This window comes from Flavobacterium sp. (assembly GCF_013822155.1).
In the GTDB taxonomy this organism is placed as follows: Bacteria; Bacteroidota; Bacteroidia; order Flavobacteriales; family Flavobacteriaceae; genus Flavobacterium.
Window position 1 is genome coordinate 1 of record NZ_PNJW01000008.1, and the last position, 57,671, is coordinate 57,671.

General features: G+C 32.2%; 47 protein-coding genes (1 of these 47 running past the window's edge). 23 read left to right on the forward strand and 24 right to left on the reverse strand.

What is annotated here, in order from left to right:
• A partial coding sequence (locus C0512_RS03480; protein ID WP_290858918.1) for a carbohydrate binding domain-containing protein occupies nt 1-2,510 on the reverse strand: 2,510 nt, incomplete at its 3' end.
• A 532-nt stretch (nt 2,511-3,042) separates the two neighbouring features.
• Between C0512_RS03480 and C0512_RS03485 the strand changes: the two genes are divergently transcribed.
• Nucleotides 3,043-3,975, forward strand: a complete 933-nt coding sequence (locus tag C0512_RS03485; RefSeq protein ID WP_290858920.1) for an ABC transporter ATP-binding protein — start codon at nt 3,043-3,045, stop codon at nt 3,973-3,975.
• Nucleotides 3,976-4,033: 58 nt separating this feature from the next.
• Here the strand turns inward: C0512_RS03485 and C0512_RS03490 are convergent, their stop codons facing one another.
• Nucleotides 4,034-6,439, reverse strand: a complete 2,406-nt coding sequence (locus tag C0512_RS03490) for a prolyl oligopeptidase family serine peptidase (RefSeq protein WP_290858922.1) — start codon at nt 6,437-6,439, stop codon at nt 4,034-4,036.
• Nucleotides 6,440-6,537: 98 nt separating this feature from the next.
• Complete coding sequence (locus C0512_RS03495) at nt 6,538-7,164, reverse strand: hypothetical protein (RefSeq protein ID WP_290858924.1); 627 nt, start codon at nt 7,162-7,164, stop codon at nt 6,538-6,540.
• A 207-nt stretch (nt 7,165-7,371) separates the two neighbouring features.
• Between C0512_RS03495 and C0512_RS03500 the strand changes: the two genes are divergently transcribed.
• Nucleotides 7,372-8,382 carry a 3-oxoacyl-ACP synthase III family protein gene (locus C0512_RS03500; RefSeq protein WP_290858926.1) on the forward strand — a complete coding sequence of 337 codons (1,011 nt, stop codon included), beginning with the start codon at nt 7,372-7,374 and terminating at the stop codon, nt 8,380-8,382.
• A gap of 96 nt (nt 8,383-8,478) precedes the next feature.
• Nucleotides 8,479-9,147, forward strand: coding sequence for a sterol desaturase family protein (locus tag C0512_RS03505; RefSeq protein WP_290858928.1), 669 nt, complete (start codon nt 8,479-8,481; stop codon nt 9,145-9,147).
• Between the two features lie 243 nt (nt 9,148-9,390).
• Here C0512_RS03505 and C0512_RS03510 read toward each other — a convergent pair whose 3' ends face one another.
• The gene (locus tag C0512_RS03510) at nt 9,391-13,977 is read right to left on the reverse strand and encodes a T9SS type B sorting domain-containing protein (protein ID WP_290858929.1); all 4,587 of its coding nucleotides are present in this window, start codon (nt 13,975-13,977) and stop codon (nt 9,391-9,393) included.
• Nucleotides 13,978-14,238: 261 nt separating this feature from the next.
• Here C0512_RS03510 and argS point away from each other — a divergent pair, with 261 nt between their 5' ends.
• The 4 genes from argS to C0512_RS03530 are packed head-to-tail and all read left to right on the forward strand — an operon-like array spanning nt 14,239 to nt 20,401.
• Nucleotides 14,239-16,017 carry an arginine--tRNA ligase gene (argS, locus tag C0512_RS03515; protein WP_290858931.1) on the forward strand — a complete coding sequence of 593 codons (1,779 nt, stop codon included), beginning with the start codon at nt 14,239-14,241 and terminating at the stop codon, nt 16,015-16,017.
• Nucleotides 16,018-16,060: 43 nt separating this feature from the next.
• Nucleotides 16,061-17,494 (forward strand): GDSL-type esterase/lipase family protein, encoded by a 1,434-nt coding sequence (locus C0512_RS03520; RefSeq protein WP_290858933.1) that lies wholly within the window; start codon nt 16,061-16,063, stop codon nt 17,492-17,494.
• Nucleotides 17,484-18,890, forward strand: a complete 1,407-nt coding sequence (locus C0512_RS03525; RefSeq protein ID WP_290858935.1) for a LysM peptidoglycan-binding domain-containing protein — start codon at nt 17,484-17,486, stop codon at nt 18,888-18,890. Before C0512_RS03520 ends, C0512_RS03525 begins: the two co-directional genes overlap by 11 nt.
• Entirely contained in the window at nt 18,887-20,401 is a 1,515-nt protein-coding gene (locus C0512_RS03530) for an MBOAT family O-acyltransferase (protein ID WP_290858937.1), read from the forward strand. Before C0512_RS03525 ends, C0512_RS03530 begins: the two co-directional genes overlap by 4 nt.
• 89 nt (nt 20,402-20,490) lie before the next feature.
• On the opposite strand, the gene C0512_RS03535 is transcribed toward C0512_RS03530, so the two are convergent.
• The 4 genes from C0512_RS03535 to C0512_RS03550 all read right to left on the reverse strand — a co-directional run bounded on the left by C0512_RS03535 (nt 20,491) and on the right by C0512_RS03550 (nt 25,965).
• Nucleotides 20,491-21,591, reverse strand: a complete 1,101-nt coding sequence (locus tag C0512_RS03535; RefSeq protein WP_290858939.1) for a T9SS type A sorting domain-containing protein — start codon at nt 21,589-21,591, stop codon at nt 20,491-20,493.
• A 357-nt stretch (nt 21,592-21,948) separates the two neighbouring features.
• A complete protein-coding gene (locus C0512_RS03540) occupies nt 21,949-24,444 on the reverse strand; it encodes a TonB-dependent receptor (protein ID WP_290858941.1) in 2,496 nt (831 codons plus the stop codon).
• 43 nt (nt 24,445-24,487) lie between these two features.
• The gene (locus C0512_RS03545) at nt 24,488-25,402 is read right to left on the reverse strand and encodes a FecR family protein (protein WP_290858942.1); all 915 of its coding nucleotides are present in this window, start codon (nt 25,400-25,402) and stop codon (nt 24,488-24,490) included.
• 41 nt (nt 25,403-25,443) lie between these two features.
• Complete coding sequence (locus C0512_RS03550; RefSeq protein WP_290858944.1) at nt 25,444-25,965, reverse strand: sigma-70 family RNA polymerase sigma factor; 522 nt, start codon at nt 25,963-25,965, stop codon at nt 25,444-25,446.
• A 97-nt stretch (nt 25,966-26,062) separates the two neighbouring features.
• On the opposite strand from C0512_RS03550, the gene C0512_RS03555 reads away from it, so the two are divergent.
• From C0512_RS03555 to C0512_RS03575, 5 genes are all read left to right on the forward strand, one after another.
• Entirely contained in the window at nt 26,063-27,091 is a 1,029-nt protein-coding gene (locus C0512_RS03555) for a hypothetical protein (protein ID WP_290858946.1), read from the forward strand.
• Between the two features lie 259 nt (nt 27,092-27,350).
• Entirely contained in the window at nt 27,351-27,581 is a 231-nt protein-coding gene (locus C0512_RS03560) for a transposase (RefSeq protein ID WP_290858948.1), read from the forward strand.
• 324 nt (nt 27,582-27,905) lie between these two features.
• Nucleotides 27,906-28,205 carry a Crp/Fnr family transcriptional regulator gene (locus tag C0512_RS03565; RefSeq protein WP_290858950.1) on the forward strand — a complete coding sequence of 100 codons (300 nt, stop codon included), beginning with the start codon at nt 27,906-27,908 and terminating at the stop codon, nt 28,203-28,205.
• A 76-nt stretch (nt 28,206-28,281) separates the two neighbouring features.
• Nucleotides 28,282-28,497, forward strand: coding sequence for a DUF2892 domain-containing protein (locus tag C0512_RS03570; RefSeq protein WP_290858952.1), 216 nt, complete (start codon nt 28,282-28,284; stop codon nt 28,495-28,497).
• The gene (locus C0512_RS03575; RefSeq protein WP_290858954.1) at nt 28,494-29,945 is read left to right on the forward strand and encodes a T9SS type A sorting domain-containing protein; all 1,452 of its coding nucleotides are present in this window, start codon (nt 28,494-28,496) and stop codon (nt 29,943-29,945) included. The genes C0512_RS03570 and C0512_RS03575 overlap by 4 nt, the downstream gene beginning before the upstream one ends.
• A 91-nt stretch (nt 29,946-30,036) precedes the next feature.
• Here the strand turns inward: C0512_RS03575 and C0512_RS03580 are convergent, their stop codons facing one another.
• Nucleotides 30,037-30,846, reverse strand: coding sequence for a hypothetical protein (locus tag C0512_RS03580; RefSeq protein WP_290858956.1), 810 nt, complete (start codon nt 30,844-30,846; stop codon nt 30,037-30,039).
• 144 nt (nt 30,847-30,990) lie between these two features.
• On the opposite strand from C0512_RS03580, the gene ffh reads away from it, so the two are divergent.
• Both ffh and C0512_RS03590 read left to right on the forward strand, forming a co-directional pair.
• Nucleotides 30,991-32,328 carry a signal recognition particle protein gene (gene ffh / locus C0512_RS03585; protein ID WP_290858958.1) on the forward strand — a complete coding sequence of 446 codons (1,338 nt, stop codon included), beginning with the start codon at nt 30,991-30,993 and terminating at the stop codon, nt 32,326-32,328.
• 100 nt (nt 32,329-32,428) lie between these two features.
• On the forward strand, nt 32,429-33,316 hold the full coding sequence (locus tag C0512_RS03590) for a bifunctional 5,10-methylenetetrahydrofolate dehydrogenase/5,10-methenyltetrahydrofolate cyclohydrolase (protein WP_290858960.1): 888 nt from the start codon (nt 32,429-32,431) through the stop codon (nt 33,314-33,316).
• 53 nt (nt 33,317-33,369) lie between these two features.
• On the opposite strand, the gene C0512_RS03595 is transcribed toward C0512_RS03590, so the two are convergent.
• From C0512_RS03595 to C0512_RS03615, 5 genes are read right to left on the reverse strand one after another with little or no spacing between them, the layout of a single operon-like run.
• Complete coding sequence (locus C0512_RS03595; protein WP_290858961.1) at nt 33,370-33,954, reverse strand: hypothetical protein; 585 nt, start codon at nt 33,952-33,954, stop codon at nt 33,370-33,372.
• Between the two features lie 59 nt (nt 33,955-34,013).
• Nucleotides 34,014-34,790, reverse strand: a complete 777-nt coding sequence (gene rluF / locus C0512_RS03600; protein WP_290858963.1) for a 23S rRNA pseudouridine(2604) synthase RluF — start codon at nt 34,788-34,790, stop codon at nt 34,014-34,016.
• 14 nt (nt 34,791-34,804) lie between these two features.
• Nucleotides 34,805-35,653, reverse strand: a complete 849-nt coding sequence (locus tag C0512_RS03605) for an alpha/beta hydrolase (protein ID WP_290858965.1) — start codon at nt 35,651-35,653, stop codon at nt 34,805-34,807.
• Nucleotides 35,654-35,683: 30 nt separating this feature from the next.
• Nucleotides 35,684-36,463 carry a hypothetical protein gene (locus C0512_RS03610; RefSeq protein ID WP_290858967.1) on the reverse strand — a complete coding sequence of 260 codons (780 nt, stop codon included), beginning with the start codon at nt 36,461-36,463 and terminating at the stop codon, nt 35,684-35,686.
• Between the two features lie 3 nt (nt 36,464-36,466).
• A complete protein-coding gene (locus tag C0512_RS03615; RefSeq protein WP_290858969.1) occupies nt 36,467-37,561 on the reverse strand; it encodes a Nif3-like dinuclear metal center hexameric protein in 1,095 nt (364 codons plus the stop codon).
• A 69-nt stretch (nt 37,562-37,630) separates the two neighbouring features.
• Between C0512_RS03615 and lpxK the strand changes: the two genes are divergently transcribed.
• The 3 genes from lpxK to C0512_RS03630 all read left to right on the forward strand — a co-directional run bounded on the left by lpxK (nt 37,631) and on the right by C0512_RS03630 (nt 40,950).
• Nucleotides 37,631-38,656 carry a tetraacyldisaccharide 4'-kinase gene (gene lpxK / locus C0512_RS03620; protein ID WP_290859022.1) on the forward strand — a complete coding sequence of 342 codons (1,026 nt, stop codon included), beginning with the start codon at nt 37,631-37,633 and terminating at the stop codon, nt 38,654-38,656.
• Nucleotides 38,628-39,440 carry a purine-nucleoside phosphorylase gene (locus C0512_RS03625; RefSeq protein WP_290858971.1) on the forward strand — a complete coding sequence of 271 codons (813 nt, stop codon included), beginning with the start codon at nt 38,628-38,630 and terminating at the stop codon, nt 39,438-39,440. The genes lpxK and C0512_RS03625 overlap by 29 nt, the downstream gene beginning before the upstream one ends.
• Before the next feature lie 226 nt (nt 39,441-39,666).
• Nucleotides 39,667-40,950 (forward strand): amidohydrolase family protein, encoded by a 1,284-nt coding sequence (locus C0512_RS03630; protein ID WP_290858973.1) that lies wholly within the window; start codon nt 39,667-39,669, stop codon nt 40,948-40,950.
• Here the strand turns inward: C0512_RS03630 and C0512_RS03635 are convergent.
• The 10 genes from C0512_RS03635 to C0512_RS03680 all read right to left on the reverse strand — a co-directional run bounded on the left by C0512_RS03635 (nt 40,937) and on the right by C0512_RS03680 (nt 50,264).
• Nucleotides 40,937-43,117: a response regulator gene (locus C0512_RS03635; RefSeq protein WP_290858974.1), complete on the reverse strand. Its 2,181-nt coding sequence runs from the start codon at nt 43,115-43,117 to the stop codon at nt 40,937-40,939. The two genes, C0512_RS03630 and C0512_RS03635, sit on opposite strands and share 14 nt — an antisense overlap.
• A gap of 36 nt (nt 43,118-43,153) precedes the next feature.
• Nucleotides 43,154-44,152, reverse strand: coding sequence for a type I glyceraldehyde-3-phosphate dehydrogenase (gap, locus tag C0512_RS03640; RefSeq protein WP_290858976.1), 999 nt, complete (start codon nt 44,150-44,152; stop codon nt 43,154-43,156).
• A 30-nt stretch (nt 44,153-44,182) separates the two neighbouring features.
• Nucleotides 44,183-44,560 carry a hypothetical protein gene (locus tag C0512_RS03645; protein WP_290858978.1) on the reverse strand — a complete coding sequence of 126 codons (378 nt, stop codon included), beginning with the start codon at nt 44,558-44,560 and terminating at the stop codon, nt 44,183-44,185.
• A 10-nt stretch (nt 44,561-44,570) separates the two neighbouring features.
• Nucleotides 44,571-45,443, reverse strand: a complete 873-nt coding sequence (lipA, locus tag C0512_RS03650; RefSeq protein ID WP_290858980.1) for a lipoyl synthase — start codon at nt 45,441-45,443, stop codon at nt 44,571-44,573.
• A gap of 78 nt (nt 45,444-45,521) precedes the next feature.
• Nucleotides 45,522-46,070 (reverse strand): sigma-70 family RNA polymerase sigma factor, encoded by a 549-nt coding sequence (locus C0512_RS03655; protein ID WP_290858982.1) that lies wholly within the window; start codon nt 46,068-46,070, stop codon nt 45,522-45,524.
• Nucleotides 46,061-47,167 carry a glycosyltransferase gene (locus C0512_RS03660; protein ID WP_290858984.1) on the reverse strand — a complete coding sequence of 369 codons (1,107 nt, stop codon included), beginning with the start codon at nt 47,165-47,167 and terminating at the stop codon, nt 46,061-46,063. Before C0512_RS03660 ends, C0512_RS03655 begins: the two co-directional genes overlap by 10 nt.
• A gap of 14 nt (nt 47,168-47,181) precedes the next feature.
• Entirely contained in the window at nt 47,182-47,385 is a 204-nt protein-coding gene (locus tag C0512_RS03665) for a membrane or secreted protein (RefSeq protein WP_290858985.1), read from the reverse strand.
• Between the two features lie 97 nt (nt 47,386-47,482).
• Nucleotides 47,483-48,496, reverse strand: coding sequence for a UDP-N-acetylmuramate dehydrogenase (gene murB / locus C0512_RS03670; protein WP_290858987.1), 1,014 nt, complete (start codon nt 48,494-48,496; stop codon nt 47,483-47,485).
• A 9-nt stretch (nt 48,497-48,505) separates the two neighbouring features.
• Nucleotides 48,506-49,180: a DUF2461 domain-containing protein gene (locus tag C0512_RS03675; RefSeq protein WP_290858989.1), complete on the reverse strand. Its 675-nt coding sequence runs from the start codon at nt 49,178-49,180 to the stop codon at nt 48,506-48,508.
• Between the two features lie 4 nt (nt 49,181-49,184).
• The gene (locus C0512_RS03680) at nt 49,185-50,264 is read right to left on the reverse strand and encodes a DNA replication/repair protein RecF (RefSeq protein ID WP_290859023.1); all 1,080 of its coding nucleotides are present in this window, start codon (nt 50,262-50,264) and stop codon (nt 49,185-49,187) included.
• Between the two features lie 178 nt (nt 50,265-50,442).
• On the opposite strand from C0512_RS03680, the gene C0512_RS03685 reads away from it, so the two are divergent.
• The 6 genes from C0512_RS03685 to C0512_RS03710 form a co-directional block, all read left to right on the forward strand.
• Nucleotides 50,443-51,219, forward strand: a complete 777-nt coding sequence (locus C0512_RS03685; protein WP_290858991.1) for a tetratricopeptide repeat protein — start codon at nt 50,443-50,445, stop codon at nt 51,217-51,219.
• 3 nt (nt 51,220-51,222) lie between these two features.
• Nucleotides 51,223-51,705, forward strand: a complete 483-nt coding sequence (ribH, locus tag C0512_RS03690) for a 6,7-dimethyl-8-ribityllumazine synthase (protein ID WP_290858992.1) — start codon at nt 51,223-51,225, stop codon at nt 51,703-51,705.
• A gap of 218 nt (nt 51,706-51,923) precedes the next feature.
• A complete protein-coding gene (locus C0512_RS03695; protein WP_290858994.1) occupies nt 51,924-54,848 on the forward strand; it encodes a T9SS type B sorting domain-containing protein in 2,925 nt (974 codons plus the stop codon).
• 124 nt (nt 54,849-54,972) lie between these two features.
• Nucleotides 54,973-55,266, forward strand: a complete 294-nt coding sequence (locus C0512_RS03700) for a hypothetical protein (protein ID WP_290858995.1) — start codon at nt 54,973-54,975, stop codon at nt 55,264-55,266.
• The gene (gene mutL, locus C0512_RS03705) at nt 55,266-57,116 is read left to right on the forward strand and encodes a DNA mismatch repair endonuclease MutL (RefSeq protein ID WP_290858996.1); all 1,851 of its coding nucleotides are present in this window, start codon (nt 55,266-55,268) and stop codon (nt 57,114-57,116) included. The genes C0512_RS03700 and mutL overlap by 1 nt, the downstream gene beginning before the upstream one ends.
• Nucleotides 57,113-57,671, forward strand: the 5' portion of a protein-coding gene (locus C0512_RS03710; protein ID WP_290858998.1) for a rhomboid family intramembrane serine protease. Its footprint extends 251 nt past the window's final position; only the first 559 of its 810 coding nucleotides appear in the window; its start codon is at nt 57,113-57,115; its stop codon lies off the right edge, out of view. The genes mutL and C0512_RS03710 overlap by 4 nt, the downstream gene beginning before the upstream one ends.

A 57,671-nucleotide genomic window follows, 5' to 3' on the forward strand; every position in this document is an offset into this window, starting at 1 on the left:
CCTGATGGAATGGATTGTGAAAATCTATTTCCTCTCACCACTTGGTTTAAAGAAGTTAGATTAGTATCACAATTCTCCGCTCTTAAGCGTGCAGTAATAACAGCACAACTGTTCATCAAGTTACCATCACAGTTTTGATCGATACCGTCGTAGCAGATTTCTGTTGCTCCAGGGTTGATGGTTCCGTCATTATCGTCGCAATCTACCCCAAGTGTGGTCAAACTATAAAATGGGTCAAAGGTTGCTCCGTAACATACTGTAACTTGTGGAACGTCTAAATTATAACCATCACCATCAATATCAATATAGAAATCTCCGGTTTGCCATACAAGTTCATTTGTATCATCACAATCTGTACTGTTGGTCACATATCCCTCAGGTGCAGTCTCAGCTAATACTGAAGAAGCTAAATTACCAAAACCATCTCCATCACTATCGGCATAGAAAGTAAATAAGTCATTACTGAAATAGATGTTATCTATAAACAAACGGAATGCTGAAGTATAATTCTGCTCAATTTTTAACCCGTAAATATCGTTCAAGGCTCCTGGATAGGCTGTTAAAGGAACTCTCAATGTATTCCAACCTGCTGTAAGTGGACCTGTATTATAAAGTCTATCACTAGGTGCTAACAGAACTAAAAATAAATTAGGTCTTGGTGCATCCAAATAAATATCAATATTTAAATGTGACATTCCGGTTCCTACAAGGTTCAAACGTCTTTCTCCAGCTACAGCTGGAGGACCAACTTCACCGATATCAATCAATCCCATAAAACCAAGTCCATCTATACGTAGAGCAGTATTTGTTCCGTTTGGAACTTGTGTTAAAACCCTACCACCACCTGTAGACCAAAATGCTTGTCCAAGATTATAGTTAGGTACGTTCGTGTAAATTGACTGGTCACCTGTATAGAGAGAGATTACTCTATTTGAATCTCTTGCAGGAGGTATTGGCGATGGTCCCGGTTCAGGATAAGTCACCACAAAAGATGCCGAAGCAAGACCTGGTCCAAATTCACCGGGAACAGCGGCTTGATTTGCTGAAATGGTAGCGGTACCACCTCCAATTATCGTTACAACATCACCATCAATGGTTGCGATACCGGCTGGACTGATAGTGTAAGACCATGCACCTGAACTGTTTGAAGTTGGTGGTGTCAATGTAAATGGTGCATCTCCCAATACTTTAGTTGGTACTGTGAATACTCCCAGCGTTGGAGGAGCATCGGTTTCAGGTCTGTAAAAATAAATATTATCAATATAAATAGTTCTTGACGGTGGAGTAGCACCTACAGGATTTTCAAATCTGAAAAGATTAATAGCATTAAGATTTATAGTACCTCCTGTTGGGCTAGAGGTAAAATTGGACAAAGGTATGTCTAAAGTTACCCAACCGTTTACAGGAGTATCTATGGTTAATCTTTTAGAGGCACCCGCAGAACCTAAGAAAAACCACATAGGGGTAAGATTCACAGAAAAAACATCTACTCGTACATGCGTCATTTGTGAAACATTGGTTGCAGCAAATGCTATTTGACCATTGGTAAAACCAGTGAATAATCTTGTATTGTTTCCAGAAATCTGAATATTTGAATTTGTTGTTCCACCCCAAGTAGGTGATGAAGAAACGGCATAACTATCACTAAAAAAAGAAATAACATCTTGTGTATTTCTAGTAGGTGGTGCTGGAGCGGCAGGTGGTGTTACAGTTAACGTAGCAGTAGTTGAACCTGCATAATAACTACTAGTAGCTGCCTGGTTTGCAGTGATGGTAGTAGTACCAACACCTAAAATAGTCACAAGACCTGATGTAGAGTTAATTGTTGCTACTGCAGCATTACTACTTGTATAAGTAATAGCACCAGGACTATCTGAACTAGCAGTTGCTGTAAAAGGAGCATCTCCTAATAATTTAGGTCCAACAGTGAATGGATCAAATGTTGGATTAATAAGACATGGACCACAAGTTGAACCTCCACAATCTACACCAGTTTCATCAGCATCTTGTATACCATTAGTACATTGAGTAGCAACCCCTGGTACTATTGCTACGTCGTCAATATATACTGCAGCTGTTGTATTAACTCCCAAATTAGCCATGTGGAAATTAAGCTGAGCATTATTATTAGTAGATGTAGCAACAAAAACATAAGAATAAGTTGTCATGGTAGTTGTTAGTGCTACAGCATTATTTCTGAATTGATCAGTCCATATATTTGTATTTTGAATATTTACAGATATATTTCTACTTAATGCCGCACGAGCTCTAAAAGTAATAGTATAAGTTGCACCACCTATAAATGACTTACCTGTTTGTTTCAGTTCTGTGTCCCATGGATTTCCTCCTGCATTTGGAGCACTGAACACAGCTTCTCCATTGGTTACCGTACCACCGTCATTAAGTACCCAATTTGTTGAGCCGGCAGCAAATGTACCATTCAGTATCTGGTTTTGCGATTGTCCTAATGAAAAAGTCAGAAGGAATAATAATAAGAAATTTTTTTTCATAATTGTTTAAAATTATAGTTAATAAAAGTTTTGTTTGAAGTAGGAAATCAAATCTATTACTTTAATTTTTTTGATGGATAAAATTAGAGTATACAAAAACTATACATGACAATTATTTATACTAGTGGAATGCAAAGTACAATGATTGCTAATGTTTTATTATATAATATTGATTTTCAGATAGTGTAATAGCATCCATTTATGGGCAATGTTGAGTTGTTGTATAGGTAAATTGAGTTGTTTTACATCAATTACATCGTTATAGTTGGTGATTTTATAATTTAATTATACTAAAAATAGCGTTTGTGTAAAATTTTGAAGTTATTTTTAAGAATTAGATAAAATTAATATTGATAAAATATTTAATAATTCAGTAAGGATTTTATACTATATTGTAATAAAAAATGCTGATTTAATAATTGTTTGGATTTGTAAAGCAATTTTTATGAATAAATTATTCGTAAAACTAATTTATTTTGAAATTCAAGAATCATAAAGATAACTTAAGCTAAATTTGCACCAATATATTTTTATGTTACTTATTCAAAACATTGCTTTTTCTTACTTGAAGGAAACAACCATTCAAAACTGTACTTTTTCGCTTGAAAAAGGAAATAATCTTGCTATTATTGGTGAAAGTGGTTGTGGGAAAAGTACGCTTTTAAAACTCATTTATGGCTTATATGATTTGGATGAAGGACAAATATTTTGGAATAATTCAGCGGTTTTAGGGCCAAAATTTAATCTTATTCCCGGAATGCCCTATATGAAATATTTGGCTCAGGATTTCGATTTGATGCCTTTTATAACTGTTGCTGAAAATATAGGAAAGTACCTTTCAAATTTTTATCCGGAAGAAAAAAAAGAGCGGATTTCTGAATTGTTGGAGATTGTTGAAATGACCGAATTTGCAACTGTCAAAGCCAAATTTTTAAGTGGTGGGCAAATGCAACGCGTGGCTTTGGCTCGTGTTTTGGCTTTGGAACCGGAAGTATTATTGTTAGACGAGCCTTTCAGCCATATCGATAATTTTAGAAAAAATAGTTTGCGTCGTAAATTGTTTTCCTATTTGAAAGAGAAAAAAATTACCACTATTGTAGCCACACACGATAGTACTGATGTTTTGTCTTTTGCTGATGATGTTTTGGTAATGAAAAAGGGACAAATTTGCACTCAAGGCAGTCCAAATGAATTGTATATAAATCCACAATCAAAATATGTTGCTTCACTTTTTGGTGATGTAAATGAAATTCCCGGTTTTTATTTTAACGAAAAAGCAATTCAGTATTTATTTCCGCATCAATTAATTGTAGTAGAACATTCTAATTTAAAAGTTATTGTAGTAAATAGCTATTTTAGAGGTAGTCATTATTTAATTGAAGCATCTTCAGAAAATGGAATCTTGTTTTTTGAGAGCGAAATTAAGTTGGAAAAAGATCATTTGGTTTATTTAAATAAAAAATAAACCCCAAAATTTATCAATTTCAGGGTTAATCTATTGTGTTTTTTCTATATTCTTAAAACTAATTCTTCAAATATTTTTCTAAAAATTGATCTTGTTCCCAAAGTAAATGAAGAATATTTTCTTTTGCAGCATATCCATGACTTTCTTTCGGTAAAATCACCATGCGAACGGGAGCTCCTAAATTTTTCAACGCTTGAAAATAACGTTCCGTTTGCAAAGTAAACGTTCCCGGATTATTATCAGCTTCGCCGTGAGTTAATAATAAAGGTGTTTTCATTTTATTGGCATTCATAAAGGGCGACATAGTGTTATAAACTTCAGGAACATCCCAATAATTTCGTTGTTCACTTTGAAATCCAAATGGCGTTAAGGTTCTGTTGTAGGCACCGCTGCGGGCAATTCCACAGGCAAATAAGTTCGAATGGGTCAATAAATTTGCCGTCATAAAAGCTCCGTAAGAATGTCCGCCAACCGCTACTTTTTTACGGTTGATATACCCCAATTTATCTACGGCATCTATCGCTGCTTCAGCATTGGCAACTAATTGTTCGATGAAGGTGTCGTTTGGTTCCGTTGTTCCTTCTCCAATAATTGGGAAAGAAGCATTGTCTAATACAACATAGCCTCTTGTAACCCAATAAACAAAAGAGCCATAGTTAGGAAAGGTAAATTGATTTTCATTTTTATCGCTTTGTCCCGCTGATTTTTTGTCTTTATATTCAGCTGGATAGGCCCAAATTAAGAGCGGAAGTTTTTCTTTTTTAACTTTGTCATAACCAATAGGAAGGTATAACGTTCCTGAAAGCTCTACACCATCTTTCCGTTGGTATTTTATCACTTCTTTGTACACGTTTTTGATACTTTCAAATGGATTTTTAAAGTTTGTAATTTGTGTTAATTTTCCTTTTGATTTTATATTTCTGAAGTAATAATTAGGAAATTCATTTTTTGATTGAATCATAACCAATGCTTCCCCTTTTTTGACATCTTCCATCGATAAAATATCTTCCTTTTTATATTTATAGGTAGATTGATATAAACGTTTTGTTTTTAAAGTGGATAAGTTCAGCTCATCTATGAAAGGAAATTGGCCTTCTTTAGTAAATCCTTTTCCAATTAAATAAGCGTTATTGTTTTCTAAAACTAAAACATATTTTCCATACTGATTTTTTTTAGTTTCAAAATCACCCGGGTCTGCATAAATATCCTGATAATTTCTATCCGATATAACTTTTGGAGAAAGCATTGGGCTAGATGGATTGATTAAATATGTTTTCATGTTTCTGGTGTCGTACCATTGATCATAAACTATGGCAGTTGTATCATCACCCCATTCAATTCCGGAAAAACGTTGTTGGGTTTTCACTAATGAAGTTGGATTGGATGAAAAAGGGGCATCCCATAAAAAAATTTCATCTCTGAAATCTACTTTATTAGCCTGATCACCTTCGTCTAATGCTTCAACAAAATATAAAGTTGCCGGTTTGTCAGTTCTCCAAGTCATATTTCTTTTTCCTTTTCGAACAGAAGAGAATCCTTTTGGAATGATTTCAGAAAGAGGCACTTCGTTAACAACTTTAATTTCATTTCCGGTTTTGTCATAAACAACTGTTTTTTGAGGAAATCTGCTTAAAGGTACAATATAGGAAAAGGGTCTTTGAATCGTTGAAATCATTATGTAATTTCCATCGGGCGAAATGCTTTCTCCGGAATACATATCAGCTTTTTTGAATAACGTGGCTTTTCCATTCACTGAAATTTTATATAATTCGGAGGTAACCAATGTTTCAAAATTTTGTTCATCAAGGGGGTTTTTCAACAAATCCTGGTAGGTTCTGTTTTGAGAAACATTTCCATCACTAGTGGAAACCGTAGGACCGGTTGGTAAATCTTTTTTAACATCAATTAAGGCAGGACGATTTTGAACTAACATTCGAACTAAAATAGATTCACTGTCAGCAAACCAACTAAATGGATTCCCCATGTTTGCATTAACAATTGCCTCGGTTAATTTAGTCGCCTGAGCTGAAACAACATCAATAATCCAAAGTTCGACTCCTGTATTTGTAGTGTGTGAAAAGGCAATTTTCTTTTGATTAGGTGCCATTGAAAGGTTGCTTATTTTCGGGTTTTCCGGTAAACCTTTGACTTGAATTTCATCTTTATCAGCAATTTTTCGCAATTTCAGGTTGTTAACATAAGTAACAGTACTTGAAATATTTGTAACAGGATTAATGCGAAGTCCGCCTAAACGCATTTCTTCTTGATTCAATTCATCCAATGTTTTATAAGTACTTCTGTAGGACAACAACATGTATTCTTTATTGGTATCCATGTTGACCGTTGGAGCTCTTTCGTAATCAGCCAAATCCAAAATTTCTTTGGGAGGTTTTTGATAGGTTAAATTTTCCTGAGCTGAAACAAAATAGCTCACTAAAAGAAACAGAAGTAATTGAATTTTCATAAAGAGTAAGTTTGAAATATTTGTGCACTAAAAATAGCACATAATAAATCCAAACTTCTAAAAAATCTGTTAAAATAGGGAAGAAGTAGAAGCGAGTATTATTCTTTTACTACAATAAGTGATGCTTTAGCTCCGGTCGCTAAATTCCAAATGTCGGACATAATTACATTTCCAAATTCGTCCTGAACCGCAAATTGAGCAGTATTTGGACCGGATTCTCCTTGATTTAATGCTAAAAATTCAAGATTATTAAATCCGGGTTGAAGTTCTATAAAGTAGACTTTGAATGATTCTGTTAAGTAAACACTGCTTTGAACTAATTTATCATTGAGGTAAATGCTAACTCGGTCACCATCAACCGCTTCATGATCTCGGCACATTACTTTAATGAATTTTGATTTACTTCTAAAATCACCAAAATATTTACCTCGTTTATATTCTTCTTTCATTTCAACTTCACCTGTGAGGTAATTTGGTTTTACCTCAAATTTTTTCTCCATCAGACCATAATTTTGAGTTAGGTCAATTTTTTTTTCTTCTCGTAGAGGTGTTGTATTAGGTTCAGGGGAAGGCGTACTTTTTGGTGCGAATAGTGAACTTCCGGTTGTGCTTGGTGTCACTCCAAAATTGCCACCAAATGAAGTTGACTTATTTGTATTGTCAAATTGTGCCTGGGTTACAGGAACCAAAATAAAATAAAATAAAACAGGCAGTATAAATCTCATGGTAATAAATTTCGTTTCAAATATACTAGTTAGACATTAATCAGGCTCTTAACAAAATGCTAAATGTAAATTATATTTAACAATAAGGGTGCCAAATAACAAGAAGAAGTTGTTATTTTGTTTATAATTAAAAACAAAGTCATTTTTAGCGATACTTTTTAAAAGATTGCTAAATTTGTGTAACTAATTTTATTAAAAAAGCAAAATATGTATCATTCAAAAATAGCCGGATTAGGATTTTATGTGCCTGAAAATGTAGTGACCAACGATGATTTGTCAAAATTAATGGATACAAATGATGAATGGATTCAGGAGCGAACCGGAATAAAAGAACGCAGACATGTTCAAAGAGGTGATGGTAACTCAACAACATCGATGGGTGTTAAGGCCGCTCAAATAGCTATAGAAAGATCAGGTGTGGCAAAAGAGGATATTGATTTTATTGTTTTTGCCACTTTAAGTCCGGATTATTATTTTCCCGGTCCGGGTGTTTTAGTGCAACGTGATTTGGGTTTAAACACGATTGGAGCTTTGGATGTTCGAAATCAATGTTCCGGTTTTGTTTATGCTGTTTCTGTTGCGGACCAATATATAAAAACAGGAATGTACAAAAACATTTTAGTGATAGGCTCTGAATTGCAATCGTATGGATTAGACATGACTGACAGAGGAAGAGGTGTTTCCGTTATTTTTGGTGATGGGGCAGGAGCAGCAATACTTTCCAGAGAGGAAGATTTAACCAGCGGAATTCTTTCAACTCATTTACATTCTGAAGGAATTCATGCAGAAGAATTAGCTGTTGTTGCACCCGGAATGGGGAAACGCTGGGTGACTGATATTATTAAAGATAATGATCCTAATGATGAAAGTTATTATCCCTACATGAATGGGCAATTTGTATTTAAAAATGCAGTTGTTCGATTTAGTGAAGTAATTAATGAAGGCTTGCAAGTGAATAATTTAGCAGTTTCTGATATTAATTTATTGATTCCTCATCAAGCTAATTTGAGGATTTCCCAATTCATTCAACACAAATTTAAATTATCAGATGAGCAAGTATTTAATAATATTCAAAAATACGGAAATACGACTGCGGCTTCTATTCCAATTGCTTTGACGGAAGCATGGGAACAAGGTAAAATTAAAAAAGGAGACATTGTTGTTTTAGCAGCATTTGGAAGTGGTTTTACTTGGGGAAGTGTCATAATTAAATGGTAAAATAAATGTAAAATATTATTGTAGCAATATTCTTTGTTAAAGACTTTTTTATATTTTTGTTTTAAATTTACATGTTATTTTAAACTTTTTATTAAAATGAAACCCAAGAGAGTTCAGCACACGGGTCAAGCCAGACTTTTTGAAAGTGATATTCTAGAAATGTTGACAAAAACAAACCCCGGAATTATTTGGGGAGTTTATATTCCAATACTAAGTTATATACTTTTTAGGGCTAATCAAGTTTATGGATTAGAAATAAAAACCATTGTATTGTTGTTTTTTGCAGGAATGATTTATTGGACTTTTTTTGAATATATTGCTCACCGATTTCTTTTTCATATGGTTAGTGATAATTTAAAAACACAAAAAGTAGCTTATATTTTGCATGGAAATCATCATGAATATCCACGCGACAGACAACGATTATTTATGCCTTTGGTTCCCAGTTTGATTTTAGCAACGATCTTATTTTTATTCCACTATCTTTTTTTAGGCAAATATAATTGGGCTTTTTTTCCGGGATTTATGATTGGTTATCTTTCCTATGCCTCGATGCATTATGCCATTCATGCTTTTGATCCTCCCTTTAAATTTATGCAACCTTTGTGGAGAAATCATCAATTGCATCATTATAAAGATGAACATTTGGGTTTTGGTGTGAGTAATACTTTTTGGGACCGTGTTTTTGGAACTATGTTTGATTTAACTAAAAACAAACAAGACAAGGAAAAAGTAAAAGAGTTAATGTTTGATAAAGAGAATTAAAATAGAAGCCGTCTAAATAATAATTTTAGGCGGCTTTTTTTATGAGTATTAAAATTAACTTACTCTTGTTTGTTGTCTTTTCTATTCGTTAGTCATAATAATTGACAATTAAATGAAAGATAACTTTAATTTGCAGAAAGATTATATAACCAAAAGTAAACAAATAGATTAAAATGTTATAGGTAAAAAAAAAGACCTTCACGTGGAAGGTCTTTAATTTCTAAACAACAAAACAATATAAAACTATCTCTTCAATGAAAAGTGAGATTTGAATTCTTTGGTTTGATTATTTTCTTCATAAGTTACTGTAAACCAATAATCAGAAGAAGGCATTTGTTGACCGTTGTATAAACCATCCCAACCTTTTTTGTTTGGGAATAATTGGGCAATAAATTTACCATATCGATCATAAATATAGATAGTGGCTTTTACTTGTTCTTTTAAATCAACTATATTCCACGTGTCATTGTATCCGTCTCCATTTGGGGTGAAGAATTTCGGATAGTTGATAACTAAGACAGTGTCAGTAGCAGATCCACAACCATTTTTATCACGAACAGTAACAGAATGAATACCTGAAGCAACATTATCAAACGTAGGACTGTCTTGAAATGGACTGCCATCTAATGAATATTCATAATTTCCACCTACACCGTTTGCATTAATGGTTATAGAATTAGTGCTACTAAAAGCCATGCTTACAGTAAAGTTAATAGCAGCCGGTTCTGAAGCTAATACTTCTGCAGGAGTTGGTTCAGACGAACATCCTGTTGCTAAACTGGTTGCAATTACACTATATACGCCAGGGGCCATTACTTGTAAAGAACTTCCTGTTGCACCTTCAATTAATGTTGTGTCTAAATACCATTCAAATGTATGAGTAGTAGAGGATAGACCACTAAAAATGGTATAAGGATTTAATAGATTTCCTGTTTCACTTTCTATACAAACAATACCATCTAATGGAGTTGGTTCAGGAATTTTATTGACAATGATTGTAATTGGTTTGATATCAAAACAATCAGGTACCAATGTATTATTTACTCTCACATAAACCAACTGTAATTCAGAAGAACTAAAAGAGTTGATTTGACTGGAAGCATCACTCAAACTAGCATAATAGTTAACAGTAAATTCACTTCCGGTTTGAGAACCTAACACAATACTGCTTAAAGTGCTAAAATCAAAAGAGGTTATTCCATCATTTTCACCATCTTCATCACAAACAGTTCTGTTAACTAATGGAACAGGATTTGCAATTGGAGTAGGAATAATTGTAACAATGAAAGAACTTTCATCTGAACAATTTGGTGAATAACCGGATGAGGCAAAAATATAGATTGTTTGAGTCGTTGTAATTGAACTTCCGGCCGGAATTTGACCACCTGTTCCGTTTGGTCCTCTGTAATATTTTCCAACAGTTAAAGGTTGTAAAACATAACTAGAACACGTTGACACATTATCTAAAACATCTACATTAAATATATTTATATCAAAACTTTTTTCATCAAAACAATTTGGTGTTGTGCCGGTTTCTGCATAAACAAATAATGTTTGTGAAGTTGTTAATTCTGTTCCTGCTAGAATTGTTGATCCATTTCCACCTGATTGAGTAAAATAATTTCCAACAGTTAACGTAGGTAAAATATAGGAGCTACAAACGTTTACATTTGATATAGGCTCAATTACAGGTGATACATAAATAGTCACCGTAAAAGACGTTTGATCAGTACAAGAAAATGCCGGTCTAATTTGATTTTCTTTATAGATGTAAATTGTTTGTGTTGTTGTAATTAATGTACCCGGTGTTAGAACTGTTCCAAAACCATTTGGTCCATCTGGTGCAGTATAATAAATATTACCGGCAGTTAGAGTTGGTAATACATAACTGTCACACACTTCAACATTGTTTAAAACGTCTGCATGAATTTCAAAAACATTTACTTGAAAACTAGTTTCAGCACTACATCCATTTTCTTCGGCATAAATATAGATTATTTGAGAGGTTGTAATTACATCACCTCCATGAAGCATATTTCCAGTTCCATTTGGTCCAGTATAATAATGGCCAAGTGTAAGATCCGTTAAAATATAATTGTTACACCCATCAATATCTGATCTGGAGTCTATTTGAGGTGGAGTTAGCACCGTAACATCAAAACTTACTGAGTTTTGACAACCATTTCCATTATTTAAATAAATATATAATGTTTGAGAGGAAGTTACTTCACTACCAACTGCTAAAGCTGTTCCTGTTCCATTTGGACCAGTAAAATAATTTCCAAGCGGAATACTAGGTAAAAAATAACTTTCACAACCTGTAGTTACAAGGGGAGTTTCAATCACTGGTAAAGCAATAGTTACTGTAAAATTTAAATTATCTGTACAGTTTGGTTGAGATTGACTAGGGGCATATACATATATTGTTTGAGTACTACTAATTACTGTCCCGGCTTGTATTTGTTGTCCAGTTCCATTTGGCCCTGTAAAATAACCGCCAATTGGTAAAGAAGGTAATATGAAATTAACACATTCGGTAGTAGATGTTGGTGCATCAATGCCAATATATACTGTAAAACTTGTTTGACTTTCACAAAAGCTATTCGCAGCATAAATATATATTGTAGTAGTTTCTGTAATTATAGTTCCGGGAGCCAATTGGTTACCTGATCCATTTGGAGCATCATAATATTGCCCATTTGAAATGGATGGTAAAGTATAGGAAGTACAATCAAAAACATTTGTAAATGTTTCTGTGCTTGGAGCTGGTAATATGGTTAAATTAATTGGTAAATCTAAAATACAATATGGTGGTTCAGGTGAGACAAAGTAAAAATAGATAGTTTGAGATGACGTTAATGTTGTGCCGTTTAACTGTGTTCCTGTTCCTCCCGGACCGGTAAAATATCCACCAATTGCTGAATTAGGTACATTATATGAATTACAAAATTGATTATTTGTGGTATTGATATCTTCCGGTTTTATGATAGTTACCATAAAACTAGACTGATTTGGACAAAATGGTTCAATTAATCCAATATTATAAATGTATATTCTTTGTGTTTCTTCTATAATATCACCCGCAAATTTTGCTGTTCCTGTTCCATTCGGACCGGTGAAATAATTACCATAAATTAAAGAAGGTAAAATATAATATTCACAAACGATTACATCTTCTTTTGTATCGACTAAAGGAAGTGGTGAAACAACAATATTAAATGATACAACACTATAACAAGATGGGTCTGAAGCATTTTGAAGTCTAGCATATAGTGTTCTTGAAACACTAACAAATTGACTTTGACCAATCGGGTTTAAGCCATTGTTTGCATTTGCTAAATTTCCATGATAGGAAACTATATTGTATTCAGATGATTGACCATTTAATATTTGATTATTTAAAGTTGACAACATAAAGGTGCCTCTAGTTGGATCAGTTATTCTTGCACATCCTAACAAATCAGAAGGTTGATGAGCTACTGGAGCAGGAGTCACTAATAATTGAAATGACTTAATAGAATAACACGAAGTATTATTTTTTTGAACTCGTACATAAATAGTTTGATTCCCGGCACTTGTGTATAGTAAGGGTAATGCACTAGTTGAATTAGTTGCTTGTGCTAATGTAGCATGATAAGTAACTGTTGTTCCTCCGGAAATTCCTGCTGTTACAACCGGATTATTGAGAGCTAAATTAAATTGATACGTTGAAGCACCTGAATCACATTTTAAAATGTCAATAGGCTCTGGAGCATTAAAAACAGAGTTGTATTCTATTTGTACAATATCACTCACCACTTGACATGGGAAAGCAATATTAGTATAAGTCAATTCATAACTTCCGGGTTCTGTAATGGTCAAAGTGGGTCCGTTTTCACCGACCAAAACTACACCATCTTTTTTCCAAACAAATGAGTATTGGGTTGCACTTAAATTGCTATTGATTATATGTGATTCTCCGCTACATAAAGCAGAATTAGAAGCAATTATTAAATCATCGCCTAACACATTTTGTCCAATATTAAAACTATTAGCTGATAAAAAGATTGCTGAATCTGATTGTGGGTCTATTCTATCTGCAACAACTAATTTAATTTTATAGGGTGTATTAGGAATTAAAACAGCTGCTGCATTCATCACAACTGTTTGACCATTAAAATTGGTTGGAGATAAAGCGGAATTAGCACCTCCATTAAAAGAACCAAAAAATTGTGGATTAACAGACGGACAAGCAGAATTGTATAGAAAATCTCTAACTGTAACTACAGATATAGGGGTATTAGTTCCCGGTACAACAGCTAGGTTAGTTGTTACTCCCGTATTTAAATTTGTCAATAAAAAGGCAAAAGCATCGGAAAACTGACATTGAAAATTACCATATTCCTCTGAAGCAAATAAAAAGTCAAAATCAAAATAGGGAGACATTGCGGTGAAATTGAACTCTAAAACGGTTGCATTAGTTGAAGTCATTGCAATTCCGGCATTGGCTAGAATATTTTCCAAATCACTGTCACCTGGCCATGTATTTAATCCATCATTAAGCATGGAGTTGTTTGGCCCTACAGAATTCATTACATTTCCAGTACTCAGTATAACACCACTTTGCATTGGAAAATTGGGATTGGTATTTTGAAAATATCCAATTCCATTTGATGAACCAAAGTTGGTACCTGTGCTCCAATTAATATTGTTAACTGTTAAGCATGGTGAATTCACTAACACATTTGAAACCAATTCTGGTACAGTATAGGTGGTAGTGTTCACCGTGATAGCTTGTGAAATTCCAAGTATTGGAATTAAAAGCAACAAGAAGAGTAATTTTGTTTTCATGCTTATTAATTTGGGTATTTAAACTTTTATTGATTTTTTGACACAACAAATGAATGAATAAATATCGATTAAAAGCAAATAAAATCGATGAAATACACTTTAATAATCTTTAACAATATAAAATACTTACAAAAATGAGTAATAATTAGGTGTTTTTTCATTTAAAATGATTTTTTAGACAAAAAACCTATTCATAAATAATAAGAATGCATCTTAAGTTTTTAGAATTTAAAATTATCTTTGTCGAAATAAAGAATGATAATGAATTTAGAAGAATTTTTAAATCAACCAGTCCAAAAAGCAGTACAAACTATATTTGATATATCTCCAGAAAAAATTGAATTTCAATTAACTAGAAAGGATTTTGAGGGTGATATTACCTTAGTTATTTTTCCTTTATTAAAATTAATTAAGGGAAACCCGATTGAAATTGGAAATAAAATAGGAACTTTTTTAGTTGAAAATGTAGTTGAGGTTGAAAAATTCAATGTAGTTTCCGGGTTTTTAAATATTGTTATTTCTGATTCTTATTATAGTAAGTTTTTCTCTGAAATTAAAAACAATCCAACTTTTGGATTTGTTTCTCAAAATGAAAATGAGAAGGCAATGATGGTGGAATATTCTTCTCCAAATACTAATAAACCTTTGCATTTAGGCCATATAAGAAATAATCTATTAGGCTTTTCCGTGGCAAAAATCATTAAAGCTTCGGGTAAAAAAGTTTATAAAACTCAAATCATTAATGACCGCGGAATTCATATTTGTAAGTCCATGTTGGCTTGGCAAAAATTCGGAAACGGACAAACACCTGAATCAACCGGATTGAAAGGGGATAAGTTAGTCGGTAATTTTTATGTAGCTTTTGATAAACAATATAAAGCCGAAATAAATGATTTAATTGCCCAAGGTCAAAAGGAAGAGGAAGCCAAGAAAAATGCTCCTTCTATTTTAGAAGCTCAACAAATGCTCCTCGATTGGGAAGCTGGTAAACCGGAGGTAATCGAACTTTGGAAAACAATGAACCGGTGGGTTTATGATGGTTTTGAAACAACATATAAAAATTTAGGTGTCAATTTTGATAGTTATTATTATGAAAGTAACACCTATTTACTCGGAAAAGAAGTAGTTCAATTTGGATTAGAAAAAGGAATTTTTGAAAAAGATCCTGATGGTTCAGTTTGGATTGATTTGACAGAGGAAGGATTAGATAGAAAAATCGTGCTACGCTCAGACGGTACTGCTGTCTATATGACACAAGACATAGGAACAGCTATCCAACGGGTAAAAGATTTTCCTGATGTCGGCGGAATGGTTTATACAGTTGGTAATGAGCAAGATTATCACTTTAAAGTACTTTTTTTAATCTTAAAAAAATTAGGATTTGATTGGGCTAAAAACCTTTTCCATTTATCCTATGGAATGGTAGAATTGCCATCAGGTAAAATGAAATCCCGTGAAGGAACGGTTGTGGATGCTGATGATTTGATGGATGAAATGACTGAAACTGCTGCGAAAATTTCACAAGAATTAGGTAAACTTGAGGGTTATTCAGAAGAAGAAAAACAAAAGCTATACAAAATTATAGGTCTTGGTGCTTTGAAATATTTTATGCTGAAAGTCGATCCTAAAAAATCAATGCTTTTCAATCCGGAAGAATCAGTTGATTTTGCCGGGAATACGGGACCGTTTATTCAATACACTTATGCTCGAATTCAATCTATTTTGAGAAAAGCTAACTTTGACTATTCGGAAACTATTACTACATTAATTTTACATCCAAAAGAGAAAGAATTACTGAAAATGTTGGAAATGTATCCTAGCATTATTCAAAACGCGGCAAATCAACTCAGTCCTGCTCTAGTTGCCAATTATACATACGATTTAGTTAAAGAATATAATTCATTTTATCAAACGGTTCCAATTTTACCGGAAACGGATTTAACACTAAAAAAATTCAGAGTACAATTATCTCAAAAAGTAGGTGAAACTATTAAATCGGCATTCTCCCTATTGGGAATTGAAGTTCCGGAAAGAATGTAATTTTACTGTTGTGAGTACAAAAACGTCTTATTTTTTTCAAACTTTGGTAGTAATTTTTATTTCTGCCCTTGGTTTTTTGTTTTTTAAAGAAGTGTTGCCTAAGCGAATTTTTTCAGAATCAACGATTTCTTCAAAAAATGTAGTTATTGATAGTTTACTATTAGAAACAATTGCGTTAGAGGAAGAAATAAAAAAAGATGAAAAAACTATTGATACTTTTTATAGAAAAAAAATAGTTTTTGAACAAATAGAAGGAATTGCCTATCCTCCGGAAGAATATGGGCAATACAAAGGTTTTCAGTATCTAATTCCTTTTTTTGAAAAACTATACCAATTAGAAACTAAACAAGAAGGAGATATCAGAATTGCTTATTTTGGTGATTCTATGACAGATGGCGATTTAATAGTACAGGATTTTCGAAAGGCAATGCAAACACAGTTTGGCGGTGAAGGAGTTGGATTCGTTTCAATCACTTCAGAATCAGCTGGTTCCAGAAGCTCTATTTCACATCAATATTCCGGAAATTGGAAAACACAATCGTATCTGAATGTGAAGCGTCCATTAAAACCTTTTGGAGTTAATGGGCATGTTTTTTTTGCTAATGATACACTTTCTGATGCTTGGGTACAGTACAAAGCCGGATTTGGAATGCATACATCCCAACTTAATAATCCAACCTTGTTTTATGGAAATTCTTCTAATAAAATGGGAGAAATGTTAATTAAAATTGGAAAAGACACTTTGATTAAAAAGCTAAATCCCGAGAAACAACTAAATGCTTTAGCTGTTTCAATGACTAATTTGAAAAGTTTTAAAGCAGTTTTTAAAGAAGCGGATTCTATTCCAATTTACGGATTTAATTTTGATGATGGAAAAGGCGTTCATGTCGATAATTTCTCCAATCGGGGAAATTCAGGATTACCTATTTCTACTTTTAATACCAATTTAATGAAACAATTTCAAGAGCGATTGGATTATGATTTAATCATTTTGCACTATGGAACAAATGTTTTAAATTATGGTACATACAATTATAATTGGTACGAAAAAGGAATGACTCGAGTAGTCAATCATATCAAAGAATGTTTTCCGGGCGTCACAATTTTAGTGATTTCAACTGCCGATAAAGCAACCAAATATGAATTGGAAATGAAAACCGATTCGGCCGTTGTTCCTTTAACTTTGGCTCAACGAAAATATGCTGTGCAATCAAAAGCCGGTTATTTCAACTTATATGAAGCGATGGGGGGTGAAGGTTCGATGGCTAAATGGGCAGAAGAAGTTCCGCCAATGGCCAATAAAGATTATACTCACTTTAATTATAAAGGAGCTCAAAAAGTTGCCGGTTTATTATATGACCAAATACAAACCGGATATGCACAGTATAAACTAATGCGAAAAAATAAAAAAGTACTTCCAACTAAACCTACGGTTGATTCCGTTTCTTCTAAAAACAACACCGTAAATGCACAGTAAATTTTTTTTCTTTCTTTTTTTTCTTTTATTTAGTTTTAGTCTTTGTGCTCAATCTGATTCTTTGTTCGTTGAAATTGATACAACTGAAGTTATCACGGCAATAAATGAAATAAAAAACAATAAAGCTATAAACCCAATTTTTGAAAAATTGGTCAATCTCCAAAAATCAAAAGTTGGAAAGCTAAATGTTGTTCATATTGGCGATTCACACATTCAAGCCGATTTGTTTTCAGGATTAATGCGTAAAAATTTGCAGCAACAATTTGGAAATGCCGGACGGGGTCTTGTTTTTCCTCATAGTTTGGTTAAAACAAATGGAACGGGTGATGTTCGTTTTTCTTCCAACCAAACATGGGAAAGCCAACGAAATATTTATCCAAATACGGGAAATCCGGTTGGTTTAAGTGGAATAGCCCTGTTTACTAAATCCAACGATTTTGCTATTGAAATGACAGTAAAAAATCAAGAATATGTTTTTAACAAACTAAAAATTATTACGCCACAAAATATAAAAATGTTTGAGGTGGCTTTGACCTCAAAAACGATTAAAATCGAGTCAGAAATTCCAAAGAATATTTTACACAAAATTAAAAATGGTGAAAGTTTATCGGTCATTTCTGAAAAGTATGATGTTTCAATTGCTCAAATCAAAAAAGAAAACAGATTAAAAAATAATAACATCCGAGCCGGAAAAACATTGAAAATACCCTCAAAAGAAAAAGCCAAAAAAGTAGTTGAACGTTCAGAATTCATTCCTTTAGAAACTCGTTTAGAGGATGGTTTTCATTCGTTTGAAACAGATACATTATTACATAAAATATACTTAATTCCTGCCTTGAACCAATCGGATTATGCTTTAAACGGATTAGTTTTAGAAAATAATAATCCGGGAATTATATACCACACAATAGGAGTAAACGGTGCAAAATGCTCTGATTTCACTAAATTTCCTTTGTTTTTTGAACAATTAGCTATTTTACAACCGGATTTGGTTATCATTTCTTTAGGAACCAATGAGAGTTTTGATAAAATGGTAACTACCAATTTTATAGTTCAGTTGAATTTGATGATGGAACTTATTTTAGCTAAAAATCCAACTACAACTTTTTTAATTACAACACCGCCACCTTCACAATTTAAACGAAAATTTCCTAATACTTTTGTGGCAGATTATACAAAAGAAATTTTAGCTCAAGCCGAGTTGAAAAATTATGCTGTTTGGGATATGTTTTCCAATTTTGGTGGACTTTTCGGAGTAAATCAATTGGTAAAAGAAGGAATAATTGGAGCAGATAAAGTACACTATACCAAAGTTGGTTATGAACGTCAGGGACAACTTTTAACTGAAGCTTTTTTGAGTTCATTTGAAAATTATAATTTAGAGATAAATAAGTGATACCGCTTTTTAATATAAACCGTTGGGTGGAACAGAATTTTGGACATCTCACTTGGGAACAAGTGCAAAGTTGGTTTGTGTTTGATTCTCAAAAACCACTTTTATTCAATAGTGGTTTGTTTTTGGGATTGTTTCTTATCTTTTATTTCTTTTATATTTTAACACAAAAAACACATCGATTACGCATTGCTTATGTTGTAGCTTTTTCACTTTTTTTCTATTATAAATCAAGTGGGATTTTCTTTTTACTGATTATTTTTTCTTCTGTTTTAGATTATGTTATTGCCAAATTAATTTATGATGAAAAAAGTAATTTTTATAGAAAATTTTATCTGATTGTCAGTTTATTGGTTAACCTTGGATTACTTGGTTATTTTAAATACACTAATTTTTTTATTGATAATACGAACTTAATTTTTGATAGAAATTTTGAGTTTCAAGATATCATACTTCCTGTTGGAATTTCATTCTACACCTTTCAAACCCTTAGTTATACGATTGATGTTTACAGAAAACAACTTGAACCTACCAAAAGTTTTGTGGACTTTTTGTTTTTCGTTTCTTTCTTTCCTCAATTAGTAGCCGGTCCAATTGTTCGTGCCAGTGATTTTATTCCACAAATATACAAGCGACTAAATCTGACAAAAGAAGAATTTAATGCGGCTTTGTTTTTGATTGTTGGAGGATTATTAAAAAAAGCGGTCATTTCCGATTATATTTCTATCAACTTTGTAGATAGAGTGTTTGATGCTCCAAACAGTTATACTTCATTTGAAAATCTGATGGCTTCTTATGGATATGCCATTCAGATTTATTGTGATTTTTCGGGTTATTCCGACATGGCGATTGGCTTGGCTTTATTGATGGGATTTTGGCTTCCGCCCAATTTCAGAACACCATATCAATCCGCTTCAGTTACAGAGTTTTGGCGTCGTTGGCATATTTCATTATCCACATGGTTGCGGGATTATCTTTATATCTCTTTAGGTGGAAATCGAAATGGAAAATTAAAAACCTATATTAATTTATTTCTAACCATGTTATTAGGTGGACTATGGCATGGTGCTTCTTGGAAATTCGTTTTTTGGGGAACTCTTCACGGTTTGGCACTAGCTTTTGAACGTTTCTTTGGTAATTTTATCAAATTACCTAAAAACCATTTTATCAAAACCTTACAAATCTTATTGACATTTCATTTTGTGGCCTTTTGTTGGTTGTTCTTCCGAGCAAAAGATTTTCAAACGGCTTTTTTAATTATTGATAATATTGGTAAACTAACGTTTAATCCAAATCAATGGTTCATCATTGCTCAAGGATATCAAAATGTGTTTTTATTACTTTTAATCGGATTTGTTTGGCATTTTCTGCCTAATAGTGTTATTAAATTATTACAAAAAAGTTTTAATGCTACTCCTCTACTTGGAAAGGCAATTCTTTTGGCTTTTATATATTGGATAGTATATGCTACCGCTTCTGCAGGACCACAACCGTTTATTTATTTCCAATTTTAAAAATTGAAATAAAAATTCATTTATAGTGACAAAAGCAATAGCAATTTCCTTACTCTTCTTTTAAAAATTAATTACTTCCTATAAAAACACTACACTTTTACAATTTTGAAGTATTTTATATTAGATTCACTTTTAACAGAGATAATATAAATGCCATTCGTTAAGTTACTTACATCTAAAGTTTTATCGTTTAATGAATTTGACTTTAAAGATTTAATTATTTTACCATCTATATTGAATATTGTAATTTCATCAAAATTTGTAGTAGAAAAATGGAGTAAGTTGTTTACAGGATTTGGATATATTTTAAACGAATCTTTTTCTAAATCAGTAGTAGATAATAAATTATTAATATTTATACCCCAGAGAATATTTGATGGAGTGGCTTGAGAAACTCCAATTAATATGGTTTGACCCGGCACTATATCTGAAGACAAAAATGTTCCGCCTGCTAAAGAAGAAGTAACACCATTTGAAGACAAATCATTTGCGAAGACATCATAATTTACCAACATTGCTCCGGTACTTAAAGATATACTTGAAATGATATCATTGCTGGGAGCAGATTGATTATAAACAAATAAAGTATTAGTAGCACTATTTACTGCTGCTCCATACATTCCGGTTAAACCATGTGTTGTTGCCGGTATAACATTAATTTGATTTCCGGACATGTCAACAGCCACAATATCAGTATTAAAATTGCCAATCCAAAATCCACCCGTATTTCCATTTAAAGTGGCATCATATGTTAAAAATCTAATGTTTATTCCAGATGTAGTTGTTGTAGTAATAGTATTTGTTAATGTCTTAGTAATAGGGTTAATAACATATATGTTTGTGTTATTTGCACCTGCATAAACATTAGTGCCATCAGTTGTTAATGAGCGTGTACCTGTAACCCCAGCAACGGTAAAAGTTTCTACAAATCCACCAGAATTATTTAATACATGAATATTGGAAGAAGCCCAAGCAGAAACCCAAAACTGATTATTTAAAAATAAAACGCCTGCATTTCCTTGTGTACCGATTGCACTTCCAATATCATATAAAAATTCGGTAGTGTATGGATTAAATAAAGAACTATAGTTAGGAAAACTATTATTTGATAAATTAGGCGAAACATCATCTACTTGAGCATTTGCTTCAGCTAAAATTAGCACAAAAAATAAAAGAGTAATTTTTTTCATAATTCATTGGATTTAAATTTTTAGTAACATAAATTTAAGAATATTTTATGAATTCTTTTAAATTATTTACAAATAAAAGTTTGATTTCCAAAATGGCATTATCTTTTATTTAATTTTTCCCTTTTTTTCGAATTGTTAGGGAACTATTTTTTTATAAAACATTCATTTTTTGAATTAGTAAAGCTTTGTTTGAGATCAACTGAACAAATCAATTTAATTTTTAAAGCATTTTATAATGACGTAAGTTATAATGAAAATATGTTTTTATTTCTATCAACTGAATTTTTTAGCTTTTATCTATTGGATAGTTTATGAAACTGCTACTTCAGGACCACAACCGTTTATTTATTTCCAGTTTTAAAAACTAAATTTTAAAAAGGCATTTGGTGTTCGTTCTAAACTATAGGTATTTACTTCTTCAATTCCGTTGTTATTTTGATTAATACGATAGAATTGATTGATAATGTTTTTATTATTCAATATATTTTGAACAGAAAACCCCAATTGTAATTTAGATTTTTCACTAACCAAAAAAGTATAAGCCGTGGAAAAATTCAACTGAAAATAATCGTCAAGATTAGTTGAGTTCGGCAAACTATAATCTATTTCCGGATTATCTGGAGTGTTGTAAATAGGTGTGTCACTTAATGGAATAGTGCTTGGTCTTCCGGTGAACCATTTAGAACCGATTGCAATTTTGAAATTTTTCCAATCATATGTTGTGCCAAAGGAAAGACTATTAGTTACTTCGAAATTGTTAGCAAATTGAGGAGGAATATAACCTTCAAATTTATAATCATTAGTATTCCAAGTGTAATTAATCCAAGCTGTAAAATTGTAAATTTGTTTTTGGATTAAGAATTCAGCTCCATAAATTTCATATTCACCTATAATTTTCACAAATTCTAATTGATTTTGAAATCCTTGACCAGAACTGGTAATTCCGTTTACTTCTTTATAAAAGCCTTCCAAATTCAATAACCAATTGTTTTGCTTAAATATAAAACCACAAGAGGCTTGCGTACTTTTTTGTATCGGAATACTCTCATTATTGGCTAAAATCCATCTTCTTTTTTCAACTCCTAAAAAATCTTGTTGCAAATCAATAATTTGTGATGTAGTTTGGTTTTTTATTTCACCTAAAAGTTCCACACTTAAAAAATCGGTCAAAGCATAATTTAATTGAAAACGAGGTTCAATTAATATCATTTCCCATTTTTCAAAATAATTTCCTCTTAATCCAAATTTTGAAAAGAGTTTGTTGTTTTTTGATTCATATTGGATTTCGGCAATTAAAGCATGACTTCTCAAAACTTCTTTGACGCTTCTGTTATATAGTGGGGTATTGATGTCATCATAACTGCGAATCCCTATTTCATTGAATTGATAACCATCTAATAACGTAAATGTTTCTGAAAGTTGATGCGAATTTTTTAGTTTGATTCCTGTATCTAAAATGGTATTTTCCTGAACTAAAATTTGATTGTTATTAACGGATTGATTGTAAGCATCTAAAAAATAATAGGAACCACTCAAACTAATTTCTGAAAAGTTTTTGGAGTTCCAAGCCGTTTTCCATGTAAGATTGCCTCCAAATGTTTGCTGTGCCAATTCACTGTTTTTAGAAATGGATTCTCCATTTGAAAGTGTGCTTTCAGTAAAACTTAAATGATTTGATATACCTATGATATCTACAAAAAACTCATTTTTTTCACCTACTTTTTGTTGGTATTGAATGGAGGCATCATAAAAATAAAAATCTTCCGTATTGTTATAATTAATATCTTGATTATTAGTCAAATCGATTACTTCAGTATTTTGAAAAATACGGTTGTAATAATTTTTATACGTAGGTGTTGAAATTAAATCGGTAAATGAACGACGGGCTGCTATTTCAATGGATGCATTTTCAGTAGTTTTTAAATGGGTATAAAATTCACCATTAATCATGTTTGCACCAAGAGTTGTACTTGTTTTTTCTATAACTTTTGATCGAGATGAAATATCTACTACGCTGGAGACACTTTCAGTATAAAAAGCTGAACTTCCGTTTTTTGAGATACTAATTGTGTGTGCTAAATTTGGATTTAAAGATGATATTAATCCAAAAAAATGACCGGTTTGAAAAAGTCGAATACCATTCCATAAAAATAAATTCTGATCATGCGTTCCACCTCGAACATTAATATTAGCAACAGTTTCATCGGTACTGATAATTCCCGGGATTTGTTGCATAGTTTGCATAACATCTGGCTCTACAAGACCGGGAAGAATACCAAATTCTTTTGGTTTAATTTCAAAAATGCCACTCTTTTTTTTTCGTATTCCTGAGGTTAAATATTTTTCGCCTATCACTTCATTTAATTTTTGAATAAAAGGGGAAAGTACAATATTCGGACAAGTTTCTACATAAACATCCTCAGCTAAAACCGTTTTGTTTTCATAGCTAATGTGTTTTATTTCAATTGGATTAGCGGAAATAACAGGTAATTGAAAAAAACCTTTTTCGTCCGTTAAAACAAAGGTATTTGTTCCGGAAATTCTAACAGTTGCATTGTAAATAGGTTGGTTGGTTTCAATGTCTAACAAATATCCACAAAGTGGTTTATCCAGTTTATGATTATTGGAAATGGTGATTAAAGTTTCTGTTACAAATTTAAATTGCAACTTTGTTTTTGTTTGAATGTAATCGATTTTGACCTCTAATGTTGTCTTAGAGAGAGGTGGAATGATTTTATGAACAACAATCTCCTCATCAATATAATTGAATTTAACGGAATGTTGAATTTCTATTTGATTTAATACTTCTTTTAAAGGCAAAGAAACAGTTTGGTCTTGAGCATAGGATGTCAAGACCAAATTTATATATAAAACGAAACAAAAAAATAGCTTCTTTTTAGTCATTCAATGATTCTAAAATAATCTTTTTGTCATTTATTTTGCTATTAACAGGTTTTAAATGATAAGTATTTGTAATGATTTCAAGAGCAACGGCTAAATTATCCATTGGAATTGTTCCTGAGAAATCTTGGTTCGAAGGGTTTTCTTTACATTCTACAGTAATATCATATTGACGACTAATCTCTTCCAATATGGTTGAAAGTTTTTCTTTAGAAAAAGAAATTTCATTTGATAGCCAAGTTGGTTGAGAACTTGTTGGATTTGAAATAGCTATTTTTTTCCCATCTTCAAAAGCTACACTCATTCCTTTGGTTAAGATTATTTCTTCTAAATTATAATTTACTTTTACTCTTCCTTCAAAACATGTTACATCTATTCTTTTGTTTCTGCTTTTTACATTAAACTGAGTACCTAAAACGGTTACTTTTCCTAAATCAGTTGCCACTTCAAATTTTTTGCCTTTAGCTACTTTGAAAAAGGCCTCTCCTTCAAGATTTAATTTTCGCTCAGTACTCCAATTCCATTTTTTATATTGAATTTCAGAACCTGAATTCAATACAACTTCAGAATTATCAGGCAATATAAAGCTCGTTTTTTTACCATTTTGTGCTGATTCTGTGAAAGATACAAAATTTCGAGAGGCAAAAATAATTCCGAGGCTAAAAATTAAAACTGCGGCTATTTTAAACAGCCACGATTTTTGAAAAGGAATCACTTTAGATTCTTTCTTTTTATGAGATAAAATTGTTTTCAATAGTTTATCTTCATCAAAATCTGGTGTTTTCAGCTGTGCAGAATATTCTTTTATCTTTTGGTAATCAGCAAATTCTTCAGAGGCTTCAAAAGCTTTTAGCTCATCGCCTTCTAATTCATTATTAAGCCATTTTGCCAATGTGTAATTATCTTCCATAATATGGATTTTAGTTTAAAACAAGTTAACTTTAAAAAACCCTACTTTAAATTTTTAATTTCTTTGCGTAATTCAATTAAAGCTAAATGCATTCGCTTTTCAACAGCTTTCACACTGATATCTAAAATTGTTGCAATTTCACTATATTTTTTCCCATCAATACGATGCATTAAAAAACAAGTGCGTTGACCTTCGGTTAATTTAGCAATAGCATTTTGTAATTTTACCTTAAATTGCTCTTCCTCAATTATATAGTCTGGACTTTCGTAATTTTTTTCTAATCCAGACGAACTTTTAGCATATTCTAGTACTACTTTTTGATGGGCAATATGATTTAAAGAAGTATTGTTTGCGATTGTATAAATGTAAGATTTAGCTTTGTCAAGTGGAACTTTGTCACAGTTTTCCCATAATTTGATAAAAGCTTCCTGAGTTACGTCTTCAGCTTGTTCTTCATTACCGAATTTGTAATACATGTAATTTCGCAAGGCTTTGACATGACTTTTAAAAAAATCGGAAAAAATGAGTTCTTCACAAATTCCGGAAAGTGAAATGTTTTTCATTTACTTTTATAAAAATTTTTGTGAAAGTATAAAAAAATAGTAAATTAAGGGTAGGGTATTTTACTTTTAAGTTGTTCTTAATATAAATGGATTGAATATGAAAATAGGTTTACATTATTTCTTATTGATTTTAAGCTTTAGTTTGATTTCTTCATGTCAGGAAGAAGAAAGTAGTATCATTCAAGATACTACTCAAAATTTATATACTATTTCTCCTGTTTCCAAATTAGTGGAACGAGTGACTCAAAATAATACTTCGATTGATAATGTTATGGATAACACAAGTGTTTTCAGAGTGAAACTACCGGTTTCAATAACTTTAAATGGGGTGGATTTAACGGTTTCTAGTGAAGCAGATTATGTTATCATTAAAAATTTAAAAGAAGCTTCAAATTCAGATGACGATATTGTGAGCTACACTTATCCAATCGTGGTTTCTTTGCGAAATTATGCAGAAACAACCGTAAGTAGTTTAAGCCAATTAAATGATGTTGTTGCTCAATATGAAGATTTAAAAGATATTAGTTGCATTGCTTTTCAATTTCCAATTACGATAAATGAATATGATACATCAAATCAAATAGCAAACACAGTAACCTTTGTAAGTAATTCACAAGTAATTAATTATTTATTCAATTTACAGTCAAATGTTTACTATAGTTTTGTTTTTCCAATTACTATGACTGATTCAATGAATCAACCGATTGTTTTTAATTCAAATTCAGAACTAGAAACTTTTATTGAAAGTTCTATAGATGATTGTGATGATGGAAGTACAACGCCATTAAATTTCGACACAGTTCTCACAACTGGAACATGGTATGTTTCATACTTTTATGAAGATGGCGATGGCGATGAAACAAGTGATTTTAATGGTTATGTTTTTACTTTTTATGCCAATGGCACAAACAAAGTTGTGAAGTCAGCAACAACTGTAAATGGAACGTGGACTACTTTTACAGACAGTGGATTTAATTATATAGAATTGGTATATGATGGTAGTGATATATTAAGTGAAATTGAAGAAGATTGGAAAATTATTGAATTTACAGAAACATTAATTCGATTGAAACATGAAAGTGGTGGTGGTGGAGGAACAGATTATTTGAATTTTACTAGAAATTAATTTTGATTATCTATTTAAATTAATGGAAGAAAATCAACTTAGACAATTTTTTCAGAATTTTTTGTTTGGAAAAAACAACTGGATATATTTTATAACTCAATTGGTTATATGGATATTCAATATCATTTTGATTTATATTTTATTTTATAAGTAATACTAACCTAAAATATTTTAAACATGTGTAAATCGTCAACAAAAAGTGTACTGATTTAGTCAAAAACTAAGAGAGTGTTTTCAAAATCCTTAAATTTGAATTATTATGAAAACACCAAAGAAACAAACTGCAGAAAACTACATTAAAGAAATTCGTAGAAATACACGAAGAATCTTTAGCTCTGAACAGAAAATTCAGATTGTCATGGAAGCTTTACGAGCAGAAATGTCAGTTGCAGAATTGTGTAGAAAGTATTCCATTCATGAATCTCAGTTTTATAAATGGAACAAAGAGTTTTTAGAAGCTGGAAAGAAACGATTGTCGGTGATACAGTAAGAGAAGCAACTAGTGACGAAGTATCAGAGTTAAAGAAGGAAAATCAACGTTTAAAAGTAATGATTGCCGATTTAGTTTTACGCTACGATATTGTAAAAAAAAGCTTGGACATGCTGGATTAACTGAAAAGTTCAAGAAATATATGCGACTTACAGTATCTGAAAAACAAGAAATCATTCACATGGTTACTCGTTCTGAAATTGGTGTTAATCGAACACTTCGGGAGATTGGAATCAACAAAATGTCAGTAAAAAAAATGAGCCAAGTACTTTTTTTGCCAAAACAGAGGAAGACAGTGAAATATTATTGTTACCTGCAAATAAGGTGCAAGAATGGATTAAAAAATATCCTTCATTTAATGCAATGTACTTCAATTTATTTAACGAACGTTATTTCGATTTAATCAATACACTCAATCATGTTTTGTTTGATCGGTTAGATTCAAGATTGTATTTGTATTTAAAAGATAAAATGGCTATTAATAATGCTGCAATAATTACTTCTTCTCACAAAGATATTGCCTACGAAATGGGAACTTCCCGCGAAGTAATTACTCGTGTTCTAAAGAAACTTGAGTCTGAATCAAAAGTGATTCAAACCTCAAAAGGGATACAATTATTTTAGATGTGACTTTAGTCACTTTTTTTTGCTTTAGATTTATTTATTTTTACAGTAGTAAGATATTTAAAATCAAAATCGTATGAAAGCAAATGTTGGAAACACAGACAAATTGATTAGAATCGTATTAGCAATCGTATTTGGTACATTGTTTTTTACAAATACAGTTACCGGAATTTTAGGGATGGCTCTTTTAATTTTTGGAATAATTCTTATTGCAACTAGTTTAATTAGTTTTTGTCCAATTTATCCATTATTAGGAATAAACACTTGTTCCGCTAAAAATAAAAAAATATGAAATACATAGTAAAAATATTGTTTTTCTTCTCTTTTATTTCGCAGGCTCAAGTTAATGTTGAATGGTCTAATTATCCCGGTGGTATTTCTGTTGCGGTTGATCAATTACATCAAGTGTATTCGGCAAATTGGGACTATAATCCTGCTGGTGATATTACTTTAACCAAACGAAATTCGTCCGGTAGCATTTTGTGGAATTCAACATTTGACAATGTCGATAATACAAGGCACGAAGTTGCAACATGGCTTGAAATAGATAGTCAAAATAACTGTTTAATTTCCGGTACTATTCGTTCAGGGTATTCTAATCCGGTTAATGCAGTAAGTCTTTTAATGAAGTATAGCCCAGAGGGTGAATTACTTTGGAGAGTTGTTTTTGAATCATCTTTTGAAGGTTCATCTACAAGGAAAATACTGGTTGATTCTTCAGATAATATTTATGTTTTGGGATTGGGGATGGGACCGAATGGAATGGTAACAAGGGTTAAGAAATTTAATTCGAATGGTGAAACAATATGGACCTATTATGATAGTAACGGAATTGGTGCACCCAACAATATCAAATTTACAACGGACAATGCTTTGGTAGTTTCAGGAAGAGGAATAACTGGTATTATCAATGGTTATTTAAAACTTGGTTTAGAGGGTAATTTAATTTGGAGTAAAGCAGGGATAACAAGTTCAACAATTGGAGATATTGCCGGGGATTCTTTTGGGAATTCTTATATCATAAATGGGGAAAATGTTGTTTCAAACGCCGGAAGTATACTTGAGAAATTGGATGGAGATGGTGCTTCGATTTGGGCTCATACTAATTCCATGGCAGGAAGCAAGGTTGAAGTTGGTTATGATAATAATCCAATCATCAGTGGTTTTCCTAACACGGGAACCGGAGGAGCAGCTTTTATGAAATATAATTCAGATGGATCTGTACTTTGGCAAAATTTAAATGCTGATGGGCCGGAAATTCTGCTTCTTCATGGCCAATTGAAATTAGATACAGCAAACAATGCCTATCTTTCTGCAGGAAATTTGTTTAATATGGCAATTTGTAAAATCAATTCTGATGGAACAAATGGCTGGGTTGGTTTAGTTTCTGGAAGCAGTTCGGCTAGTTCATTTGTCATTGATACTGATAATTCAGTTTACGTTGTTGGAGGAACAACAGCTAAACTTGGACAAACCCCACTAAATATTAATTCGTTTACTATGTCAGATTTTTTAATTTTTCCAAATCCCTTTGAATCAAAATTCACTATCTTATCGAATAATATTGGTGACTCAAAAAAAGTGTTTATTTATGATTTTACCGGTAAATTAATTTACAAAGAGAATTTTTCAGGATTAAATACCGATATATTTTTATCCGCTATTTCTAATGGAGTTTATTTTATAAATATTGTAGATAGAAACGGAAAAGTTTTTCGTCAAAAGTTGATTAAAAATTAATTACTATTCAAATTAAATAAAAAAAAAGCTGCATTTTTTTCTGCAGCTTTTTTTACGCATAGTAGGACAAGTGGCATTATTTTAACTAACTTTAATCATCTAATAAATCTGTAAATTCTTTAATTTTATTTTTAATAAAGTGTGCCAAATTTTGATTTCCATCCGGATCATTTGGGCTAATTTCAATAATACCATCTCCATTTCCATCAACTGCTACAGATAAATCAACACTAGCTAAAATAGCATCTAAATTAAAATCGAAAACGATAGTAGCGGTATTATCAGCAATTACTAAACTTTGACCCAAATCTTGGTAGTCAATCTCAAATTTTTCTTCAGCATTATGCCAAAAAAGGAAAGGGACTCCATCTATTGTTCCTTGAATTTGAATGGATTTATTAAACATAGTACTTAACGTATCACGGTTTCGATTCATTTTAAATTCTACTTCTTCATAAGAGCCGTTTGGTAAGTTTAAAGAGGTAATAGTGGTTTGACCACTTAATAAATCAATTTCGAAAGGACCTCTTAACTCAATTTCTTCTTCGTCACCGTAATAACCGTCATGGTTGCTGTCGTGGTCATCACTATGATTGTCATCATTACCATTGTCATCATTACCATTGTCATCATTACCATTATCATCATTACCATCATTACTACCGTAATAATTATCATCTAATTTAAATTCAATTTCCTTTAAATTAATTTTGAATTCTGAAATTGTAACGGTACTATTACGTCTAGCACCATTGGAACCACCTCCGGAATAGGTCGCTTTGGCAACAATTTTTAAATTATTAATTTTAGAATCTGTACTAGAAGCACTATCATCTTTGCTGCACGAGATTGTCAATACTAAAAGTATTAGTAGACTAAGTAACATTTTTTGGGTTTTCATGTTTATTACGTTTTTAAATTATAGTACTAAAACAGTTTATGTTGAAGAAACCCTACCATAAAATTTAAAAATTTGCTAAAATCATTTTTTGATGCTTATTTGGATTGTGTTATCTTTGCACTTCATCATTAGAAAATCCATTTTATGTTCAGTAATTTAAGCGATAAACTCGACAAAGCTTTCCATATATTAAAAGGTCACGGTAAAATTACCGAAGTAAACGTTGCAGAAACCTTAAAGGAAGTGCGTCGTGCCTTACTTGATGCCGACGTGAATTTTAAAATCGCTAAAGATTTTACGACAGCTGTCAAAGAAAAAGCCATTGGTCAAAACGTTTTAACGTCTTTGCAACCGGGCCAGTTGATGGTGAAGTTAGTAAAAGATGAACTAACGGAATTAATGGGTGGCTCTGAAGTTGGAATCAACCTTTCCGGAAACCCATCAGTTATTTTGATGTCGGGATTACAAGGTTCGGGTAAAACGACATTCTCTGGAAAGTTGGCCAACTTTTTAAAAACTAAAAAAGGCAAAAAACCACTTTTAGTAGCTTGTGATATTTACCGTCCGGCAGCAATTAATCAGTTGCATGTTGTAGGTGATCAAATTGGGGTAGAAGTTTATTCTGAACCTGAAAATAAAAATGCGGTTGATATTGCTCAAAATGCAATTAAGTATGCCAAATCAAACGGATTTAATGTTGTAATTGTCGATACGGCCGGTCGCTTGGCTATTGATGAACAAATGATGAATGAAATTGCAAATGTTCATCAAGCAATTCAACCTCAAGAAACATTATTTGTAGTCGATGCGATGACGGGTCAAGATGCAGTCAATACCGCAAAAGCGTTTAATGACAGGCTGAATTTTGATGGTGTTATATTAACTAAATTAGATGGGGATACCCGTGGTGGAGCTGCAATTTCAATTAAATCAGTTGTAGACAAACCAATTAAATTTATTGGAACGGGAGAAAAAATGGAAGCGATTGACGTTTTCTATCCTTCTCGTATGGCCGACAGAATTTTGGGAATGGGCGATGTAATTTCATTAGTTGAACGTGCTCAAGAACAATATGACGAAGAAGAAGCCCGAAAATTACAAAAGAAAATCGCCAAAAATGAATTTGGTTTTGATGATTTCTTAGCTCAAATTCAACAAATTAAGAAAATGGGAAACATGAAAGATTTGGTTGGTATGATTCCCGGAGCCGGTAAAGCGTTGAAAGATGTAGAGATTGAAGATGATGCCTTCAAACACATAGAAGCAATTATCCATTCAATGACTCCTTTAGAAAGAACGAAACCGGTAGTGATTGACGGTAAAAGAAAAATTAGAATAGCAAAAGGTTCAGGAACTAAAGTTGAGCAAGTAAACCAACTCATGAAACAATTTGATCAAATGAGTAAAATGATGAAAATGATGCAAGGCGGAGGCGGTAAAAATCTCGCCAGAATGATGGGCGGAATGAAAGGAATGAAATAATACTAATGAGACGCGATTTTTCGCGTCTTATTTTTTTTATAAAAACACAACTAACTTTTTATAATGCAAAAGTAAATGCATAACTACTAAACTATATAAAATGGAACTACTGGATGGAAAAAAAATAGCAGAAGACATAAAAAATGAAATTGCTGCGGAAGTTCTAAAAATGAAAGCTAATGGTGAAAAAGTACCTCACTTAGCAGCCATAATTGTTGGTAATGACGGAGCAAGTCTAACATATGTTGGAAGCAAAGTAAAATCGTGTGAGCGGGTTGGATTTGAAAGTACTTTGATTAAAATGCCTAGTACCACTTCTGAAACGGAGCTGCTTAAAAAAATTAAAGAACTTAACGAGGACAATAATATTGACGGTTTTATTGTGCAATTGCCTTTGCCAAAACAAATAGATACGCAGCATGTAATTATGTCTATCGATCCTAGTAAAGATGTAGACGGTTTTCATCCGGAGAATTTCGGAAAAATGGCGTTGGATATGAGTACATTTATTCCGGCGACTCCTTTTGGAATACTGGAATTATTAGAACGTTACGGAGTTGAAACACAAGGAAAACATACTGTAGTGATTGGTAGAAGTCATATTGTCGGAAGGCCAATGAGTATTTTGATGGGAAGAAAAGGTTTTCCGGGAAATTCAACAGTTACATTGACACATAGTTACACTAAAAATATTGCTCAAATAACCACTCAAGCTGACATTATTATCACCGCTTTGGGTGTGCCAAATTATTTAAAAGCAGAAATGATTAAAGATGATGCCGTTGTAATCGATGTGGGAATCACCAGAGTTTTGGATGAAACCAATGAAAAAGGATACAGAATTACCGGTGATGTAGATTTTGAACACGTTAGTAAAAAGGCTTCCTATATTACGCCGGTTCCTGGTGGAGTTGGTCCTATGACCATTGCAATGTTATTAAAAAACACTTTATTAGCTAGAGAACAAAAACGGATGAAAAGCAAATAAAAACAAAAACCCAAGTGTTGAGCTTGGGTTTTATTTTATACTATTTTTGATAGTTAACTACCATTTGAAACACCTCTTCTTAAATTCATAGTAACTTGAATATTTCCTACTTGATCAATATTTTTAAAGTTACCGGTATATTGAATGGTGTAATTATTTCCTCCGTTTGAAATGATTTTTAAAGTACCGGTTGGAGCATTTCCACTAACGGACGACTGAGAAATAATATTTGTTTTTGCAATTAAAGAAGTCCAACCTAAACATGCTCTGTTTTGACTGGCTAATATGTTTTCTAAATCAATTGGGTTGTCATCATCTTGGTCGGTTGAAATTTGATATTCACCATCTAATGATAATGAGTCTGATATAAATAGGTCAAATGTAACTGTTGCTACATCGGTCAACCCTTTAATGCCACTGATAATTAAAGTGTTTCGATAATACAAACTGCCATTTACTTCTATCGGTTCCGGAGAAACAACATTGACAATTCCTTGTGTTGTAGCTAATTCATAGGTTTCACCATCTACGACAAAAGAAGTTGAGTTTGTATTTTGAGGAGTGTCACTTTCGCTATCACTACAACTGTTGAAAAGGAAAGCAGAAGTACAAACCAATAAAAATACTAGTTTTTTCATATTTTAAATTTAATGTTTTCACAAAAATAGAAAATATCTTTAATAACCAAAATGTACGATTAAAATTTACGTTTCGGTTGAATTTTTTGGATTTCTACTTTTGGTAAACTCGCTTCTTCTGTTTTGCTGGAAGGTTCAATCAACTGATTTAATTCGTTTATTTCGGATGCTGTCAAATCTCGATATCTTCCCAAAGGTATATCAAGTATAATATTGATAATTCGAATACGTTTTAAAGCGGTTACTTCATAACCTAAATACTCACACATTCTACGAATTTGTCGGTTTAAACCTTGTGTTAATACAATTTTAAAAACGTTTGAGTTGATTTGTTCGACTTTACATTTTCGTGTAATGGTATCTAAAATTGGCAGTCCGTTGCTCATTTTTTGAATAAACCGCTCAGTGATAGTCTTATCAACGGTGACAATATATTCTTTTTCGTGATTATTCCTGGCTCGAAGAATTTTATTGACAATATCACCATCATTTGTCATAAATATCAAACCCTCACTGGCTTTGTCCAATCGGCCAATCGGAAAAATTCGTTCCGGATAATTAATATAATCCACAATATTATTCCGAACGCTTTGATTGGTTGTACATTCAATTCCGGCAGGTTTATTAAAGGCTAAATAAATAGGTTTTTCTCTGTTTTCTCGTATAAGTTTACCATCTACCCGAATTTCATCGGTATCAAAAACTTTAGTTCCCATTTCCGGAACTTTCCCGTTGATAGTTACACGACCTTCTCCAATTAATTTGTCGGCTTCTCTACGGGAACAAAATCCTGATTCAGATAAAAATTTGTTGATGCGTTTTCCGGTTTCTTCCATAGGGCAAAGATACTCTAAAGCTTTTGAAATAGAAATGAATAAATTGATTCATACAATTTTTCATCATGCATACTGTGTCCTAATCCATTTGTTTCAATAAAAGTAGCTTTTTCCCAACCTTCCGCAATTTTTTTGCTTTCTGAAAATAGCACAACATCATCCTCACGATCATGCGAAATAATTCCGTTCAAGGATAGGGTGGAGGCTAATTTTTTTCCCAGAAATTCTTTCGTCTTAATATTAAATCGTTTTAAGAAATAGGCATCCAGAAGTTGGATTACTTTAGTATTTAGTCCAAGTAATTTGGCATAATTCTCCAATAATACTTCTAAATCGGAAGGTGCTCCCATCAAAACCATTTTTTCTAGTGAAAGTGTAGTATAATGATGTTGAAAATATAAACAAGCCGAACCACCAATGGAGTGACCAATAATGATTTGAGGTTTATGTTTTAAAACTACTTCATGAATAAAATCAGCATATTTTGGTACACTGAATTCTACACCACTGGCTAATCCATGTGCGGGTCCATCCAAAGCAATAATGGTGCTTCCTGATTTTTGAAGAAATGGAAAAATTGGTTCCCAACGAGCGGCATTACTTTCCCAACCGTGGACTAAAAGAATTTTTGTTTCATTTCCTTTCCAAAGATATACCGGAAATTGATAATTTTCCAATTGTACTATTTCTCGTTCTGCTTGTTGTAAAATGGCAGGAAGTGAATTGGCATTTAATTTTCCAACTCGAGGCTCACTAAAAAACTTATAGGCTAATTTAGTGGCACTTTTCGGAAAGGTATGGCTCAACAGATTGATGTAGGCACCAATTGATTTTGTAACAATATTTTTGAGCGTTTTATTCATAAAAAAACCCCGAATCCGGGGTTTGTATTTTTAAATCTTAGCAAAAATGCTTTCCATTTTTTCTTTCTCTTCTGTTGCTAAAACGTTGTCAACTAAAATTCGTCCACTGTGTTCATCGGTTAAGATTTTTTTGCGGGCGGCAATTTCAACTTGCGTTTGTGGTGGAATGGTGAAGAATGATCCGGCAGATGCTCCTCTTTCGATGGAAACTACCGCTAATCCATTTCTAACACTATTTCTGATTCGGTTATAAGCAGCTAACAAACGAGGCTCAATATTTGAAGCATATTCATTTGATAACTTGGTTAAGTATTCCTCTTCTTTTTGCGTTTCGGCCATGATATCACCTAACTCCGCTTTTTTGTGTTCTAAATGCGATTGTTTTGCATTTAAACGTTCTTGAGAATCCGCTACTTGTTGTTTTTTGTATTCAACAGAAGCTTTCATTTCTTTAATGTGCTTCTCGCTCAATTGAATTTCTAATTCCTGAAACTCGATCTCTTTTGTTAAGGAATTGAATTCTCTATTATTACGAACATTTTTTTGTTGTTCAGTATATTTCTTAATTCCTTCTTTGTGAGCTTCAATAGCATTCTTTTTGCCTTTGATTTGATCATCAATTTGCTCTAAATCGGCTTTTAACTTTTCGTTACGTGCTTTCAAACCCGCTACTTCATCTTCTAAATCTTGCACTTCAAGCGGCAATTCTCCTCTTACATTTCGGATTTCATCAATTCTTGAGTCGATTAACTGCAAGTCATAGAGTGCTCTTAACTTTTCTTCTACACTCATTTCTTTTACGTTTGTCATAATCTAAAAGTACTTAACTGGATTTGTATTTTGTTCTGATAAAATGATGGCAAAATTAGGGATTTTTTTGATAAGAAAATCAACAATATAATTTTTTGTGTATCGTTCGCTTTCATAATGCCCAATATCAGCTAAAAGTAATTGATTTTCAGACTCATAGAACTGGTGATATTTCAAATCAGCTGTTAAAAATGCATCGGCTCCCATTTTTTTTGCCTGACTTATAGCAAAACTACCTGAACCGCCTAAAACAGCAACTTTTTTGATGTTTTTATGTGAAAATTCACTGTGTCGAATACTTCCACATTGCATTTTATCTTTTACAAATTGAAGAAAATCCAATTCTGAAAGTTCGGTTTCTAATTCACCAATCATTCCTAAACCAATATTTTGATGCTGATTTTGTAATTCATAAATTTCAAAAGCCACTTCTTCATAACAATGTGTTTTGAACAACGCTTTCAAAATTTTCGATTCTAAATGTTTTTCAAAAGTGACTTCTAATTTTATTTCTTCGTTTTCTACAAATTCAAATCGTTCTCCAATTTCAGGATTACTATTCTCATTTCCTAAATATGTTCCAATTCCTTTTGAATTAAAACTGCAATCTTCATAATTTCCAATATTTCCTGCTCCGGCATCAAAAAGTGCATTTCGGAGTTCTTCATGATTTTCTAAAATAGTATAGGTGACTAATTTTCGAATGAATTTCTCTTTTGGAATCAATATTTTGGTATTTTTTAATCCTAATTGGTTACAAATAATTTTATTCACACCATTTTGATGATTGTCTAAAGCGGTATGCAAGGCATAAATTGCAATATCATTTTTAATCGCTTTAATAACTACTCGTTCAACATAGGTTTTTCCGGTAATTTTTTTCAAACCCGAAAAAATAATTGGATGGAAGCATACAATAAGGTTGCATTTTTTTTCTATAGCCTCGTTTAGAACATTTTCTAACACGTCGTGACAAACCAGGATTCCGTTAATTTCCTGTTCACTATTTCCGGTAAGCAAACCTACATTGTCAAAATCTTCAGCATATGAAAGCGGTGCAAGCATTTCTAACTGTTCTATAATAGTGTTGAGTTTCATAATTGAGTTGGCTAAAAATCCAAATTGAGATTATTTCTCTCAAAGATAAAAAATCCCTACTTTCGTAACATGATTTTGTTGCGAAAAATACTCTTTCCTTTTGCCATTTTATATGGATTCATTACTTCTATTCGTAATTGGTGCTACGATATTGGAATTTTAAAATCTTATTCCTTTGATATCCCTATTATTGCGGTTGGAAATCTAAGCGTTGGAGGAACCGGTAAAACACCACAAATTGAATATTTAATTCGTTTGCTTTCTTCAAACTATCAAATTGCAGTTTTAAGTCGTGGATATAAACGGAAATCGAAAGGTTTTTTGTTGGCAGATGCAACATCAACGCCTGAAAGTTTGGGGGATGAACCTTTTCAAATGCATCAAAAATTTCCAGCTATCCAAGTTGCGGTTGATGCCAATCGAAAAAACGGAATTGAAAAATTACTTTCTTTAAAAAAGAAACCGGAGCTAATTTTATTAGATGATGCTTTTCAACACCGTAAAGTAAAAGCCGGTTTTTATATTTTATTGACGGCTTATTCAGATTTGTATTCTGAAGATTTTATTTTACCAACAGGAAATCTTCGGGAAAGTAGAAGTGGAGCTAAAAGAGCCAATATAATTGTGGTGACAAAATGTCCGCCAAATTTATCTGAATTTGAACAAAAAAAATGTTTGAATAAATTAAAAGTTTCTGAAAATCAGTCTGTTTATTTTTCTACAATTGCTTATGATGAAAGCTTAAGCTCGGAAATAGATTCTCGTTCTGTCGATTCTTTTCGAACTGTTGATAAATTACTTGTGGCAGGAATTGCGAAACCCAAACCCTTTTTTGCATATTTGCAAAATCCGAATGATGAGGAGCTCGATTATCCTGATCACCATGATTTTTCAGAGACAGATATTCAAACAATTATAAATAAAGCTAAAAACAAACCAATCATTACAACTGAAAAAGACTATGTGCGTTTAAAAGGGAAATTGCCTAAAAACCAGTTATATTTTTTGCCTATACAAAGTTCTTTTTTATCTAATAGTGATGATTTCAATAAAAAAATAACCGATTATGTGGAACAAAGTTCAGGAAACCGTTAACTACTTAAAGAATAAAACTAATTATATTCCGGAATTTGGAGTTATACTTGGTTCAGGACTTGGTTCTTTTACCCAAGATATGGAAATTGAATTTACGATTCCCTATGCTGAAATTCCAAATTTTCCGGTTTCTACCGTTCAAGGTCATAAAGGAGCTTTGGTTTTTGGAAAAATTGGAACAAAAAGTGTTGTAGCCATGCAAGGCCGGTTTCACTTTTATGAAGGTTATGATATGAAAACAGTTACTTTTCCGGTAAGAGTAATGAAATATTTAGGCGTTAACAAACTTATAGTTTCCAACGCTTCCGGTGGTGTAAATCCTAATTATAAAGTAGGTGATGTGGTACTTATTAAAGATCATATTAATTTTTTCCCTGATCATCCATTACGTGGAACAAATGATGAACGATTTGGCCCGAGGTTTGTTAATATGAGCGAACCATATTCGAGAAGTTTGATGAAAAGAGCCAAAGAAATCGCGTTACAAAACGAAATTGATCTTAAAGAGGGTATTTATTTAGGACTTCAAGGGCCAACTTTTGAAACTCTGGCAGAATATAAAATGGTAAAAAATGTTGGAGCCGATTGCGTTGGAATGTCAACTGTTCCTGAAGTTATTGTGGCTCGACACATGGAATTGGATTGTTTGGGTATTTCTGTCATTACCGATATGGGTGACGAAGAAAATATTGATGAAGTTAATCACAATGAAGTGCTTGAAGCTGCCCGAAAAGCAGAACCTCATGTTCGAAAGCTTATCAAAGAATTTATTTTAAGTTTTTAGAAGCTACTCCAGCTTTTCACTGCAATCTCTTGTCAGCAAAACTTTTTTGTTAGGTTCAAAAAGAGCTTCCTTTGGTCGCTTTTTTAAACCTACAAAAAATAGTTTTCCAGTCTGCGAGGATTTTCGTTACAATCAGGGCTATGAATCCAATTCAATTATTATTTAAAACATTTGTCTTTCAATCGATAAGATTTGTATTTTTGAAAGACCTTCTAAAAATAATAGTATGAAAAACAACTTCGCTTTTCTTTTTACATTCCTATTCTCTTGCATTTTATTAGCACAAGATACATATCTTCATTGTGGAAAAATAGTTGATGTACAAACAGGAAAAATACTCACTGATATGACAATTGTGGTTTCGGGCAATAAGATTATTAAAGTTGTAAATGGGTATGTTGCTCCTATTAATCCGAATGATATAGAAGTTGATTTAAAAAATAAATTTGTACTACCTGGGCTTATTGATATGCATGTGCATCTTGAAAATGAGTTTAATTCTACTAACTATGATGCTAAATATACTGATAATGAGGCTGATGTTGCTTTTGCTTCAACCCGTTATGCTCGAATAACATTAATGGCTGGATTTACCACTGTACGTGATTTGGGTGGTTCAGGAGTAAATATTTCTCTTCGCAAAGCTGTTGATAAAGGTATTGTAGTTGGTCCACGCATATTTGCTGCGGGAAAATCGATTGCTACTACGGGAGGTCATGCTGACCCAACTAATGGAAGTTCTCGAAAGTTAATGGGTGACCCGGGTCCGATTGAAGGAGTAATTAATTCACCCGAAGATGCTGTAAAAGCTGTTAGACAACGATACAAAGAAGGGGCAGATGTAATTAAGATTACAGCAACTGGAGGTGTTTTGAGTGTGGCAAAAAACGGAAAAAACCCTCAATTCACACTTGATGAAATTAAAGCGATTACGGCTACTGCCAAAGATTATAATATGTTAACGGCTGCTCATGCACATGGAGATGAAGGAATGCAAAGGGCAATTTTAGGAGGAATTAAAACTATTGAGCACGGTACTTTTATGAGTGAGGAAACAATGGAAATGATGAAAAAGTATGATGCATATTTAGTGCCTACTATTACTGCCGGAAAAGAGGTAGCAGAAAAAGCCAAAATAACCGGGTTTTATCCGGAAATTGTTAGGCCAAAAGCTTTAGAAGTCGGACCTCAAATTCAAAACACATTTGCAAAAGCATATAATAGAGGAGTAAAAATTGCTTTTGGAACAGATGCGGGCGTTTTCCCTCATGGTTTAAATGCCAAAGAGTTTGGCTATATGGTTGAAGCAGGAATGCCCGCAAAGGAAGCTATTCAAGCTGCAACTATAACTAATGCTAAATTATTAGGAATGGAAAACAGTTTGGGGCAACTCAAAGAAAGCTTCTTAGCAGATATTATAGCTGTAGATGAAAACCCATTGCAAAATATCAAAACATTGGAAAATGTAATTTTCGTAATGAAAGATGGCTTTATTTTTAAATCGAACTAAGTTGATTGGCAATAACTTTGTAAAAATTATCAGGATTGAATGGTTTAGTGACAACATCATTCATCCCAAACGAAAGTAACATTTCTCTATTTTCATTTAAAGAAATAGCGGTTAAGGCAATTACCGGAATTGTTTTATTGAATACACGAATCTTTTCAGTGGCTTCCGTTCCATTAATTCCTGGTAGGTGAACATCCATTAGTATTAAATCATATTCGTTGCTTCTAACCATCTCAATAGCTTCTTCACCGTTGTCAACTAACTCACAAATGATTTCCTTATTTTCCAACATTTTCTTGGTAATCATTTGGTTGATTTTATTGTCTTCTACTACCAAAACTTTTTTGTGTACAAAAATGCTTTCGTCATACTGTTTTTTAACTTCTACAAATGTTTGTTGACCTAATTTAAAATCAATGTCAAAAGAGAAAGTGGATCCAATTCCCTGACTGCTAATTAATTGAATTTCACCGCCAAGTAAACTAACTAATCTTTTTACAATGGCTAGACCTAAACCGGTTCCACCATATTTTCGGTTTATTTCAACAGAACCTTGTGAAAAACTTTCAAAAATAGAACTTTGTTTTTCAATTGGAATTCCAATACCGGTATCAGCAATTTCAAAATGTACGGTTGAAATATCATTCTCAGTTTTTACAACTGATGCTCCAATACTAACTTTTCCGTTTTTAGTGAATTTTAAAGCATTGTTGATGAGGTTAATGAAAATTTGTGAAAGCTTTGTTGGATCTCCAATTAAATGGTCAGGAATTTTTTCGTCAATTTCTAAAATAAATTCATTGTTATTTTTACTGGCTAAATCTTTAAATGAATTGTGTAAATCACTTAAAAGTTGTTTAACATTTACATTGATACTTTCAATTTCAATGTTTTCACTTTCAACGCGGTTTATTTCTAAAATATCATTGATAAAAGTGAGTAAATAATCACCGGAAAATTTAAGAGAAGTTAGGTATTGTAATTGTGATTTTTTCGGATTTTCTTCAATTAATAAATGGGTAATCCCATTGATGGCATTCAATGGTGTTCGCAGCTCGTGACTTACGGTAGATAAAAACTCTGCTCTGGCTTTTGAGGCTTTTTCAGCCTTGTCTTTAGCAATTTGTAATTCTTGATTTTTGTCTTGTAATTGTTTATTAGATTGACTTCGGATGATATTATTTTTATACAAAGACAAACTTAATAAAGATAAAATCGAGATTAATGCGATGCTTAAGATGCTTATTAATTTAGAGAATTTATTAGCTCTTTGTTGCTCTTTATTTTCGCGATTCATTTGGTCGATGGACTTTAATTGCTCTGCTTGTTTAAAGCTCAAGAAATCTTCCGTTCCAACTCTTTTGTTGATTATTTCTTTAATACTATCCCTAATTCGTATATGTTGTTTAATATATTTGAATGAATTGTTTATATCAATCATTTTTTCATAAACTTCGCTTAATGATTTTGCTACTTTGGCTTTAAGTTCAAAATTTTTATTTTTTGTACTTAATTCCATCGCTTTCGTTAAGTAATTTATAGCTAGATTGTTTCGGTTATTTTCAGCCTCAATTAGTCCAATTTGGTAAAGAGCCTCCGCTTTGGTTTTAAAATGATCTTCTTCGTCCGGTTTAACGATAATGGTGTTTAAAATAGATAAAGCCAATTGATTTTCACCTTTTGCTCTGTAAACAATTCCCTTTTGAAGGTTGACCATTTCCTTTGCTTCCGGTATTTCAATAATTTCATAAATATTTTCGGCTCCTTTAAAATAAAATTCTGCTTTAGAATAATCTTTCATTTCAACATAACAAACACCTAAATTATATAATGCATAGGCTTGATTAGAGGAGGGTTTTTGTGTGCTATACAGTTTGATGCTTTTGTCATAAGTTTGTATGGCATCTTCGATTTTTTTTAATTCGAAATAAACACTGCCTAGAAAAGAATAAGCATCTGCTTGGGCTTGAATGTCTTTTTTAATTTCAGCAAATTCAATGGCTTTTTGAATATATTCTTGTGAACTTCTGAAATTATTATTTTTTTTATGAAAATTGGCTAACTCTATATAATAATTAGTGCTGTCTAAAGCTACTTTAGCGTTAGTTTTTTTTTGAGCATTTATTGCTGTAGTAAAGAAAAGGATGGTTAAAATAAAATACTTCATACCAAAAAATCGAAAAATTTGATGGCATAAAATTAACTATTTATTTGAAATATATTCAATTAAGTCAATAATTCTCGATGAATATCCAATTTCATTGTCATACCAACCTACTACTTTTACCATTTTGCCAATAACAGAGGTCAATTGAGCATCAAATAAACAAGAATTTTGGTTTCCTATGATGTCCACGGAAACAATTGGGTCTTCAGTGTAAGCTAGTATTCCTTTCAAGTTATTTTGAGAAGCTATTAAAAAGGCAGTGTTAATCTCCTCAATAGTTACCGCATTGGAAACATAACAAGTAATGTCAGTCAAAGAACCATCGGGAACGGGAACTCGAATCCCACTTCCTCCTAATTTATCCACTAAGTTTGGAAAAATTTTGGTTAATGCTTTTGCGGCTCCTGTTGTGGTAGGTACAATCGATTGTGAAGCTCCTCGAGCTCTTCTCAAATCTTTATGGGGTTGATCATGCAAACTTTGATCGGTGGTATAAGAATGGACAGTAGTAATATAAGCTTGTTCGATACCACATAACTCGTCTATGATTTTAATCATAGGAGCAGCGTTGTTTGTGGTACAACTGGCATTTGAAATAATAATTTCTGAGCCGTCTAAAATGAATTCATTTACACCTAAAACAACAGTTTTTATTCGATCGTCTTCGGGTGGTGCAGAAAGAATTACTTTTTTTGCACCGGCCTCAATATGTAAATAGGCTTCATTATATGTTTTAAACTTTCCGGTTGCTTCAATAACAAAGTCTATAGCTTCCCAATGTTGGTTTTGAATATCTTTTTCTCTGTAAAAGGGAATTTTCTTTTCATTTATAATGATATTTTCTTCATCAAACGAAACAGTAGCATTTAAAATACCGTGAATACTATCGTATTTTAATAAATGAGCCATTGTTTTGGCATCGGCTAAATCATTGATAGCAACGACTTCAATGGTTGGATGATTTAATAATAAACGGAAAACATTTCTTCCGATACGACCAAATCCGTTAATGGCTATTTTTGTTTTTGGTTTCAAGTTTGAAGTTTCAGGTTTCAGGCTGAGATATTATTTTTTCACAGGTACTTTAATGCTTCCAATAAATTCATAAGAATCTTTTTCTCTATCTTTACTAGAAATTTTTATTTCTAAAGTATCAGATTTGCTTTTTTCTGATGTATAATTAATTTCAATATATGATCTTGAATTTTTATTTTGAATCAATTTAATTCCTCTACCTATAAAAATAGCATCACCTAATTCTATGTTAGTCCAAACCAATTCAGCTTTTGTAGGTATATCATATGTCAAAAAATCGGCTTCATTTTCTAATATTAATTCAACTTTTTTATCATCAATTTCTATAACAAAAGGGTTATTAATTTCTTGTTTTTTACAGGAAATTAATGAACAGAATATAACAAAAAAAATAGTTTTAATTTTCATGGAATAAAAATTATAAAATATGTTTCTGAGCATGATAGGAAGAACGAACCAAAGCTCCACTTTCCACATGGCGGAAACCTAATTCTTTTCCGTAGTCTTCGTATTTTTTAAATTGTTCTGGGGTGATAAATTCTTTCACCGGCAAATGTTTTTTACTCGGTTGCAGGTATTGACCAATGGTTACAATATCAACATTTACTGACCGTAGTTCACGCATTGTTTCCATTACTTCTTCTTCTGTTTCGCCCAAACCAAGCATGATGCCTGATTTTGTACGCTTAATTCCTTGAGCTTTTAAATACCGCAACACTTCTAAACTTCTATCAAACTTAGCTTGAATACGAACTTCACGAGTTAAACGTCGGACGGTTTCTATATTATGAGAAACAACTTCCGGATTGGCTTCAATAATTCTATCAATATTGCGTTCGTTCCCTTGAAAATCAGGAATCAAGGTTTCCAACGTTGTTTCAGGATTCATACGTCGAATGGCTTGAATCGTTTCGAACCAAATTATGGAACCCATGTCTTTCAAATCATCTCTGTCTACACTGGTAATAACTGCATGTTTGATATTCATAATTTTAATAGAACGTGCCACTTTTTCAGGCTCATCCCAATCTACTGTTTCCGGACGACCTGTTTTTACACCGCAAAAACCACAAGAACGCGTGCAGATATTTCCTAAAATCATGAAAGTTGCAGTGCCTTCGCCCCAACATTCACCCATATTTGGGCAGCTACCAGAAGTACAAATCGTATTTAGGCTATATTTATCCACTAAACCGCGTAGTTCAGTATATTTTTTTCCGGTAGGTAGTTTAACACGTAACCATTTTGGCTTGCCAATTGGTGGTTGAACGTTTTCTAAAACAGTATTCATAGTGCAATTTTTAGAAAAGCAAAGATAGAAAAAGATTAGGGATTTTAGCAGTTTAATGTTTTTTTAGGCTTTGTTGAATTATCTTTTTAAAATAATTTCTGCCAACAATTTTTTTGCCCGAAGCAATTTTATTTTCACATTGTTTAGAGGTTCGTCCAAATGTTCAGCAATTTCCTGATAACTTAATTCCTGAAAGTATCGAAGTTGAATAACTTCCTGATAATGGGGTTTTAACTCTTTTATGTAGGCTAATAAACGAGACAAATTTTGTTCTGTAATCAACTTATCTTCAGCAGATGGAGTAGTATCGGCAACATTATAAGCTTGATGGTCTTCTTCGTCATTCATATCCACAAAAAGCGTAGATTTCTTTTTTCTAAGCATGTCAATGTGGACATTTTTAGCAATTGCAATTAACCAAGTGTTAAATTGAAATTCTGAATTATAACTGGCAATTTTATCAAATGCTTTGGAAAAAGTTTCGATGGTTATATCTTCAGCATCGGTTTCATTTTCTGTTCGCTTAAGCATAAAACCATAGACTTCATTCCAATACATGTCTAATAATGAAGTAAAGGCAACTTGGTCACCACTAATGGCTTTTTCTATGATTTTTTTTATTTCCAATGAACAGGTTTTGAAAAAATATTAGTAAAAAACACATTTAATTGAGTGAAAATAAGAGCAATTTCCATGACCGGAAACCAATAGATAACGTCTTTTTCGTTTAGTTTAGTAGCAGCAAAACCCATTGATATCCAAGCAAAGGTGTAACGAATTAAAACAACAGGCAAAACAAACATCCATTGAAAATTAATGGACAATAAAAGAATGGCTAATATTAAAAATAATAATTGTGTCAGAAAAAACAACCCTAATTGAAACCGATCAAACATTTTGTAATAAGTAGCAGTTGAAACATGTCTGCGTTTTTGTGTAAACCACTCTTTATAAGTTGTTTTTGGCATGGAATAAGTGAAACTTTCTTTTGAAAAGCAAACTGCTGTATTTTCTTTTTCAGAAGCTTGATTGATAAATAAATCGTCATCACCGGAACGCAATTTCATGTGGTCAATAAATCCATTTACTCTAAAAAATTCTTCTCGTTTGTAGGCTAAATTTCGTCCGACACCCATGTAGGGTTTACCCATTTTTGCCCACCCAAAAAATTGAGTAGCCGTTAACATTGTTTCAAAACGAATCAGTTTATTTAAAAACGAATCAGGTATTTTTTCATAGGCTCCGTATCCCAATACAATTGTTTTCTTTAGGGTGAAATTAGAACTCATTTCCTTAATCCATTCTTTTGAAGTTGGATAACAATCAGCATCTGTAAATAACAGATATTCGTTTTTAGCGGCTTTAATTCCGAGGGTTAAGGCAAACTTTTTATTTCCCCAAAAGGCTTCGTTGTTTTTGACTTTAACTAATTTTACCCGGGAATCCTGTTTTTCAAATTGTTCAAATAATTCTAACGTTTCATCTGTAGACGAATCGTCAATTAGAACTAATTCAAAATCGGGATAATTTTGCTCTAATAAAAGCGGAACAAATTTTTTAATGTTATCCGCTTCATTTTTAGCACAAACAATAACGGATATCGGAATTCGTTTTGGATTATTTTTCTGGTTTTTTGTAAACGAAAAATTACCAAATACAACAATGTAATAGAATAATTGAATGATTACGACTCCAATTAAACTATAAAATAAAATGTCGAGCATTGTTTGGTTCTGGTTTAAGAATGTGAAGGTTCAGAACAATCTTTCATTTGTTCGGAAGTTTTTCCGCAAAAACTACAATTCTCGCCCTCTTTATTTAAAAACGGACTTTGACTGGCACAAGTTCCGGAAAATTTTCCATCTTTTTTTGCCCATATTTTAATAGCAATTCCAGCAAAAGCAAGTGCAAGAAGACCAATTGTGATTAAGACCAATTTCATTTTTCAAGTGTTTTTTTACGTGGCAAAGATACAAAAAAGTGTTCACTTAATGGTTCGTTATTTAAAGTTAATTTTAGAAATAAAACCTTTTTAAACATCAAATAATGTTGACTTCTGTCTCAATGGAAATAGAAAAAGTAGCTTGAATTGTTGCTTGAATGTCTTTTGCTACTGCTAATATTTCCTGACCGGTTGCGTTTCCGTAGTTTACTAAAACTAAGGCTTGATTTCTATGTATACCGGCATCACCAAAACGTTTTCCTTTAAATCCGGCTTGTTCTATAAGCCATCCGGCCGGAACTTTCACTTCTGTTTCTGAAACTACATAATGAGGCATTTCAGGAAATTTTTGTTGAATTTTTTCAAAATCAGTTTTCAAAATAACCGGATTTTTAAAGAAACTTCCACTATTTCCTAACTCTTTCGGGTCCGGTAATTTACTTTGACGGATAGAAATGACCGCATTACTAACGTCTTTTAACGTTGGATTAGTAATATGTTGTTTTTCCAATTCAGTTTCAATCGCACCGTAAGATGTATTGAGTTTGTGTTCTTTTTTGGTTAATTTAAAAACAACTGAAGTTATAATAAATTCATCTTTTACTTCGTTTTTAAAAATACTTTCGCGATACCCAAATTTGCATTTTTCATTGGTAAAAATCATCAACTCTTGCGTTTCACTATGAATAGCTTCACATAACACAAAGGTGTCTTTGATTTCTACACCATATGCTCCGATATTTTGAATGGGGGTAGTACCTACATTACCCGGGATTAAAGATAAGTTTTCTAAACCACCAAAGTTTTGATCAATTGTCCAAATTACAAACTCATGCCAGTTTTCACCGGCTTGACTTTCAACCCAAACAAAATCATCATTTTCATCTATGATTTTTTTCCCTTTTAAGTCTAAATGAATGACTAAAGCATCAATGTCTTGTGTTAGCAACATATTACTGCCACCTCCAAGTATAAATTTTTTAGTTGTTGGATTTTCATTTAATACGGTAATCAATTCATCAACGGAATGAACTGAAACGAATTGTCTGGCTTTGGCTTCAATACCAAAGGTGTTATACTTTTTTAATGAAAAATTTTTATGAATTTGCATTTTATTCTCTTATTCAATAGTTTCTAAAGCACGGTTCAAAAATACGTTCAAAGGTTTTAAAATTATAAGTTTTTGAGCCATTTTTTTTGCAAAATTGTTATCTGTAAAGAGCGAATCATCGATTTTTTGAGTGGCAGTGAAACTTTTTAATTTTAAAAATTCAATTGCTGGATGATTAGGCTCATAATCTTTTGGAGCTTTTTTAAGCACATTAGATTCGTCTCTGTCTAAACTTCCATATTCTTTTTTAAAGCTTGGATTAGCTAAAATTTCTTCTAAATCCTCCTGAAAAAAAGCAATTTCTTTACGAATTTTTTTCAAATCTTCCGGTTCCGGACAATGAATTCCGGCGGCAATAAAACTGCTTCCTTTTTCATAATGGATATAATATCCGGGTGCATTTTTTCGATTTCTATCGGTTGTCATCCAAATTCCCATGTTACTTTTATAAGGCGATTTGTCTTTAGAAAAGCGAATGTCTCGATTGATTCTAAAAGTACAATGTTTCACTTCCAGTAATTCCAAACTAGCATCTTGGGGTTTCATTTCTTGCAATAAAGCAGCAATCAAAGTTTGGTATTCTTTTTTAAAAAGATCATACCGTTTTTTGTTTTCATGAAACCATTCTTTGTTATTGTTGTTTTTTAAATCGTCAATAAATTGGAGTGCACTAGCTTGAATCATGATTTTATAATTTAAAAATTTTATAACTCTGATGTGTCGATTTTACAATATTTTCTGTTCGTTCAGGATGAGTATCAGAAATGAAAAGTTGACCAAATTCATCGTGGTTAACCATTTCTACAATTTTACTTACTCTAAATTCGTCTAATTTATCAAAAATATCATCAAATAGCAATATAGGTTTTTGACCACTATTTTTCTTTAAAAATTCAAATTGAGCTAGTTTTAAAGCAATTAAAAAAGATTTTTGTTGTCCTTGTGAGCCAAATTTTTTAATTGGATAGCCGTCAATTTCAAACGACAAATCATCTTTGTGAATGCCAACAGAAGTATATTGTAGAGCTTTATCTTTGGCTAAGTTAACTTCTAATAATTTTTCCAAATTATTTTCAAATAAATGGCTTTCATAGACCAAGTTGACTAGTTCAGCTGAATCGGTTATAGCATGATGATGCTTGTTAAAAATAGGTAGAAAATTCTCGATAAATTCTTTTCTTTTATCAAAAATAGTTTGCCCTAAAGCTTGTAATTGTTCATTATAAATTTGCAAAGTATCTTTATCAAATGTCTGATTTAAAGCAAAATATTTCAACAAGGCATTGCGTTGTAAAATAATTTTTTGGTATTGGATGAGTTGATTTAAATAGGATAAATCGAGTTGTGAAATCACGCTGTCCATGAATTTCCGTCGAGTTTCACTTCCTTCTGTGATTAAATCGCTGTCAGTAGGGGAAATGATTACTAAAGGAATTAAACCTAAATGTTCAGAGAATTTATCATAAACTTTCCCATTGCGTTTTAAGATTTTTTTGAGTCCTTTCTTTAAACTACAGACAATTTGTTCGTTGCGATTGTTTTTATCAAAATCACCTTCAACAACAAAAAATTCTTCTCCATGCTTAATATTTTGTACAGCCAACGGATTAAAATAGCTTTTGCCATAAGCTAAATGATAAATTGCATCGAGAACGTTGGTTTTTCCTACTCCGTTTTTTCCAACAAAACAATTTATTTTGGTGTCAAACTCAAATTGAGTCTCAGAAAAATTTTTATAATTAAAAAGTGAAATTCGTTTTAAAAACACAATAAGACGGATTAAAATGTTCAGTTTGTTTTGTAATATACCCTGCAAAAGTAATCTGATTTAAAGGAATAATTGCAGTACAAAATCAAAGCCATGCAAAATATTCAAAAATATCTAAAAAATTACTTTCAAATAGGAATAAAAATTTTATTTTTGCGGCTCATTAAATTAAATATAAATGGCAACTTACAATAAAAGAGGATTTAAATCTCCAAAACCAAAGGAAGTAGAAGATATTGAAGAGAATGTTGATATCGATGCAAAAGACAGTACCACAGCTGGTGTTTTTAATAAGTTAGATGAAGGAGCTTCTAAAACTGAAGAGTGGGTTGTTAAAAATCAAAAATATATTTTTGGAATCGTTGGTGCTATCGCTTTAGTTACTATTGGATATTTAATGTATCAAAAGTTTATTGTTGAGCCAAAAGAAACAGATGCTGCGGAAGAAATGTTTACAGCTCAACAAAATTTTCAAAAAGCAATTGATGGAACAACCGGTCAAGACAGTTTATTTAATGCTGCTTTGAATGGAGTAGACGGAAAATATGGTTTTATTAAAATCGCTGATGAATATTCAGGAACAGATGCCGGAAATTTAGCTAATTTTTATGCGGGTGTTTCTTATTTGAACCTTGGTAAAAACACAGAAGCTATTGCAAGTTTGGATAAATTCAAATCGGATGATTTAATTTTAAGTACACAAGCAGTTGGATTAATTGGTGATGCTTTTGCACAAAAAAATCAATTAAAAGAAGCTTTAGAATATTATATAAAAGCTGCCGAAATGAATGTGAATGAAATGACAACGCCTATCTTTTTGCTTAAAGCAGGTCAAACTGCTTTAACGTTAGGTCAAAAGGCAGAGGCATTAAAATATTTTACAGAAATCAAAGAAAAATATGAAACGGCTCCGGAAGCTCGTAATATTGATGGCTTAATTGGAATGGCACAATAAATCATGGCTACCGAAAATAAAAATTTATCGCAGTACGATAAAAACACACTCCCAAACGTTAGTGATCTTTCGTTTGGGATTGTTGTTTCTGAGTGGAATGAAACAATTACAGAAGGCCTTTTTCAAGGAGCTTTAGCTACTTTATTGGATTGCAATGTGAAACCTGAAAATATTATTCGTTGGAATGTTCCCGGAAGTTTTGAACTCATTTACGGTTGTAGTAAAATGATGGAAATAATTCCTAATTTAGCTGGGATTATTGCCATTGGCAGTGTGATTCAGGGGGAAACTAAACATTTTGATTTTGTTTGTGAGGGCGTCACACAAGGCATAAAAGATTTAAATGTAATGGGGAGAGTACCCGTTATTTTTTGTGTATTAACAGATAATAATCTTCAACAATCTATCGATAGAAGTGGTGGTAAACACGGTAATAAAGGTGTTGAAGCTGCTGTTGCCGCCATTAAAATGTCTCATTTTCAATAGTTTTTCAATTATTATTTAGATTTTTCAATCTTTTCTTCCTTATTTATTTTTAAATAGTAAGTAAGCATTGTTTTTTTAATTAATTTTAACAAGAAATGGTGTTTGCGTTTAAAGCAAATAGTTGTTTTTACATTTTGGCTATGAAAAAAACATTTCTATATATAATTCCTTTTCTAATTTCATTTTTTGGTTTTGGTCAAAATTTGCCAAATGATTGTATGAATTATATACAGGCTTGTGATAATCAAAATATTGCCTATGATGTATCAGGTTTCGGTGTGCAAGAAATTATTCCTCAATCTTGTTCATCGCAAGAAAATAATTCATTGTGGATTCGTGTAACTGTTGAACAATGGGGAACTTTAGGTTTTGATTTGGTTCCTATAAGTTCTGCAATTGAGGAAGATTATGATTTTTGGGTATTTGGTCCGGATGCTTCTTGCTCTAATTTAGGTTCACCGATACGATGTTCTACAACTAATCCCGAAGCAATTAATCAAGCAAATAATCATACCGGAATGAATTCGTCTTCCAGTGATTTTTTTGAAGGTCCTGGAAATGATGGTAACAGTTATGTTCGAAATTTATCGGTTATGTCCGGTCAAAGTTATTTTATTGTTATTGATCGACCAATTGGAAGTTCTCCATTTACCTTAACTTGGACTGGGACAGCAACAATAGCCAATCCATTTCAAGCCTATAATTTTCAGGATTTTGATGAAGTAACGTTATGTGATTCCGGGAATGACGGCATAGAAACTTTTGATTTTTCTACCTTAAGTGCAAGTTATCTTGCCGGAACGAATGGCGAATTTGTTGTTACATATTTCAGTTCTTCAGAGAATGCTATTTTTAATGTAAATCCTTTAGTTGGTCCAGTTGCCGTAAATTCAGCTACTTATTATGCTAGGGTTTCTAATATTTTAACGGTTTGTTTTGAAGTCAAAACAATCCCGATTGTTTTAGGTGGTATTGAAGTAAATGATGTTTCTGAAATTGTTTGTGAAAATACTGTTAACCAAGAAGCAATAGTTGATTTAGGAGCTTTTTCGAACGAGATTTATACAGGAAATGATTCAGTTTCTTTTTCCTATTTCCCAACTTTAGCAGATGCTGAAGGAATAACAAACGAATTGACGAATGTGCAATCAATTCCATTACCAATTGGAATGCATGCTTTTTTTGTTAGGGTAGTTTCGGGGGATTGTTTTGCAATTGCTGAACTTGCGATTGAAGTTGTTGCAAGACCATTGTTAAATTCGAATATTTCTCTTAAACAATGTGATGATAACCTGGACGGATTTAGTGCTTTTAATTTAACGGAGGCTAATTCATTATTGGTTACAAATACTAATGGGTTAGTTTTTGATTATTTCACAAACCTTACGGATGCTCAAGATAACTTAAATAGAATTCTAAATCCGATGAATTTTGTAAACCAAAATACTGGTTTTGGCGAAGTTTATGTTCGAGTAACCAATTTGAATAATTGTTATAACATTGTCAGTTTGAGTTTAATTGTTGCTACAACTTTAATTCCGGCTGGTTATCTGGAAACTTTTACGGAATGTGATGATACGGCTTCGGGTTCTAATACTGATGGTATTTCAACATTTGATTTTAGTTCCTTTACGAATACAATTTTAAATTTATTTCCACAGGGGCAACAATTAATAGTTACTTATTTTGAGTCTATTGAGGATGCTTTAGCAGAAAATAATCCTATTTTGGATACTGCTAACTTTGTGAATAGTAATTCTCCTAATTTTCAAAATATTTATGTTAGAATTGACAGTCAGTTGAATAATTCATGTATCGGATTGGGGCATCATATTACGTTGAAAGTAGAACAAATTCCAATCGTGAACCCTTTTGAAATAGTAACTTGTGACGACGACGATGATGGATTGTTTAGTTTTGATACTACCAATTTAGAAAATAATTTTTTAAATGGATTGACCAATGTAACAATCGAATATCGGGATCAAAATAATGTTGTTTTACCTAGTCCATTACCAAATCCATTTGTGTCGGGTACAAAAACACTTCAGGTTACAATTAAGAACAATACACTTTTGGCCTGTTCCTTTCAAACTACTCTTTCCTTTGTAGTTGATTATTTGCCGAAAGCATTTGAGGTGCCTACTAGTTTGATTCGAGTATGTGATGATGAAATTGATCCCTCTGTACAAAACGGAGTTTATAGTTTTGACACATCATCCTTTCAATCGGCAATTTTGGGCGGTCAAACAGGAATGATAGTTGAATATTACGATGAAAACAATGTGCCACTGAGTAGTCCGCTACCAAATCCTTATGTTAGCAGTTCACAAATTATAACAGCAAAAGTCATTAATCCTACTAATCTAAATTGTTTTGCAACTATTCAAATACCATTAACCGTTTTGCCAACTCCAAAGATTATTTTAGAAGGTGATATTCAATATGTTTGTAAAAATAATCCCGATTATTTTGTTGAGCTTACCGCAGGATTAGAGGATGAAAATTCAACTGGTAATTACAATTATCAATGGTTTTTAAATCAAACTTTAATTCCGAATGCTGTTAATTATTCAATTTTGGTAAATCAAGCGGGAAACTACACAGTTGAGGTAACTTCATTCGAAGGTTGTGCCAAGACGAGAACCATTCAAGTGATGGATTCAGAAATTGCAGTAATTGAAGATATTATTATAAATGATTTAATTGATGAAAATTCAATTGTTATAGTTGTTTCTGGAATTGGAAATTATGTTTATAGTATTGATGGCGTTTTATACCAGGAGTCAACTATTTTTACAAATGTTGAGCCCGGATTAATTACAGTTTACGTCAAAGATTTATATAATTGCGGAATTGAAACTAATGACATTAATATTTTAAGCATTCCCAAATTTTTCACTCCAAATTCTGATGGATACAATGATTTATGGAACTTGAGAGGAATAACCCAAGATTCTAATGTAAAAATACAAATAGACATTTTTGATCGATACGGCAAATTGTTATTTCAAATTACACCCGTCAATCAAGGTTGGAACGGAACAATTAATGGTAATCCTTTACCGGCAGATGATTATTGGTATGTAATCAGTTTAGAAGACAATCGAACAATTAAGGGGCATTTTTCATTAAAAAGATAATTTAGTTTACAATTTCTACTTTTTAATTTTTACTTTTTTTGTTGAAAAGTAACAAAACTTTCACATATTCAAATTTTCAAGTCAATTGAGAATTACTTAACTTTGAAGGTTAATACAAAACACAATGATTAAAAAATCGTTATTCAAATTGCCCAAAAACAGAAGTTTCAATTATACTCCTAGACATTATCAAGGGAAGGAGCATGGCAACTTGTATGATTTTGATTCTAAGTTTAATAAAAACCGAGAAACGGTAAACTATAATGACTTCAGAGCACATTGGAGTGATGCCAGAAATGACAGCAGACACCGTGGTAACAGAGAAATAAATTTCAGATTAATTGCCATAATCCTTGTATTACTATTGATTTTTTTATTCATTATCGATTTCGATCTTTCCATATTTATCAAAAGATAATGTCGAGTATTATACAATTACTTCCCGATCATGTGGCTAATCAAATTGCTGCCGGTGAGGTCGTTCAACGACCTGCATCTGTGGTAAAAGAATTGTTAGAAAATGCAGTTGATGCAAAAGCTACAGATATTAAACTGATAGTAAAAGACGCAGGAAAATCATTAGTTCAAGTAATTGATAACGGCAATGGAATGAGCGTTACGGATGCCAGAATGTGTTTTGAACGCCATGCAACTTCTAAAATTCGTCATGCTGAAGATTTATTTACTATTCATACCAAAGGATTTAGAGGAGAAGCCTTAGCGTCAATAGCAGCAATTGCTCATGTGGAACTAAAAACAAAACAAGAGTTTGACGAATTAGGAACGCATATTATTATTGAAGGGAGTAAATTTATAACACAAGATCCTTCTGTTTTGCCAAAAGGAACATCCTTTGCCGTAAAGAATTTGTTTTTTAATATTCCGGCACGGCGTAATTTTCTTAAGTCAGAAACTGTAGAACATCGCCATATTGTTGATGAATTTCAGAGAGTTGCTTTAGCTCATCCTTCCATTCATTTTACGTTTATTCATAATGGAAGTGAGTTGTTTAATTTGCCCTCTTCAAATTTAAGACAACGGATAGTCGCTATTTTTTCAGGGAAAACCAATGAAAAATTAGTCCCTATTTCTGAAGAAACTGAAATTGTTCAAGTGAATGGTTTTATTTCAAAACCTGAATTTTCAAAAAAGAACAGAAGTGAGCAATTCTTTTTTGTTAACAATAGATATATTAAGAGCGGTTATTTGCATCATGCAGTGATGGCTGCTTATGAAGGTTTACTCAAAGATGGTATGCAACCGGGTTATTTTATTTATTTAGAGGTATCACCAAATACTATTGATATCAATATTCATCCTACCAAAACTGAAATTAAGTTTGATGATGAACACGCTTTATATGCAATTTTACGTTCTACCGTAAAACATAGTTTAGGTCAATTTAATGTGGCTCCCGTATTGGATTTTGAACGTGACCCCAATTTAGACACACCTTATCATTATCAAAATAAAGATGCTTCGACGCCATTAATTCAGGTTAATTCTAATTTTAATCCGTTTGCGGAAGAAAAAGCAACAATGAATTTTGGAGGTTCAACTTATAGAGAAAGAAAAACGGAAAATGCTCATTGGGAAAGTTTGTATGTTGGTTTAAAAAATGACACTAAGGAAATAGAATCATTTCCATTTGAACAGGAAGCAGTATCAAGCTCCCTTTTTAACGATACAGATATAGAGGAATCTAAAAACAGAACTTATCAAATTCAGAAAAAATACATTTTGAGTTCCATTAAATCAGGCATGATGGTGATTGACCAAAAAAGAGCTCATCAACGAATTTTGTATGAGCAATATTTGAAAAACATGACAGTTCAACAAGCCTCCAGTCAGCATTTGTTATTTCCTTTAGAAATTTATTTTTCTACTAATGAAATTCATTTGATGAAAGAGTTAAAAACAGCTTTAGAAAATACAGGATTTATTTTTGATGCAATTGAAAGTGATAAAATTATCATTTCAGGAATTCCAATTCAAGTAACAGAAAGTGAAGTTTCTATTGTTTTAGAAGAGTTAGTAAATGATTTACAAGATGGGATTCCGGAAAGTAGCTTTAGTCAAAATGATTCTATTGCCAAATCAATGGCACGAAGTTTAGCGGTGAAAACAGGAACTTATTTAACTGAAAAAGAGCAGGAAAACATAGTAAATGGCCTTTTTGCATGCAAAGAGCCGGATGTTTCTCCATTTAACAAACCCACATTCATCACTATAAGTGTGGATGATTTAGATAAAAAATTTGCGATATGATGCGAATGACTGAAACCGTAAAGCAATTGGTAATTATCAATGTGATTTTTTTCATTGCTTCTAATACAATTGCGACAGCTGCTAATGATCTTTTGGCACTTTATTATCCTTTGAATGATAATTTTCATTGGTGGCAACCCATTACACATATGTTTATGCATGCTAAATTGCCTAATTTGATGCATATTTTCTTTAATATGTTCGGATTAATCATGTTTGGCTCAGCTTTGGAACATTTTTGGGGATGGAAAAAGTTTTTGTTTTTTTATATTTCTTGTGGATTAGGAGCAGCTTTACTACACACCGGAATGAACTATTATGAGATTAATTCATTGTTACAACAAGTTTCTGAATTAAATATTTCAGCTTCTGATATGCACATATTAATGAATATTGATCATACTAATCAATTTGATGTTAATAATAAAATTATTGACGGGAGTTTAAATAATATTCTTGAAAAAGTAAATGCTAATCAAGAGCAATATAATATTATTGTTCGTGCAGCAATCAAATATCAAACCGCCGCTGTTGGAGCATCAGGAGCATTGTATG

Coding starts and splice junctions, on each gene's coding strand:
- ribH (WP_290858992.1), top strand. CDS start 51,223: ATGGCTACCGAAAATAAAAATTTATCGCAGTACGATAAAAACACACTC.
- argS (WP_290858931.1), top strand. CDS start 14,239: ATGAATTTAGAAGAATTTTTAAATCAACCAGTCCAAAAAGCAGTACAA.
- C0512_RS03635 (WP_290858974.1), bottom strand. CDS start 43,117: ATGAAGTATTTTATTTTAACCATCCTTTTCTTTACTACAGCAATAAAT.
- C0512_RS03510 (WP_290858929.1), bottom strand. CDS start 13,977: ATGAAAACAAAATTACTCTTCTTGTTGCTTTTAATTCCAATACTTGGA.
- C0512_RS03560 (WP_290858948.1), top strand. CDS start 27,351: ATGAAAACACCAAAGAAACAAACTGCAGAAAACTACATTAAAGAAATT.
- C0512_RS03590 (WP_290858960.1), top strand. CDS start 32,429: ATGGAACTACTGGATGGAAAAAAAATAGCAGAAGACATAAAAAATGAA.
- C0512_RS03555 (WP_290858946.1), top strand. CDS start 26,063: ATGAAAATAGGTTTACATTATTTCTTATTGATTTTAAGCTTTAGTTTG.
- murB (WP_290858987.1), bottom strand. CDS start 48,496: ATGCAAATTCATAAAAATTTTTCATTAAAAAAGTATAACACCTTTGGT.
- C0512_RS03660 (WP_290858984.1), bottom strand. CDS start 47,167: ATGCTCGACATTTTATTTTATAGTTTAATTGGAGTCGTAATCATTCAA.
- C0512_RS03595 (WP_290858961.1), bottom strand. CDS start 33,954: ATGAAAAAACTAGTATTTTTATTGGTTTGTACTTCTGCTTTCCTTTTC.
- C0512_RS03505 (WP_290858928.1), top strand. CDS start 8,479: ATGAAACCCAAGAGAGTTCAGCACACGGGTCAAGCCAGACTTTTTGAA.
- C0512_RS03575 (WP_290858954.1), top strand. CDS start 28,494: ATGAAATACATAGTAAAAATATTGTTTTTCTTCTCTTTTATTTCGCAG.
- C0512_RS03625 (WP_290858971.1), top strand. CDS start 38,628: ATGTGGAACAAAGTTCAGGAAACCGTTAACTACTTAAAGAATAAAACT.
- C0512_RS03570 (WP_290858952.1), top strand. CDS start 28,282: ATGAAAGCAAATGTTGGAAACACAGACAAATTGATTAGAATCGTATTA.
- C0512_RS03665 (WP_290858985.1), bottom strand. CDS start 47,385: ATGAAATTGGTCTTAATCACAATTGGTCTTCTTGCACTTGCTTTTGCT.
- C0512_RS03545 (WP_290858942.1), bottom strand. CDS start 25,402: ATGGAAGATAATTACACATTGGCAAAATGGCTTAATAATGAATTAGAA.
- C0512_RS03605 (WP_290858965.1), bottom strand. CDS start 35,653: ATGAATAAAACGCTCAAAAATATTGTTACAAAATCAATTGGTGCCTAC.
- ffh (WP_290858958.1), top strand. CDS start 30,991: ATGTTCAGTAATTTAAGCGATAAACTCGACAAAGCTTTCCATATATTA.
- C0512_RS03615 (WP_290858969.1), bottom strand. CDS start 37,561: ATGAAACTCAACACTATTATAGAACAGTTAGAAATGCTTGCACCGCTT.
- C0512_RS03500 (WP_290858926.1), top strand. CDS start 7,372: ATGTATCATTCAAAAATAGCCGGATTAGGATTTTATGTGCCTGAAAAT.
- lpxK (WP_290859022.1), top strand. CDS start 37,631: ATGATTTTGTTGCGAAAAATACTCTTTCCTTTTGCCATTTTATATGGA.
- rluF (WP_290858963.1), bottom strand. CDS start 34,790: ATGGAAGAAACCGGAAAACGCATCAACAAATTTTTATCTGAATCAGGA.
- C0512_RS03485 (WP_290858920.1), top strand. CDS start 3,043: ATGTTACTTATTCAAAACATTGCTTTTTCTTACTTGAAGGAAACAACC.
- C0512_RS03695 (WP_290858994.1), top strand. CDS start 51,924: ATGAATTATATACAGGCTTGTGATAATCAAAATATTGCCTATGATGTA.
- C0512_RS03550 (WP_290858944.1), bottom strand. CDS start 25,965: ATGAAAAACATTTCACTTTCCGGAATTTGTGAAGAACTCATTTTTTCC.
- C0512_RS03495 (WP_290858924.1), bottom strand. CDS start 7,164: ATGAGATTTATACTGCCTGTTTTATTTTATTTTATTTTGGTTCCTGTA.
- lipA (WP_290858980.1), bottom strand. CDS start 45,443: ATGAATACTGTTTTAGAAAACGTTCAACCACCAATTGGCAAGCCAAAA.
- C0512_RS03630 (WP_290858973.1), top strand. CDS start 39,667: ATGAAAAACAACTTCGCTTTTCTTTTTACATTCCTATTCTCTTGCATT.
- C0512_RS03490 (WP_290858922.1), bottom strand. CDS start 6,439: ATGAAAATTCAATTACTTCTGTTTCTTTTAGTGAGCTATTTTGTTTCA.
- C0512_RS03610 (WP_290858967.1), bottom strand. CDS start 36,463: ATGACAAACGTAAAAGAAATGAGTGTAGAAGAAAAGTTAAGAGCACTC.
- C0512_RS03580 (WP_290858956.1), bottom strand. CDS start 30,846: ATGAAAACCCAAAAAATGTTACTTAGTCTACTAATACTTTTAGTATTG.
- C0512_RS03525 (WP_290858935.1), top strand. CDS start 17,484: ATGCACAGTAAATTTTTTTTCTTTCTTTTTTTTCTTTTATTTAGTTTT.
- C0512_RS03645 (WP_290858978.1), bottom strand. CDS start 44,560: ATGAAAATTAAAACTATTTTTTTTGTTATATTCTGTTCATTAATTTCC.
- C0512_RS03700 (WP_290858995.1), top strand. CDS start 54,973: ATGATTAAAAAATCGTTATTCAAATTGCCCAAAAACAGAAGTTTCAAT.
- mutL (WP_290858996.1), top strand. CDS start 55,266: ATGTCGAGTATTATACAATTACTTCCCGATCATGTGGCTAATCAAATT.
- C0512_RS03685 (WP_290858991.1), top strand. CDS start 50,443: ATGGCAACTTACAATAAAAGAGGATTTAAATCTCCAAAACCAAAGGAA.
- C0512_RS03535 (WP_290858939.1), bottom strand. CDS start 21,591: ATGAAAAAAATTACTCTTTTATTTTTTGTGCTAATTTTAGCTGAAGCA.
- C0512_RS03675 (WP_290858989.1), bottom strand. CDS start 49,180: ATGATTCAAGCTAGTGCACTCCAATTTATTGACGATTTAAAAAACAAC.